The sequence below is a fragment of the Pseudomonas sp. NFX1 genome (assembly GCF_051123555.1).
In the GTDB taxonomy this organism is placed as follows: Bacteria; Pseudomonadota; Gammaproteobacteria; order Pseudomonadales; family Pseudomonadaceae; genus Aquipseudomonas; species Aquipseudomonas capeferrum.
In genome coordinates, this window is sequence record NZ_CP169366.1 from 4,383,899 (window position 1) to 4,441,569 (window position 57,671).

Below are 57,671 nucleotides of genomic sequence, written 5' to 3' on the forward strand. Positions count from 1 at the left end.
CCTCCAACGGCCAATTGAAGCCGCTGACGACTCAGATGCGTTCGGAGCCTGCGGTGGTTGCCGGTATCGCTGCCGCCACCCTGGGCAAGCAGCCGGTCGACTGGCACTGGCTGGTCGCCGACTACGACCGCATCCGCGACCTGATCGGCGACACCATTGCCGGCTTCAGCGGCTTCAACCAGCGCCTGCGCGAGCCGGGTGGCTTCTATCTGGGCAACAGCGCCGCCAACCGCGAATGGCAGACCAGCACCGGGCGCGCCAATTTCAAGGCCAACTTGCTACCGGACACCTTGCTCGATGAACGCGTGCGGGCCAGCGGCCAATTGCCCGACCTGGTGATGCAGTCGATGCGTTCGCACGATCAGTACAACACCACCATCTATGGCCTGGATGACCGCTACCGAGGCGTGCGTGGCCAGCGCGAGGTGCTGTTCGTCAACGAGGCCGACATCATCCGCCTTGGCTTCCAGCCGGGGCAGAAGGTCGACATTGTCTCGTTGTGGGGGGATGAACATGTGCGCCGTGTGCACGGCTTCACCTTGCTGGCCTTCGATATCCCGGCCGGGCAGGCGGCGGCTTATTATCCAGAGGTGAACCCGCTGGTGCCGTTGGAGAGCATTGGCGATGGCAGCCATACGCCGACGTCCAAATTCATTGCCATCAAGCTGGAACGTGCACGGCACGACGGGCGTATTCTGTAACGCTCGAAAGGCTAACGGCAAAAACGAAAAAGCCCTGTTCCATAACGGTTCAGGGCTTTGTCATAAGTACCTCTGACAGCCAAAAAACAATAAAGTTTCACCTAGAAAACAGTAACTTAGAGAATTGTGTACAACTCGTGCTACTCGTCGGATTTCAATTGCCAGCCGCCCTCCAGAGCCTCAAATTCGCCTCGTCATCCTTATGAGGCTCTCTTGATGAAGAAGTACTCCTCGATTCTGTTGTTGTCTTTCAGCTTGCTCAGCGGCGTTGCCATGGCCGGTGGCAATACCGAGGCCGGCATTGGCGGCGCATTGGGTGGGGTACTCGGCTCCGTAGTGGGCAACTCCATCGGTGGTAGCACGGGCGGCGCTATTGGTGCCGGCCTGGGCGGCGCAGCCGGCGGTGCCCTGGGTGCCGACAAACGCCAGCGTGGCGAGGCTGCCATCGGTGGCGCGCTGGGCGCCGCAGGCGGCAACGTGGTTGGTCGCTCGGTGGGCGGCACCACCGGTAGCTACATTGGTGCGGCAGCCGGCGGCGGTGCCGGGGGCGCGCTGGGTAACTACATGGGCAACAAGGCCGACGACGACGAACGCCATGACGATCGCCGCTACCGACGTAGCTACGACGACCGTCGTCACTACGACCGTGGCAACCATTACGGCCACCGCAAGCACAAGCGCCACTGGCGCCACTGATGCCTGAGGGCTTGGCCCTGGCAGCAAAAGCCCCGCCCCGCCCGGCGGGGCTTTTTTATGCCTGCGGGGCGAGCTGAAGGCCGCTGAGAATGGCCTGCAGCGCCTCAGGCAGCGGCACAGGCCGGCCGCTTGAGCGCTCGATGAACACCTGCACCACCGTCCCCGCCGCACACGCATCCCTTTCGCCAGGGCGATACAGCGCCAACCGGTATTCCACGGTACTGCCGGCCAACCGCGTCACCCCCAGGCCCACCTCAAGCACATCCGGAAAACCCGGCAGCGCGAAAAAATCCGCAGCCGAACTGACCACGAACGCCGCCAGCGCACCTTCACGCAGGTCCAGCTCAGCTTGCTCGACGAGGAAGGCCTGGATGGCGGTTTCGAAAAAGCCATGCACGGTGGCACCGGCGATGTGGCCGTTCAGGTCGTTGTCCTGGGGGCGGGTGAGGATGGGATGGAAGTGGGCGAATGCACTGCGCTGTGGGGCTTCGGTCATCTGTCTGTCTCGCGAGGTCGCAATGGATGCTAACAGTGAAACAGAAAATCCAGACTGGAGGATGTCTTTACGTCCTTTTTGCGGGCAGCCCGCGAAAAGGCCATTAGTAATCGTGCAAAAGTATCAGGCACAAAAAAGCCGCCATCTCAGGCGGCTTTTCTTTACAGCTAACGACAGCTTACAGCTGTGGGCCAGCAGCCTTGATGGCGTCGGAAACTTCGAACTTCTTGAAGTTCTCGATGAACAGCTTGGCCAGGCCTTTGGCGGCCTCGTCGTAGGCAGCTTTGTCAGCCCAGTTGGTGCGCGGGTTGAGCAGCTCGGTATCAACGCCCGGAACGGTTTTTGGCACGTCCAGGTTGATGATGTCCAGGTGCTCGGTGTCGGCACCTACCAGCGCGCCGCTCTGAATCGCAGCGATCACCGCGCGGGTGGTCGGGATGCTGAAGCGCTTGCCAACGCCGTAGCCACCGCCGGTCCAGCCGGTGTTGACCAGGTAGACCTTGGAGTTGAAGCCGTTGATGCGCTTGATCAGCAGCTCAGCGTACTCGCCAGCCGGGCGCGGGAAGAACGGCGCGCCGAAGCAGGTGGAGAAGGTCGACTTGATGCCGCCGCCCGAACCCATTTCGGTGGAACCGACCAGCGCGGTGTAACCGGACAGGAAGTGGTAGGCAGCCTGTTCGTTGTTCAGGATCGAAACCGGAGGCAGAACGCCGGTCAGGTCGCAGGTCAGGAAGATGACCGCGTTAGGCTCGCCGCCCAGGTTCGCTTCGGAACGCTTGGCAACGTGCTCCAGCGGGTAGGCCGCACGGCTGTTCTGGGTCAGGCTGACGTCGGTGTAGTCGGCGTGCTTGTTGGCGTCGAGCACGACGTTTTCCAGCACTGCGCCATGCTTGATGGCTTTCCAGATGACCGGCTCGTTCTTCTCGGACAAGTCGATGCACTTGGCGTAGCAACCGCCTTCCATGTTGAAGACAACGCCTTCGCCCCAACCGTGCTCGTCGTCACCGATCAGGTAACGGCTTTCGTCGGCCGACAGGGTGGTCTTGCCAGTGCCGGACAGGCCGAAGAACAGGGTCACATCGCCTTCTTCGCCGATGTTGGCAGCGCAGTGCATTGGCAGCACGTCGGCAGCCGGCAGCAGGAAGTTCTGCACCGAGAACATGGCTTTCTTCATTTCACCGGCGTAACGCATACCAGCGATCAGCACCTTCTTCTGGGCGAAGTTGATGATCACGCAGCCGTCGGAGTTGGTGCCGTCACGCTCAGGCTCGCAAACGAAGTTGGCGACGTTGAGGATCTGCCACTGGTCACGACCAGCCGGGTTGAACTGCTCAGGGTTGATGAACAGGCAACGGCCGAACAGGTTCTGCCAAGCAGTCTGGGTGGTCATCTTCACCGGCAGGTAGTGCTCGGCGGCCGCACCTACGTGAACGTAGGAAACGAAGTGATCCTGGGCGTTGTTGAACGCCTCGACGCGGTCCCACAGGGCATCGAACTTGTCGGCCGGGAACTTGCGGTTGATCGGGCCCCAGGAGATGGCAGCCTGGGTGGAAGGTTCTTCGACGATGAAACGGTCAGCCGGCGAACGGCCAGTGCGGTGACCGGTCTCGACCACCAGTGCGCCAGTATCGGCCAGCACGCCCTCACCGCGTTGCAGCGCTTCTTCTACCAGCTTATCGACGCTCAGGTCGGTGTACACGGTGTTGTTGGCTTGCGTCATGAGATACCCCATCCGGCCCGAGGCCGAGTGCTCCAAACGTTTTGTAGTTGTCTGTAAAAAACTACTACAGCGAAAAAAGTGGCCGGATTATGCCAGAAAAGCCCAAAAAAAGTAGGCCCCTCCTGTCGTTACTGCGCTTTTGCGCAATTCGACAGCAGAATTCCCTATAGTTAATCGTTTCAGTGCCGAGTTTCTGACGCCGTGTCTGTCCCGCCACCGGCAAACAGTTGCGCGACATCGCTTGCATCGAAGAAATAGCGCTCATTGCAGAACTGGCAATCGATTTCCACCTTGCCACCGCACTCTTCGACCAACTGCTCGGCGTCGTGCTGGCCGAGGCTTACCAGCGCATTGCCGGAGCGCTCGCGCGAGCAACTGCAGTGGAAGCGCAGCGGCTCGATATCGAACAGGCGCACGGCGTCTTCATGGTAGAGGCGGTGCAGCAGGGTTTCGTTGTCCAGCACCCACTCTTCGGCTTTGAGCGTGCTGGCGAGGGCCGTTACATGCTGCCAGCTCTCGGCGCGCTCTTCTTCGTCGCGCTGGCGGTCTACCGGCAACTGCTGCAACAGCAGGCCGCGCGCCTTGCCGTCCTTGGCATCGAGCCAGAAACGGGTATTGAGCTGCTGCGACTGAACGAAGTAGTTGGTGAAGCATTCAGACAGGTTGGCGCCGTCCAGGTCGACGGTACCTTGGTAACGCTGGCCTTTGACCGGGTCGATGGTCAGGGTCAGGTGGCCGTCGGGCATCAGCTGGGCCAAGGTCGCCTCTGCGCCGATCTGGTCCGCCTCGTAACGGGCGACGCCGCGAATCTCGCGATCACCGGAGCATTCCACCATCAGCAGCGGGATCGGCCCCTGGGAACGTGCCTGCAGGATCAGCAGGCCATCGAACTTCAGCGCGCCCACCAGCAATGCGGTGGCAGCCATCAGCTCACCGAGCAGCGCGGCCACAGGTTGGGGGTACGGGTGACGCGCCAGCACTTCGGCATAGCTGCGGTCGAGCCCCACCCACTCACCGCGGATATCGCGGTCGTCGAAGATGAAGCGTTGGGTGAAATCGGTATCCGGCAATTCGCTCATAGGTTCTGGCTATCTGAAAATGATGACAAAATGGTTACACGGGATTTCGAAACACTTGCGAAGCCCGTGACAGAGCACTCACAAGGCGCTCCGATTCCTGTTGGCAATAGAGGTATCTTATGGACAATCGACCACTGTTCCAAGCAAGGTGGTCCTTGGGACCCTTGGCAGCCTGCACGCTGCTGCCCATCGCTCTACTGTGTTTCTGGTTATGGCCTATTGGCCAGATCCTGTGCCTGACTTTCGACGAATGGCTGTTTCACAGCCTCAATGCGCCGCTGGCCGACAACACCGCCTGGCGCTACATCTGGACCCTTGGCAGCCTGCGCCCGTTCGACATCGTGGTCGGGTTGATCCTGCTGGCAGTGCTGATCCGTGGCAACTGGGTGTTCAAAGCCTGCCAGGTGCGTGAGGCCTTTTTCGGCTTTTTGGTCACCCTGGTCCTATTAGTGGTGATTCGCGCGCTGTTTTCCAAGTGGGTCGATGCCGCTGGATGGCAACACAAGAGCCCGTCGATGATTTTCGATGACGTCGTGCACCTCAGTGACTACTACCCGAACCTGGAGGCAGCCTGGGAACTCAAGGACCGCTCCAGCAAGAGCTTCCCGGGTGATCACGCCTCGGTGTTGCTGATCTGGGCGTTGTTCATGAGCCTGTTCAGCCGGCGCCTGGTGCACTACCTGGTGGTCTGGGGGCTGGCGGTGGTGTTCATGCTGCCGCGTTTGGTGGCAGGCGCCCATTGGGGCCAGGATGACTACATCGGCGGGTTGCTGATGGCGATACTGGCGTTGGGGTGGAGCTGCCATACACCGTTGGCGGCCAAGGGCAGTGCGGCATTGATGCGCTGGACGGCGCCGCTGTTCCGGTTGGCAGCCAAGATGCCGTTGGTCGGGCGGTTGGCTGTGGTTCGCTGAGCCTGGGGGCTGCTTTGCGGCCCCGATCACTCGAAGCTGCCGTGCAGCTGATGAATCTGCCGCCGCTGTTTCTTGTTCGGCCGGCCGTCGGTGGTCACACCCATCGCGCCGGCCTTGCGCAGCTCGGCAGCCTGTTCACGGCGCCGCACGCTCTCTTCGGTTTCGGCATACAGCGCCTGGGCCTCTGGCGCCCCACGGCGTACCACCGATAGCGCCTTGACCACGACCGTACGCTCGTCGAACCCGGTGCGCAGGACGAACTCATCGCCTACCCTCGGCTCCTTGCCTGGCTTGCAGCGCTCGCCCCGGCAATGCACCTTGCCACTCTCGATCGCCGCCTTGGCCAGCGCTCGGGTCTTGTAGAACCGCGCCGCCCACAGCCATTTGTCCAGGCGAACCTTGTCGTCTTCTTCCGCCTTGTGTGCCATCCCGTTACCTCGAATTCAGTCTTTCATCGAACTGTACTACCGTATCTTGCGGATGCAAAAAGTCCACGCCGTGCTTACAGTTCACCACCTTATCCCCTGGGTGCGCTTCGTGAAGACATTTGACCATTTGACTGTGATCGGCCTGCGCGAGTGGGTGGCCCTGCCCGACCTCGGGCTGGCCGGGCTGCGCGCCAAGATCGACACCGGGGCCAGCACCTCCAGCCTGCACGCCACCGAGGTGGAGCCGTTCGAGCGTGACGGCCAGCCGTGGGTCCGTTTTACCGCGCACCTGGGCTCGGTGGTGCAGTTGCGCCACCGCCGTTGCGAAGCTCCGCTGGTGACCATGAAAACCATCAAGAGCTCCAACGGCCATGCCCAGGCCCGTTATGTGATCCGCACTTCGCTGGCATTGGGCGATGCTGTATGGGAAGTGGAGTTCACCCTGGCTTGCCGCAAGGACATGCGCTACCGCCTGCTGCTCGGCTCCAAGGCACTTATTCACGGCCAGCTGGTGGTCAACCCTGGCCTGAAGTACGTACAAGACAAACCGGCCTTTCCGGCCACCCTTTCCCCTGTCACAGGTGCTGCATGAAGATCGCTGTGCTGTCGCGCAATCCGCGTCTGTATTCCACCCGCCGCCTGGTCGAAGCCGGTACCCAGCGTGGCCACGAAATGGTGGTGATCGATACCCTGCGGGCCTACATGAACATCGCCAGCCACAAGCCGCAGATCCACTACCGTGGCAAGCCGCTGGAAGGCTTCGATGCGGTAATCCCGCGCATCGGTGCCTCGGTCACCTTTTACGGGTGCGCGGTATTGCGCCAGTTCGAAATGATGGGCGTGTACCCGCTCAACGAGTCGGTGGCCATCGCCCGCTCGCGCGACAAGCTGCGCTCGCTGCAGTTGCTGTCGCGGCGCGGCATCGGCCTGCCGATCACCGGCTTCGCCCACTCGCCTGACGACATCCCGGACTTGATCCAGATGGTCAATGGCGCCCCCCTGGTGATCAAGGTGCTCGAAGGCACCCAAGGCATCGGCGTGGTGCTGTGCGAGACAACCCAGGCGGCCGAGTCGGTGATCGAAGCCTTCATGGGCCTGAAGCAGAACATCATGGTGCAGGAATACATCAAGGAGGCCGGCGGTGCCGACATTCGCTGCTTCGTGGTGGGCGACAAGGTGATTGCCTCGATGAAGCGTCAGGCCAAGCCTGGGGAGTTTCGCTCCAACCTGCACCGGGGTGGGGTCGCCAGCTTGATCAAGATCACCCCGGAAGAACGGATTACCGCGATTCGTGCGGCCAAGGTGATGGGGTTGAGCGTGGCGGGGGTAGATATTCTGCGTTCCAACCACGGGCCGCTGGTGATGGAGGTGAACTCATCGCCGGGGCTGGAGGGGATCGAGGTGACCACAGGCAAGAACGTGGCGGGGATGATCATCGAGCATCTGGAGAAGAACGGCGGGCCGAACCAGACGCGGACCAAGGGCAAGGGCTGAGATTCGGGGCTGCTTTGCAGCCCATCGCGACACAAGGCCGCTCCTACAGGGGATCGCGTAACCCTTGTAGGAGCGGCCTTGTGTCGCGATGGGCCGCAAAGCGGCCCCGGCAATCACACGGCATTACGCGGCAGCAAAAGCCCCAACGGCAACCTCACCCGCGCCTCGATCCCGCCACCGGACCGATTGCGCAGCTCGACATTGCCACCATGCTGGGCCGCGATTCGCTTGACGATCGCCAGGCCCAACCCTGTGCCCTTGCCACCCCGGGCGCGGTCCCCACGAATGAACGGGTTGAAGATGGTCTCCAGCTCCGACTCGTCGATCCCCGTGCCCCGGTCCAGCACGCTGAGCACCACGTAAGGCGCACTCTCGTCGCCCGACACATAAGCGGCCACTTCGACCCCTTTGCCGGCATGGTGCAAGGCGTTGCCGATCAGGTTGCCCAGCATGCGCTTGAGCGAAACCCGGCGCAGGGGGAACGGCGGTATCGGCTCAAGGCACAGGCGTACCCGCTCGTGCGGCTGGTTGTACGGGGCCACCACTTCGCGCACCAGATCGGCCAGGTCGACCTCCTCCACCGGCTCGTCACGGCCATCGCGGATGAACGCCAGGAACTGGTCGAGAATCGCGTCCATGTCCTCGATGTCGCGGACCATGTCATCGCTCAAGTCGTTGTCGCTGTCCAACAGCGAAAGCGACAGGCGCAGCCGCGTCAGCGGTGTGCGCAGGTCGTGGGAAACCCCTGCCAGCATCAGCTCACGCTCACGCCCTGCCTGCTCGACATCCTCGGCCATCTGGTTGAACGCGCGGTACACCTCGGTCATTTCGCTGGGTGTGTCGCTGATCGGCAAGCGCACGCTGCGCCCCTGGCCCAGTTGCCGGGCGGCGAACACCAGGCGCTTGAGCGGCTGGTTCAGCTGGCGTACGAAAATCCAGGCCGACGCGGTGGACAGCAGGCCGATGGCCAGGAACCAGCCGAGCACGTTCCAGATCTTCTGCCCACGCAGCGGATGCGGGTACAACGGCACCTTGAGCCAGCCAGGGCCGAGGCTCGGCGCATTGACCCACAACGCCGGTGGCGCGTGGATGCGCAGGCGTACCTCGGTGTCTTCGCCCAGCTCGGCCTGCATCTGCCGCTGGTAGATCTCGCTGTAAGGCCAGTGTTGCTCGCCTTCGGGTACTCCAGAGCCGGTCACCCGGATCAGCCCTGCGGCTTCGGCGATCTTGTCGCGGTTCTCTTCATCGGCAGCCCAATAGGCGCGCAAGGTCAGTGCCACACCATGGCTGTACTGACGGTCGACCAGCACATCCTCGTTCATCAGCAGATAAACGAGGGTCAGCGCCTTGGAAAACAGGACGACGATCAGCACCAGCCACAGCGTGCGGGCGAAGAAACTCTGCGGAAACCACAGCGGCGTTTTCATCGACGGCGAGGCATCATTTGCCGGCGTTTCCGTCTGGTACGAAGACGTAGCCCACGCCCCAGACTGTCTGGATATAACGTGGCTTGGACGGGTCCGGCTCGATCATGCGGCGCAGGCGCGAGATCTGGACGTCGATGGAGCGCTCCAGGGCGTCCCATTCACGGCCACGGGCCAGGTTCATCAGCTTGTCGCGGGTCAGCGGCTCACGCGCGTGCATGACCAGCGCCTTGAGCACGGCGAACTCACCGGTGGTGAGCATGTGCACTTCATCGCCGCGTTTGAGCTCGCGGGTAGCCAGGGACAGCTCGTAATCACCAAAAGTGACCGATTCGTCCTCACTGCCCGGGGCGCCGGGCACGCTCGGCGCCTGGCGGCGCAGCACGGCTTTGACACGGGCCATCAGCTCGTCGGGGTTGAACGGCTTGCCCAGGTAATCGTCGGCGCCCAGCTCCAGCCCCTTGATGCGGCTGAGCTCGTCGCCCTTGGCGGTGAGCATGATGATCGGGATCTGGTTGTTCGACTGGCGCAGGCGCTTGCACGCCGACAGGCCGTCCTCGCCAGGCAGCATCAGGTCGAGCACGACCAGGTTGAATACCTCACGCGACAGTAGGCGGTCCATCTGCTCGGTATTGGGCACCGCGCGGGCACGGTAGCCCTTGCTGGTGAAGAAACGTTCCAGCAGGCTGCTCAGCCCGGGATCGTCGTCGACGATGAGAATCTTGTCACCTTCAGCGGTGTTTGCAGTGCCGGTCATGAATAACTCCTCTGGTATCGCCGCGCATTATGGCGTAGCCATTGCAACGCGTGCCGTGAGCATTGTTAGCAGATTTTTCCCCCAGCGCCAGTTCCGGGCCTCTCGGGCTGGCTTGGCGCCATCACCGCAAGCCGATCACGATGGGTATAATGCGCGGCTTTCATCCAGCGCCGTCAGGCTCCAAGCCCGCGCGCGGCCCCCGTATTCACAATTGTCAGGTGGTTTACATGGACAGCATCAACAGCCGTATCGCCGAGGAACTGGGCGTACGCCCACAACAGGTCGAAGCGGCCGTGGGCCTGTTGGACGAAGGCTCGACCGTGCCCTTCATCGCCCGTTACCGCAAGGAAGTGACCGGCAGCCTGGACGATACCCAGCTGCGCCACCTGGAAGAGCGCCTGCGCTACCTGCGCGAACTCGACGAGCGCCGCGCCAGCATCCTCTCCAGCATCGAGGAACAGGGCAAACTGACCCCGGAGCTGGCCCGCGAGATCAAGCTGGCCGACACCAAGACCCGCCTCGAAGACCTCTACCTGCCGTACAAGCAAAAGCGCCGCACCAAGGGCCAGATCGCCCTGGAAGCCGGCCTCGGCGAGCTGGCCGACGGCCTGTTCAATGACCCGCAGCTGGCCCCGGAAACCGAAGCGGCACGCTTCGTAGACGCCGAAAAAGGCGTGGCCGATGTCAAGGCGGCCCTGGAGGGCGCCAAATACATCTTGATGGAGCGCTTCGCCGAAGACGCCGCCCTGCTCGACAAGCTGCGCAACTTCCTCAAGCAGGAGGCGGTGCTCAGCGCCCGCGTGGTGGCCGGCAAGGAAGAAGAAGGCGCCAAGTTCCGCGACTACTTCGCCCATGACGAACTGCTGCGCAGCGCCCCGTCGCACCGTGCCCTGGCGATTTTCCGCGGGCGCAACGAAGGCATCCTCAGCGCCTCGCTGAAGGTCGGCGAAGAACTGCCCGGCACCCTGCACCCCTGCGAAGTCATGATCGGCGGCCACTTCGGCCTGGAAAACCGCAGCCGCCCGGCCGACAAGTGGCTGGCCGAGGTGGTGCGCTGGACCTGGAAGGTCAAGCTGTACACCCACCTGGAAACCGACCTGTTCGGTGAGCTGCGCGACAACGCCGAGGGTGAGGCGATCAACGTCTTCGCCCACAACCTGCACGACCTGTTGCTGGCCGCCCCGGCCGGGCCGCGCGCCACCCTGGGCCTGGACCCGGGCCTGCGCACCGGCTGCAAGATCGCCGTGGTCGATGCCACCGGCAAGCTGCTGGACACCGCCACCGTCTACCCGCACGCACCGCGAAACGACTGGGACCGCACCCTCTCCGTGCTGGCCGCCCTGTGCGCCAAGCACTCGGTGGAACTGGTCGCCATCGGCAACGGCACCGCCAGCCGCGAGAGCGACAAGCTGGTCGCCGAACTGGTCAAGAAATACCCGGCCCTGAAGGTCACCAAGGTGATGGTCTCCGAGGCTGGCGCTTCGGTGTACTCGGCCTCGGAACTGGCCGCCCGCGAATTCCCGGACCTGGACGTGTCGATCCGCGGCGCTGTTTCCATCGCCCGCCGCCTGCAGGACCCGTTGGCCGAACTGGTGAAGATCGACCCGAAATCCATCGGCGTCGGCCAGTACCAGCATGACGTGTCCCAGCTCAAGCTGGCCCGCGGCCTGGACGCGGTGGTCGAGGATTGCGTGAACGCCGTGGGGGTGGACGTCAATACCGCCTCGGTGGCGCTGCTGACCCGTATCTCGGGCCTCAACGCAACCCTGGCGCAGAACATCGTCGCGCACCGAGACGCCAACGGCCCGTTCGCCACCCGCGCAGCGCTGAAAAAGGTCAGCCGCCTGGGTGAAAAAACCTTCGAACAGGCCGCCGGCTTCCTTCGTGTAATGAACGGTGACAACCCGCTCGACGCCTCTGCAGTGCACCCGGAAGCCTACCCGCTGGTGCAGCGCATCGCCGCCGGCACCGACCGCGATATCCGCTCGCTGATCGGCGACAGCAGCTTCCTCAAGCGCCTCGACCCGAAGAAGTTCACCGACGAGACCTTCGGCCTGCCGACCGTCACCGACATTCTCCAGGAGCTGGACAAGCCCGGCCGCGACCCACGCCCAGAGTTCAAGACCGCCACCTTCCAGGACGGCGTCGAAGACCTCAAGGACCTGGAGCCCGGCATGATCCTCGAAGGCGTGGTCACCAACGTCACCAACTTCGGCGCCTTCGTCGACATTGGCGTGCATCAGGACGGCCTGGTGCACATCTCGGCGCTGTCGGAAAAGTTCGTCAAGGACCCGCGTGAAGCGGTCAAGGCCGGCGACGTGGTCAAGGTCAAGGTCATGGAAGTGGATATCCCGCGCAAGCGTGTCGGCCTGTCCATGCGCATGGGCGATACCCCCGGCGAGAAGGTCGAAGGCAACCGGGGTGGCGGCCGTGGCAACGGTGGCAATCGCCAGCAGCAGGCACCACGCCCGCGTGAAACCACCACCGCAGCCCCGGCCAACAATGCCATGGCCTCGTTGTTCGCCAACGCCAAGCAACTGAAGAAGAAGTGATGGACGTCCCGCGCGAATACGTCGAAAGCGCCTTCAGCCAGTTGCTCGGCTGCCGCCTGCAACGCCTGGACACAGGCGTTGCCGAAGTGGCCCTGGCGCTTGCGCCGCAATTGCGCAACAGGGGGCAGAAACTGCACGGTGGGGCGATCTTCAGCCTGGTGGACATCGCCATGGGCCTGGCCTGCTCGGCCAGCCATGGCTTCGACCAGCAAAGCGTCACCATCGAATGCAAGATCAACTACATGCGCGCCGTCAGCGACGGCGAGGTCGTGTGCAGCGCCCGCGTCCTGCACGCCGGGCGGCGCACGCTGGTGGTCGACGCCGACGTAGTCCAAGGCGACAAACTGGTGGCCAAAGCACAAGGAACCTTCGCGGTTCTCTAGCTCACCAAGCACTATCTGCGGTATTTTCAGCAGTGCGCTGGCACTGCTGGAACCGCGTAAACCAGGCGACAACGCCAGTTCCTTTCTCCCTACCCTTGTAGACCGTTATCTCCACCCCCATATTGGGGCGACTGACGCGTGAAGGAATCCATCTTGAGCGACCTCCTCAACCGCCGCCTGAGCCTGCTCGGCGCCAATCTTCCCCTGCTCAAGCAGTGCCTGCACGGTATTGAGCGAGAATGCCTGCGCGTGACCGATGAAGGTCGCCTGGCCCAGACCCCGCACCCGGAAGCGTTGGGTTCGGCGCTGACCAATGAGCAGATCACCACCGATTATTCCGAGTCGCTGCTGGAGTTCATCACCCCGGCGCTGGCAGACCCGGCCCAGGTGCTGGAGAACCTCGAAGAGATCCACCGCTTCGTCTACACCAAGCTGGGTGACGAATACCTGTGGAGCCCGTCGATGCCCTGTGCGTTGCCGGCCGAGGAAGACATCCCGATCGCCGAATACGGCAGCTCCAACATCGGCAAGCTCAAGCACGTGTACCGCAAAGGCCTGGCCCTGCGCTACGGCCGCACCATGCAGTGCATCGCGGGCATCCATTACAACTTCTCGTTGCCAGAGACGCTGTGGCCCTTGCTGCGCGCAAGTGAAGGCAGCGAAGAAGACGCGCGCGACTATCAGTCGTCGGCCTACATCGCGCTGATCCGCAACTTCCGCCGCTACAGCTGGCTGCTGATGTACCTGTTCGGCGCCTCGCCGACACTGGACAAAGGCTTCCTGCGTGGCCGCCCGCACCAACTCGAAGAGCTGGACGCCGAAACCCTGTTCCTGCCCTACGCCACCAGCCTGCGCATGAGTGACCTGGGTTACCAGAGCAACGCCCAGGCCGGCCTCACGCCCTGCTACAACAACCTGGCCAGCTACACCGACAGCCTGCGCAAGGCGGTGGGCACGCCCTACCCGCCCTACGTCGAGGTCGGTACGCACGTGGATGGCGAGTGGGTGCAACTGAACACCAACATCCTGCAGATCGAGAACGAGTACTACTCGAACATCCGCCCCAAGCGCGTCACCTACACCGGCGAGCGGCCGATCCAGGCCCTGACCTCCCGTGGCGTGCAGTACGTCGAAGTGCGCTGCCTGGACATCAACCCGTTCCTGCCCGTCGGCATCGACCTGCCCGAGGCGCGTTTCCTCGATGCATTCCTGCTGTTCTGCGCGCTTGAAGAAAGCCCGCAACTGGACAACGGCGAGTGCGGCCAGTGCACCAGCAACTTCCTGACCGTGGTCAAGGAAGGTCGCCGCCCTGGCCTGCAACTGCAGCGCGATGGCCAACCGATCGGTCTGCAGGTGTGGGCCGGCGAACTGATCACGCGCATTCGTGCGCTGGCCGACCTGCTCGACCAGGCACACGGCAGTGACGAGCACGCCAAGGCACTGGATGCCCAACAGGCCAAGGTCGACGACGCTTCGCTGACCCCATCGGCCCAGGTACTGGCGCGCATGACCGAACACGACGAGAGCTTTATCCAGTTCTCGCTGCGCCAGAGCCGCATCCATGCCGAGAGCTTGCGCGAACAGCCGTTGAGCAGCGAACGCCAGCAGGCCTTCGAAACGCTCGCCCGCGAGTCCCTGGCCAAGCAGAGCGAGCTTGAACAGACCGAAGTCGGCGACTTCGACCTGTTCGTCGGTGCCTACCAGGCCAGCATACTGGCGATCAGCAACTGATGAACCGCACCGCCTCCCTGCGCAAGCCACGCGCCAGCAGCCAGGCCAGGATCGAAGCGATCCTGGCGGCGGCTCGCGAACTGCTGGCAGAGCAAGGCGTCGCGGGGCTGTCGATCTACAGCGTTGCCGAGCGGGCACAGATCCCACCTTCGTCGGTGTATCACTTCTTCGCCAGCGTGCCCGCCTTGCTTGAGGCGTTGACTGCCGATGTGCATCGGGCCTTTCGCGAAGCCCTCAGCGCCCCCATCGACAGCGCTGCGTTCAGTACCTGGCACCAACTGTCACGGCTGATCGAGCAGCGCATGCTCGACATCTACAACGAAGACGCCGCAGCGCGCCAACTGATCCTTGCCCAGCATGGCCTGAGCGAAGTGGTGCAGGCTGACCGCCAGCACGACATGGAGCTGGGCGAGCTGATGCACAGGCTGTTCGACCAGCACTTTCAGCTACCGACAATGCCGGCCGATGTGGATGTGTTTGCCTTGGCCATGGAGTTGAGCGATCGGGTGTATGCCCGCTCGATGCAGCTGCATGACCAGATCACCCCGCGTATGGCCGAGGAAGGCATGCGGGTATTCGAAGCGTATCTGGGGCTCTACCTGCCGCCGTTCCTGGGTAAACGCCACACACGCTGATCCAGCAACATGTAACGCAGTTCGCCTTCGGTCGAACGTTGAAATGGGCGCTCCTCTCCAGCACTCAGCCCAACGTGGATCACGACCATGCCTCAATCTTTCGACTTGTCAGCCGACGCCACGCCCATCGGCCTGGACGACTTCGCCAGCCCCTTGCCCCTGCCCACCACCCCCTGGATTATCGCCGGGCGCGGTAATGCCCTCGGCAAGGCCGACCTGCGACGACGCCAGGCGGTCCAGGCATTGAACAGCCTGTTCAACCAGGCGCCGCTGCAGCCTTCGCTCGGGCACGCCAACTACTGGGACGCACGCATGCCCGGGCAATCGATAGCACGCAGGGCCTTTGCCGAGCAGCAGTTGCACGCGCATTTCCAGAGCGCGCTGGAGCTCAACTACGGGTTTGACCGAATCGCAACGAAGGCCTGGAAGCTGGGCCAGCTGGACAGCAACAGCCGGTATGCGCAACTGCACTGGCATCAGCCTGGCATCCCCGTAGGGGCCTGCCCCTGTGCGCTGCTGATCACGCCCGCTGGCGATGACGAGCCCTGGCTGCTGTACCGGCCCGACGGCCACAACCCGGTACGCGCCTTCCACAGCGAAGCGGCCCTGCTGCAGTGGGCCCACGAGCATCGGGACCGCCTGTGGCGCACCCCGGCCGCCGCGCTGGCCAGCGACAGCGACAGCACGTTCATCGCCGTCATCGCGCTCCCGGGTGATGGCTTAGCCGGCCTGCTGAACAGCGTGTTGGACCACTCGCAGTCAGCCGGCCAGGGCATGCAACTGCAGGTCGAGCTGCCCGATGCATTGAGCGAGGAGCTGGCTCGGCTGGTCAGTGCCGATGAAGCGTTGGCGGAGGACGAGGTGCATTTCGATTCGCTCGACGAACGCTTGCCGCACGGCTGGCGCAACCAGCGCATCGACCGCCAGGAACAGCTGTTGGCGGCCTATTTGGGCGACGATGCAGGGCCGGGGTCTGCACGCCTGGTCGCGCTGCAGGCCCAGCAAGCCAGGCTGGACGCCCAGGACAGCACCCTGCAACAACTGCTGGCCACAGTGCCCGAGACGTCCACGGCCGAAACCTGGGGCCAGGCCGTCGGTGAAAGCAGCAGGTTCGAACACCTCAGCCAGCACTTTGCCAACGCCTTGCTACTGGAAGCCGAGTTCCAGCAACGCCTGGGCGACCTGAGCGAGCCACACCTGCAATGGGTTCGCCAACTGGTGGAGCGGCCCATCCCGAGCCTTGAGCGACAGGTCGTACCCTGCGCCCTGAAACTGGTGGTGGGTACTCGCACGTGGGCTTTGACCGGCTTCATCACCCTCAGGGCGATACACCAAGGCACCGCAGATGACGCAGACACCGCATTGCTGCTCTACAAACCCGGGCACGACGGTGGCCTGGCCTGTTACCCGGACCAGGCCCAGCTGGCCGAACGGCTACTGAACACGTTGCAGGGCGCCTGGCCAGAAGTGCTGCTGGACAGCGCCTGGCCGCAGGACATCGATGCGCTCCTTGAGCTGATCGACAGCGGTGAGCACACACCAGCCCTGATCAGCGAACCCATCACCACCCACGCTTTCGATTACCTGGCCTCAACGCACCTGGCCCTGCTGACCCAGGCCGCCCCCTCGTCGCGCCTGCAACTGCGCTGGAAACTGGGCGCCAGCAACAACGCCGCCAGGGCCCAGGCGTTCGAACGGCTGGCCGAGCGTAACCGCACCGCCAACCTGCACACCCGCCTGCATTCACTGAGCCACCTTGATGCGCCCCAGCGCGAGGCACTGGCGGCGCAGTTCGACGCATTGCGCGTCAGCATGCTGGCTGCCAGCGGTTTACTGGCGAGGGACCTGCCTGAACGCGGGGCGTTTTCACGCAGCCTGATGAACAGGCACCTGCGCCAGTCACTCGGCCTGACGACGCTGCCCCAAGTCACCCTGGACATCGCCGACCGCACAGGCAAGCAGCGTATTCCGCTGCCGGAGTCCGGCTTCGCCAATGCCTACAAAGAGGTCACGACGTTCAGTGCCGAACGCAGCCACGTGCCCCTTGAGCAATTCCTGCTGTGGGCATTGGACGACGACCTGACCTTGCGCCTGGGCAACGCCAACATCGGGATCGAACACGCCACGGCGACGCCTGACCTCCAGCAAACGCTCAACCACAGCTACATTGCCAACCTGGTGCAGATCCTGGATGTGGCAGGCGCTTACGAGCAGCAGATACTCGACGCCTTCAAGGGCAGCGCGGGGGAATCCGACTGGCAGGCAGAATGGCGCCAGGAAACGCTCCGCGCGCCCTTCGAGCACCAGTTGAAGATCTTGCTACTGAGCCGACCCGATACCCTGGATGCGCACGGCATGGGTGTATTCGAGCTGTTCTGTCGCGAACAGCAGAGCACCACGCTAACCCGCACCATCGAACACTACGCACTCGACCTGCGGCCCGGCGTAGCTGCGGACGGTAGCAGCGACCATGTTTCGCTTTCAGGCATCTTCCTGCTCAAACCGGCGAGCGGGCCGTGCCTGCTGCTGCTACCCGACGCCCCCAACGGCAAGGTCATCACCCAGTACGAAAACAGCGAGCAGGCATGCCTGGCGCTGGAGGACATGGCCATCGACGAGGCCATGCGCACCTACCTTGCCAGCCGCCCGCTGCAAGGCGACACACGCACGCACCTGTCCTATATCAACCAGGCGCTGCTCAAGCCGTTTACCGGTTTCATCGGCGTTGGCACTGCCCGTTCAGAGCCGATCGCCCAGGTGCGGGCCAACCTGCAAATGGGCCGACTGATCCTCGAACACCGCGCCTCGTCGCGCAGCCAGGTCGACCTGTACCTGGAGAGCGAGTCGATCCGCCACGGGCGGGTATACGACTACCTCAAACTGGCGCTGGGTTTCGTGCCCGGGGTAGGTGCCGCGATTGCCCTCTACGATGGCTGGAGCGCCGCCAACGCGAGCGTGGAGGCATTTCTGCGAGGTGACCCTGGCGAGGGAGTCGAGCACCTGAACAGCGTGTTCATGTCGTTGGTCGATGCGCTCTTCGATGTGGTGCCTGCCGCCGCTGTGTCGCGCTCGTCCACTGCACTTGCACGCACCCGCACCCACCTGCGCCAGCGCCTCGAAGGGTTGCGGCCCACCACCGTGACCCGTCGGGGGCGCACCGACCCCTTCAGCGGTTATGAAACCGAAGCGCCCTCGGGCCACTGGCACGACCACCCCGAGGTTCACGGCAATGGTGTCTACCGACATGCCGAGACCGGCAACGACTTCATCGTCCGCCAGGGGCTGCACTATCAGGTCGAGTGGGATGCTGCCTATCGCACCTGGCGCCTCAAGGGCAGCGCATCCCGCAGCTACAAGCAGCCTGTAAGACTCGACGAGTTGGGCATCTGGCAGCCCCACGGCGCCGTGACTGGGCGTATCGTCGACGGTGGGCTGGCCGGTGGCGGCGCCTACCTCGGCAGGCTGTACCAGCACGGCTGGCAGCACCTGCGCGGCTACCTTGGCCGCCAACCTGCACTGGCATCGCCCAGGCAAGTGGTACAAGAAATCGACAATGCCCGCCGGGCCCACCAAGCCAACCTCATCGAAAAGATCTCGGCCTGGAATACTGCACGCGGGGTCGGCCCCACCGGCCCTCAAGGCACCCCTGCACCCCTAGCGACAATCAGGCGTGCGCTGCAGGCGTCTGCCGAGCAGTTGGAGGCCTTCGTCACGTTTCATGAACAGAGCCTGGAAAAGCTGCACAGGATCAGGCCTGAGCTGGGCCGCCACTACCAAGCCATGCACAACGAGCTGGCCTTCAACCTGGGCAGGCAGCACCCCAAGCTGATCCGACAGCTCAAGCTGCGCATGCAGGATGACTTCACCCTGGCAAAGCAGCTCGAGCGAGCCCTGGACGCTTCCCCCGTCAACGCCATTGAGCAATTGCAGCAGATGCGACGCGTCCAGGCAAACCTATGCCAGACACTCGCCAAGCTAGAAGACGAATTCCATCGAGTGGCCAGGGTCAGCCAGAAGCTGCGCGGCAACGAACTCACTGTCTACCAGCAAACACTCGAAAAACTGCAGATGCCGATGGACCCGAATGGTTACCGGGCCGTGCGGCTTTCCATCGAGGTAGCCGGCATCGTCACGTTACCGAGCCAGCCAAGCTATGACTTCCTGTTGATGCTGCGCCAGGTGAACCGGGAAATCAGCGACCTGCGAAGCCTGTTGTTCAGCCATCACGACCTGCCGAACGCGGGCCTCAGCCGTGCACAGGAGCACCGCTTCCTACGTCAGCTCAAAGACCGCTATCAGCGCTTCGACAACTACATGACCAGTTGGCAGGACGACCTCCCTGACTACGTCTCACCGCAAAGCACTCAGCGAATGCACGAGGCCCTGAGCAAACTGATCGCCGAGATCGAGGCGGGAATTTCTGCCACCGCGCCCATCAGGCGCACACCACCCAGTAACCGTGGGCCAAGCAGGCCTCGCCTGTTCGAAACCGTGGACCAACAGCTGTTGATCGGCCGCGAAATCACCGTCGACGGCCAACCGCAGATGCACGTCAGCAACAGGCTCAGCCAGGAAACACACAGTACCTACACCCGCACCACCAATAGCCTGTGGCAACCAAGCAACGCGCAGCCCGCCACACCCGTAGCCGAACTTTCGGTGCTGGTGGACACCGCCAGGAAGCGCCTAGGCGATGTTGCCAGTCAGCAGACCAAGCTGCAGCAGTACAAGGCACTGAACATGACACCTGCCAGCCTGGAAGACCTGGCCAATGGATATGCCACGACGCTGGCGGACTTGGCACGGGACATCGGCCGCCGCGGTGGGGACGCACTGACCGAGGCGCAGCGCCAGCTCACCGGCAGTCTCGAGCAAGCTGCAGGCGAGCTGCGCAGGGTAGGCAGGCAGTTGCGCATCGATCAGGTCAAAGCCACGCAGCGCCCTGAGCCGGGTCATCTGGATTACCTGCAAAGCCAAGGTGAGGTGCGGATCGGGTGGTCACGGGTGCTGGAGCCGGCCAAGAACAAGCAGGGCCAAGCTATCGAGTATCTGGAGGAGTACCGCATCGACGATGCGGCCACTAATAGCCCTCTGTGGTATGCGCACTTCCACTTCAAGCGCAGGCCAGCACAAGGCTTTGCACGGCTCGAGGCCGGTCACATCAAGCTTGCCCACGAACGCAACCTGGGCGCGGGCGCCTGGCGCGGCGCACTCACGGAAAGCCAGGCCAACAGCCTGTTTGGCGGGTTGCGACCCGCTTAGGGCTAAAGGGTACGGGCCGCCTGGCGGCCCATTCGCGGATCAGGCCCGCGACTGGGTCGCACAGCGCCGCCATTGCCATTACAGCTTGGCGATAGACACTTCGGTGGATTTGACGAACGCAATCACTTCACTGCCTACCTGCAGCTCCAGCTCTTTGACCGAGCGTGTGGTGATCACCGAAGTGACGATGCCGGAAGCGGTCTGTACGTCGATTTCCGACAATACCGGGCCTTCGAGGATTTCTTTCACGGTACCTTTGAACTGGTTGCGGACGTTGATGGCTTTGATAGTCATGGCTTGATTCCTTCTCTTTGGCTTCGGTGAGGTAAGTGGGTCATTCAGTGCGCCCAACGCAGTTGCGTGGGCAAAGGGGCTACAGGGTCCGGCTCGGGCGCAGTGCCCGGTACCGACAGAACACGGTTGAGCACTTCGCTTTCCAGCGCCGCCAGGCGGTGCGAACCCCGCGCCCTTGGCCGAGCCAGGTCAACAGTGAGGTCGAGCCCGACCTCGCCGTCTTCGATCAAAATCACCCGGTCAGCCACGGCAACCGCTTCGCTGACATCGTGGGTAACCAGCAACACGGTAAAACCGTGCTGACGCCAGAGGCGTTCGATCAGTTGCTGCATCTCGATACGGGTCAGCGCATCCAGGGCACCCAGTGGCTCATCGAGCAGCAACAGGCGTGGTTGGTGGATCAGTGCCCGGGCCAGCGCTACACGCTGCTTCTGGCCGCCGGAAAGTGCCGCCGGCCACTCGTTGGCGCGGTCAGCCAGGCCAACCGCCTCCAATGCGTCCAGCGCACGCGGGCGCCAGTTGCCTGACAGGCCCAGGCCGACGTTGTCGATCACCTTCTTCCACGGCAGCAGACGAGCGTCCTGGAACATCAGCCGCGTTTCCTCGCGGGCTTCGGCCAACGGCGCAGCACCGGCCAGCAGTTGACCGGCGCTTGGCTGGTCGAGCCCGGCCAGCAGGCGCAGCAAGGTGCTCTTGCCGCAGCCGCTGCGGCCGACGATGGCGACGAACTGGCCGGCCGGGATGTGCAGGTCGATGCCTTTGAGCACTTCACGCTGGCCAAAGGTCTTGCGCAGGCCGTTGGATGCCAGGGGGATGCCACGCAGCAGGCGTGGCGGCTGTTCCTTGAGCACGGTCATGCGCCCTCCTTCCTGGCAACTTGATAAGCCGGGTGCCAGCGCAGCCAGACACGCTCCAGGCCGCGGGCGGCAAGGTCGGCCAACTTGCCAAGCACGGCGTACAGAACGATGGCCAACACCACCACGTCGGTCTGCAGGAACTCACGGGCGTTCATCGCCAGGTAACCGATACCGGCATTGGCCGAAATGGTTTCTGCCACGATCAGGGTCAGCCACATGAAGCCCAGGGCAAAGCGCACGCCGACCAGAATCGACGGCAGCGCACCGGGCAAAATCACTTGGCGGAACAGGCCGAAACCGGACAGGCCATAGCTGCGCGCCATCTCCACCAGCGCCGGGTCAACGTTGCGGATACCGTGGTAGGTGTTGAGGTAGATCGGGAACAGCGTGCCCAGGGCGACCAGGAAGATTTTTGCCGACTCGTCGATACCGAACCACAGGATCACCAGTGGGATCAGCGCCAGGTGCGGCACGTTGCGGATCATCTGCACCGAGCTGTCGAGCAGGCGTTCGCCCCAGTTCGACAGGCCAGTGATAAAGCCCAGCACCAGGCCGATGCTGCCGCCAATGACGAAACCAAGCCCGGCACGCCAGCCACTGATAGCCAGGTGGGTCCAGATCTCGCCGCTGCGCACCAGCTCGACACCTGCGCTGACCACCGCGCTGGGTGCCGGCAGGATGCGGGTCGACAGCCAGCCCGCGCTGACCGCCAACTGCCAGGCTGCCAGCAGCAGTACCGGCAGGGCCCACGGCGCCAGGCGCTGAGCCAGGGTGGAAGAAGTTGCACGACTCATGGCCCGGCCCTCAGCTCTGCGACACGGACTTGGGCAGGATGTCGTTGGCCACCATCTCGCCGAACGGGCTCACGTAACCACCGGCTTTCGGTTGCTCCGGGCGCTGCACGTCGAGATGCGGGAACAACAGCTCGGCCACGCGGTAGGACTCTTCCAGGTGTGGGTAACCCGAAAAGATGAACGTATCGATGCCCAGCTCGGCGTATTCCTTGACCCGGGCCGCCACGGTCGGGCCATCGCCGACCAACGCAGTACCGGCACCACCACGCACCAGGCCGACACCCGCCCACAGGTTGGGGCTGACTTCGAGGTTGTCGCGGTTGCCGCCATGCAGGGCCGCCATGCGCTGCTGGCCAACCGAATCGAAGCGCGCCAGCGAGGCCTGGGCACGGGCGATGGTGTCATCGTCCAGGTGCGAAATCAGGCGGTCGGCTGCGGCCCAGGCTTCTTCGTTGGTTTCACGCACTATCACGTGCAGGCGGATGCCAAAGCGTACTTCACGGCCTTGAGCGGCAGCCTTTTCGCGCACCTGGGCGATTTTTTCAGCCACGGCGGCAGGTGGCTCGCCCCAGGTCAGGTACAGCTCGACCTGCTCGGCAGCCAAGTCCTGGGCCGCTTCGGACGAACCGCCGAAATACAGCGGCGGGCGTGGTTGCTGAATCGGCGGGTAGAGCAGCTTGGCGCCCTTTACCTGAATGTGCTTGCCGTCGTAATCGACGCTTTCACCTTCCAGTACCTTGCGCCAGATGCGGGTGAACTCGACCGAGGCTTCGTAGCGTTCTTCATGGCTCAGGTGCAGGCCGTCACCGGCCAGTTCGTCCGGGTCGCCCCCGGTCACCAGGTTGAACAGTGCACGGCCATTGGACAGGCGGTCCAGGGTCGCGGCCTGGCGCGCCGCCACGGTCGGCGAAATGATGCCGGGGCGCAGGGCAACCAGGAATTTCAGATGCTGGGTCACTGGAATCAGCGACGCCGCCACCAGCCAGGAATCCTCGCAAGAACGCCCGGTAGGGATCAGCACCCCACCAAAACCAAGGCGGTCGGCAGCTTGGGCAATCTGCTGCAGGTAGCCATGGTCGACTGCGCGCGCGCCGTCAGACGTGCCCAGGTACTTGCCGTCACCGTGGGTCGGGAGGAACCAGAAAATGTTAAGGCTCATTGGAGTTGTCTCCTCAAGGGTGGCTCAAGCCGGAGCGGCGCCCCGGCGCAGGCAAATCAATCAAGGCGCACTGGCGACCTTGGCCGGGGGTGTCCAGATCACGTCCTTGATGCTCAGCGGCTTGGGAATAAGCTTGAGTGCCTGGAACGTGTCGGCGATCTTCTGTTGTGCGGCCACCACCTCAGGGGTGAGCGGCGCGGCGCCGTAGCCTTGGCGCTTGACCGAGGTCAGAGTGATGTCGGCAGGCAGCCCCAGCAGCGGTGCGACCTGGTCGGTGACCTCCTGCGGGTTGGCCTGGGACCACTCGCCCACAGCGCGCACTTGCTCGATCAAGGTGCTGATCACAGCCGGGTGCTGGGTGGCGTAGTCACGGGTGGCGAGGTAGAACTGATGGTTGTCGACCAGGCCCTTGCCGTCACGCAGGGTGCGTGCCTGCAGCTGCTGCTCGGCGGCAGCCTGGTAAGGGTCCCAGATCACCCAGGCATCGACGCTGCCGCGCTCGAACGCAGCACGGGCATCGGCTGGAGGCAGGTAGACCGGTTGGATGTCGCTGTACTTGAGGCCGGCGTCTTCCAGCGCACGCACCAGCAGGTAGTGAACGTTCGAACCCTTGTTAAGCGCGACCTTCTTGCCTTTGAGTTCTTTCACCGACTGGATCGGCGAACCCTTGGGTACCAGGATCGCTTCGCTGTGCGGTGCAGGCGGCTCGTAGGCGACATAGAGCAGGTCGGCACCTGCGGCCTGGGCGAACACGGGCGGTGTTTCGCCGGTGACGCCGAAGTCGATGGAGCCGACGTTCAGCCCTTCAAGCAGCTGCGGGCCACCGGGGAATTCGGTCCATTGCACTTGCACGCCCTGTTCGGCCAGGCGCTTCTCCAGCGTGCCCTTGGCCTTGAGCAGCACCAGGGTGCCGTATTTCTGATAACCGATGCGCAGGCTCTCTGCCTGGGCTTGGGTGATGGCGCCGAAGGACACAGCCGCCGCAAACAGGGCGACCAGACCACGACGCAAGAAGACTGTGCGCATGGCGCTCTCCTGTGCGAATAGGGTTCGGGTTGCACCTGCTTGCCTCGTTGACGGGCGAGTAAGGTGGTACAGCAGTAAGGCGGGTCAGATGCTCCAGCGGGCGCTGATCAGCCGTTCATTCAATACACCGGGCGCTACCGGCCGCGGCCGACGGGCCAGGGCAACATGGAACGTTTCCAGCGAGTCATGCAGACGTTCTTGCAGGGCGCTCGCCAGCTGGGCTGGCTTGCTGCCTTCGGCGTAGGCGACCTGGCTGTCGTCGGCGAAGATCCCTTGCAGGGTCTCTTGCGCCTTGAGTGCCGACAGCACCGGTTTCAACGCGTAATCCACCGCCAGCATGTGGGCGATGCTGCCGCCGGTGGCGATTGGCAGCACGATCTTGTGCTCCAGGGCGCGTTCGGGCAGCAGGTCGAGCAACGTCTTCAGCGCACCGGCAAACGAGGCCTTGTACACCGGGGTGGCGACGATCAGGCCGTCGGCTTGAGCCACCAGTTGCTGAAAGTGCTGCACCTGCGGGCTGTCGAAGCGTGCATGCAGCAGGTCCTCGGCGGGGAAGTCACGGACCTGGAACGTCACCACTTCAACGCCGCGTTCCTGCAGCCACTGGCGCGAGCGCTCGAGCAGCACGCCGGAGCGTGAACGGGTACCAGGGCTACCACCGATTGAGACGACCAACATTGCAGCGCTTCCTTGTGTTCTGTTGGAGTGACATTAACAGCCTGGTTATATATCTAGAAATCATATTTTTTCATTTGTTTATTCCTTATTGTTATTTAGGTGGTTTGCGGTTTTGAGGCTGCTCTGCGGCCCCAAGCTGCACAAATCCCAAGCAAAAAAAAGGGCCGTCGAAACGGCCCGAAAATCCCTGCATGGCTAAGAGCAATACAACGAGGATCCTTTAACGATTAGGCTGCGGCGTCAGGCGCAGATAGGGCTTCACCGCTCGATACCCTTTGGGGAAGCGCTGCTTGATCTCTTCCTCGTCTTTGAGCGAAGGCACGATCACCACTTCGTCACCGTCCTGCCAGTTACCTGGCGTGGCGACCTTGTAGTTGTCGGTCAGCTGCAGCGAGTCGATCACCCGCAAGATTTCGTTGAAGTTGCGCCCGGTACTGGCGGGGTAGGTAATGGTCAGGCGCACCTTCTTGTTCGGGTCGATGACGAACAGCGAGCGCACGGTCAGGGTGTCGTTCGCATTCGGGTGGATCAAATCGTACAGGTCGGAAACCTTGCGGTCGGCGTCGGCGATGATCGGGAAGTTGACCACGGTGTTCTGGGTCTCGTTGATGTCATCGATCCACTTGTGGTGCGAATCGACCGGGTCCACCGACAGCGCGATGGCCTTGACCCCACGCTTGGCGAAATCGTCCTTGAGCTTGGCGGTCAGGCCCAGCTCGGTGGTGCACACCGGGGTGAAGTCGGCCGGGTGGGAGAACAGCACACCCCAACTGTTGCCGAGCCACTCATGGAAACGGATCTTGCCTTCACTGGAATCCTGTTCGAAATCGGGGGCGATATCGCCGAGTTTGAGGCTCATGGGGTGCGGCTCCTGTGCTGTGTTCTGGCCTTGTGAAGTTCAATGTGCCTGCATTCGGTTAAAAATAAAAAGAATAAATACTGATTTATTTATAACCTAATAGCATACGAAATTGCAGGCACAAAAAAGCCTCGCACTAGGCGAGGCTCCTTGTTCAGCTACGGCTTACAGGAAGTTGTAAGTGTAGTTGAAGATCAGACGGGTCTGATCCTGGTCAGCCAGGGAGCTGGTGCCGGTACCACGGTAGACACCGTGACGCAGGCTGGCGCCCAGGCCCTTGAAGGTGCCTTCCTGGATGACGTAGTCGACGCGGGCGTCACGTTCCCATTCGCTGAAGGTACCGTTGCCGTTGGCGTTCTTGCCGTCTTCACCTTTCAGGTAGGAGACCGAGGCTTTCAGGCCTGGCACGCCCAGACGCGCGAAGTCATACGAGTACTGACCGAAGGTGGTGTTTTCACCGGCCTTGGCGAACTGGTTGATCATGCTGTCGGTGAACAGGTAGAAGCTCGAACCACCGGCGCCTTCGTTGCGGCCATTGCCGTCAACCACGTTGCCTTGGTTCAGCCAGACGAAGCCACCGTCGTCATTGACGCGCTGGTGGCCCAGCATCAACGCATGGCCACCCAGGGTGTAGGTGAACATGGCGGTCCAGGTCTTGTTGTCGACCTCGCCAGCGTTCTTGGCATAACCGCCGTTGTTGCTGAAGCGGTAGCCGGCTTCACCGTTCTTGCCGTCGCTGCTGCTGTCGAAGTAGCGCAGGTCGGTCTTGAACGACTGGTCGTCAGCGATCTTGAACACGTGGGTCGCGCCCAGGAAGTGCTGCTTGTAGAAGTCTTCCAGGTTCGAGTAGTAGTACTGCAGGGTCAGGTCTGGAGTGAGCTTGTAGTCCAGGCCGCCGTAGCGGAACTTGTTGCTGTCCTGGGTAGCGCCCGCCACGGACAGGCCGGTACGGTTGCTCGAAGCACGGCCCATGGCGTGGGTCAGCTGACCGGCGTTGACGGTCAGGTTGTCGATTTCCTTCGACTGGATGGTGCCACCCTCGAAGGTCTGCGGCAGCAGACGACCATCGTTGGCCACCAGGATCGGCAGGTTCGGCGCCAGGGCGCTACCGTAGTGAACCTCGGTCTTGGAGAAACGAGCCTTGGCGTTACCGCCCACGCGCGCCCACTGGCTCACAGCAGAGCCGTCGGTATCGCTGGGGAAGAAGCTGCTGTTGTCAGGGTGCTTGCCGCGGCCGCCATCCAGGTGAATACCCCACAGGGCCTGGACATCGACGCCGAAACCAACGGTGCCTTCGGTGAAACCGGACAGGTAGTCGAGCTTGAAGCCCTGACCAGACTCGCGGTTGTCAGCACCGCCGTCACGGTTGTCGTTGTTGAAGTACATGGTGCGCGAGCTGAGCGACAGTTTGCTGTCTTCAACGAAACCGGCAGCGCCTGCTTGTTGGGCGAGAACCCCCAGTGCCACGGCCAGAGCCAGGCTGGACTTGTACATGTTTTGCTCCTCTACGTTCTAATTCTTGTGTATCTCTGGCGGCGGGGTCTGCTGCCCTGCTCACCGTGGATTGGCGATTTAGTCCCAAAGCGTGACCATGAAGTCAATCATTTCTAAACGTTTCGCGACTTTGGTCTAAGGCCACCTGCGCTACAGGATAATGACAATCCTATAAATCCAAAATGACCGTTTTATGAATTTCTAAGATTATTCCGGAATATCTTAGGAACCTTTACTGCCATTTGTTGTAGTCAGGTGCATCACTCATAACTTTCAGTTATTTGCAAACGTTTGCTCATAACCTAATTCCATCCCGGTCTAAGGGGCAAAGAGCCTAGCAGCCCTCTCGGTTTTCGCCATTGAGACAGGCCGCCGGCGATTCCCTGCTCTTGCCGCTCCTGCCTTACAGCAATTGGCTCCTAAGCTAATTCTAAAAAGTTATTTATTTTCGATTTCTTAGATCATCTAGTCTTCTCGCCATCCATCACATCGATTGCCTGACGAGAGGTTCACCATGATCCCGCACGCTCCGCTGCGCCTGTTCGCCGCCCTGACTCTCGCCAGCACCAGCTGGTTGGCCCAGGCTGCCGACCTGACCGTGGCTTACCAGACCACCGTCGACCCGGCCAAAGTGGCCCAGGTCGATGGCGACTACGAAAAAGCCAGCAAGGCCAGCATCGACTGGCGCAAATTCGACAACGGCGCCGATGTGATCACCGCGGTGGCCAGCGGCGACGTGCAAATCGGCTACCTCGGCTCCAGCCCCCTGGCCGCCGCAGCCACCCGCAAGCTGCCGGTCGAAACCTTCCTGATCGCCACCCAGATTGGTGCTGGCGAAGCGCTGGTGGCGCGCGACACCATCAAGACGCCACAAGACCTGATCGGCAAGAAAGTCGCAGTGCCCTTCGTCTCCACCGGCCACTACAGCCTGCTGGCGGCGCTCAAGGCGTGGAACATCGACCCCGCCAAGGTGCAGATCCTCAACCTCGCACCACCGGCCATCATTGCGGCCTGGAAGCGCGGCGACATCGACGCCACCTACGTCTGGGACCCGGCCCTGGGCGTGGCCAAGGAAAACGGCAAAGTGCTGATCACCTCAGGTGAACTGGCCGCCAAAGGCGCACCTACCTTCGACGCCTGGATCGTGCGCAAGGACTTCGCCGACAAGCACCCCGACGTGGTCAAGGCCTTCGCCAAGGTCACCCTCGACGCCTACGCCGACTACCGCAAAGACCCGCAAGCCTGGCTGGCCGACAAAGACAACGTGGCCAAGCTGGTCAAGCTGTCCGGCGCCAAGGCCAGCGATATCCCGGTACTGCTGGAAGGCAACGTCTACCCCTTGGCTGCAGACCAGGCCAACGCCCTGGGTGCGCCAACCACCAAGGCACTGACCGACACGGCTACCTTCCTCAAGCAGCAAGGCAAGGTCGACGCCGTGCTGCCGGACTACTCGCCGTACGTCAGCGCCAAGTTCCTGCCTAATTGACCCGGAGCCAGCCATGGCCTTGCTTGAACTGGAGCGCATCAGCGCACAGTACCCCGGCGCCAGCACCCCGGTGCTGGCCGACATCAACCTGAGCCTGGGGCCACGCCAACTGCTGGTGGCCTTGGGGCCGTCCGGCAGCGGCAAGACTTCGCTGCTCAACCTGATCGCCGGCTTCGTGGCCCCCAGCGGCGGGCGCATCAGCCTGGACGGCGTACCGGTCAAAGGCCCAGGCGCCGAACGCGGCGTGGTGTTCCAGGACGACGCCTTGCTGCCCTGGCAGAACGTGCTGGGCAACGTCGCCTTCGGCCTTGAGCTGGCCGGCGTGCCGCGCGCGCAACGTGAAGCCAAGGCCCGCGAGATGCTGACCCTGGTCGACCTGGAAGGGTTTGCCGAGCGACGCATCTGGCAATTGTCCGGTGGCCAGAAGCAGCGTGTGGGCCTTGCCCGCGCGCTGGCAGCCGACCCACGGGTACTGCTGATGGACGAACCGTTCGGCGCACTCGACGCGTTCACCCGCGAGCAGATGCAAGAGCTGCTGCTGCAGGTTTGGCAGCGCACCGCCAAGCCGGTGTTCCTGATTACTCACGACATCGAAGAAGCCGTGTTCCTCGCCAGCGAGCTGGTGTTGCTGGCGCCCAACCCCGGCCGTGTGGTCGAGCGCCTGCAACTGGACTTCGGCCAGCGCTATGCCGCTGGCGAGTCAGCCCGGGCGATCAAGTCCGACCCACGCTTCATCGAAACCCGCGAGCATGTGCTGGCGCGGGTCTTCTCCCAACGCCAAAGCCTGCAGGAGCGCGCATGAGCAGCCTGGATCTGCCGGTCAACGGCAAGCGCGACACCCAACCCCGGCCTGCCGAAAAGACACGCCGCCCGCTTTCCACCCGCTGGATCAGCACCCTGACCCTGGCCAGCCTGCTGCTGGTCTGGTGGCTGGTGACGGCAGCCGGCTGGATCGAGCCGCTGTTCCTGCCCTCGCCCGGCGACATCCTGGCCAGGGCCTGGACCCTGCTGACCCAAGGCTACATGGATGCCAGCCTGTGGCAGCACCTGGGCGCTAGCCTGGGCCGCATCGGCCTGGCCCTGGTGGCCGCGACCCTGACCGCCATTCCGGTCGGTATCGCCATCGGTTACAACCGCGTGGCACGGGGCATTCTCGACCCGCTGATCGAGTTCTACCGCCCTATTCCGCCGCTGGCTTATCTGCCGCTCATCGTCATCTGGTGCGGCATTGGCGAGCTCTCGAAAGTGCTGCTGATCTACCTGGCGATCTTCGCTCCGATCGCCATCGCTACCGCTACCGGCGTGCGCACTGTCGACCCGACCAAGCTGCGCGCTGCGCAGTCGCTGGGCGCCAGCAAGGCGCAGTTGATCCGCCACGTGATCCTGCCCAGCGCCTTGCCCGACATCCTCACCGGCATCCGTATCGGCCTGGGCGTGGGCTGGTCGACCCTGGTGGCCGCAGAACTGATCGCCGCCACCAGCGGCCTGGGCTTCATGGTGCAGTCGGCGGCGCAGTTTCTGGTCACCGACGTGGTGGTGCTGGGCATTCTGCTGATCGCCCTGATCGCCTTTGCCCTGGAGATGAGCCTGCGCGCCCTGCAACGCAAACTGGTGCCCTGGCACGGGCAAAGCCACTGACCACGCCGGCATTTCGGCGCCCATAGAACAGATCGAGACCGACATGAGCCTGACCATCACCCCTCTCAGCCCGGCGCTCGGCGCGCAGATCAGCGGCGTGGACATCAGCCGCGCTATCACCGCCGAGCAGCGCGATGCCATCGAACAGGCGTTGCTCAAGCATCAGGTGCTGTTTTTCCGCGAGCAACCGCTCAACCCGGAGCAGCAGGCCAGCTTCGCTGCCCGCTTTGGCGACCTGCACATCCACCCGATCTACCCCAACGTGCCCGAAACCCCGCAGGTGCTGGTACTCGACACGGCGGTCACCGACGTGCGCGACAATGCGGTATGGCACACCGATGTGACCTTTCTGCCGACCCCGGCCCTGGGCGCAGTGCTCAGCGCCAAGCAGTTGCCGGCGTATGGCGGCGACACCCTGTGGGCCAGTGGTATTGCCGCGCTGGAAGCCTTGTCGGCGCCGCTGCGCGCGATGCTCGACGGGCTCACCGCTACCCACGACTTCACCAAGTCATTCCCGCTCGAACGGTTTGGCACAACGCCCGAAGACCTGGCGCGCTGGGAGGCGACACGGCGCAACAACCCGCCGCTGTCGCACCCGGTGATACGCACCCACCCGGTGAGCGGGCGCAAGGCGCTGTTCGTCAACGAGGGGTTCACCACGCGCATCAACGAGTTGAACGAGTATGAAAGCGAAGCGTTGCTCAAGCTGCTGTTCGCCCATGCGACACGGCCGGAGTTCAGCATTCGCTGGCGCTGGCAGGAAAATGATGTGGCGTTCTGGGACAACCGCGTGACCCAGCATTTTGCGGTGGATGATTACCGGCCTGAGCGGCGGGTGATGCACCGGGCGACGATCCTGGGGGATGCGCCGTTCTGAAAATTGATGGGGCCTGCACCGGCCTCTTCGCGGGGCAAGTCGGATCGCCGCACTGCCGCTCCCACAAGTACCCCGCTGCTCTCAGGCATTGTGCGGAATCTGTGGGAGCGGCCCTTGGGGTCTAGCGGACCAGGTGCAGGTACTGCATGTGCCGCTCGTACTGGTCGAGGATGTCGTTGATGATCTGCTCCTTGCTGTAGCCCACCAGGTCGTAGTTCTGGCTGCCTTCGCTCAGGTGCACCTCCGCCCGGTAATAGCGGCGGTTTTTCAACTCCTGCGTACCCAACCCACCCAATGCAAACGACGGCGTGAAATAGCCACGCATCTGCACCTGGTAGATGAACGGTTGCTCTTCACCATGGCCGATCTTCAGGCTGACGTTGTCATGGCTCGGGTCGTCCTGGGTAATCAGCACCAAACCCTTCTGCTCGAACACTTCACGCACATCGGCAATCGCCGGGCGCACCACGTCGTCCATGAAGCGGTACACCTCATCACGCGACGGAAAGTGCACCGCCTGGCTCAGGCGCTGGCGCCAGCCACCACGCCCTCGGCGTGACTGGGCGAACGGGGCCAGCGAATGCATCTGCGCGATCTGCCGCTGGGACTCCAGGTAGAACGCCTTGTGCAGCCCCCACATCATGCACAGCAAGATCAGCGAGAACGGCAGCGAGGTCAGCACCACCGCCGACTTCAGCGAATCGATGCTGCCGGCAAACAGCAGTGCGCTGGTGATCAGCGCGGTCATCGCACCCCAGAAGATCCGCAACCAGTTAGGCCCGTCTTCATCCGGGTCACCGCCCTTGGCCGACAAGGTCGACAACACCACGGTGCCCGAGTCGGCCGAAGTGACGAAGAACACGAAACTGATGAACACCGTCGTCGCGATCACCGCCTTGCTCCAGGGATACGTTTCAAGCAGCAGGTACAGGCTCATCGACGGGTTATCCAGGGCAGACTGGCCAAGCGCGGTCATGCCGTGGTTGATGACCTGGTCCAGGGCGCTGTTGCCGAAGATCGACATCCACGCCAGGGTGAAGCCCAGGGGGATCAGCAACACGCCGAAGACGAATTCGCGGATGGTGCGGCCACGCGAGATACGCGCAATGAACAAGCCCACGAAGGGCGCCCAGGCAATCCACCAGGCCCAGTAGAACACCGTCCAGCCGCCAAGCCAGTCGCGGTTTTCACCGTAGGCATAGACGTCGAAGCTCTTGCGTGGCAAGGCGCCGAGGTAATCACCCAGGTTCTGGATCAGCGTATTGAACAGGTGCTGGGTAGGGCCGGCGAACAGCACGAACAGCAGCAGGGCGCAGGCCAGGAACAGGTTGATGTCGCTCATCACCCGCACGCCCTTCTCCACCCCGGCGACCGCCACGGCCACCGCCGCACCCATCATCAAGGTGATCAGGGCCACCTGCACCCACTGGCTGTGGCTGATACCGAACAGGTAGTCGAGGCCGGCATTCAGGTGCAACACGCCAAAGCCCATGTCGGCGCCCAGGCCAAACACCGTGGCAATGATGCCGAAGCCGTCCACCGCGTAGCCGATCGGCCCGTTGATACGTTTGCCGATCAGCGGATACAGCGCCGAGCGCAGGGCCAGTGGCAGGTTATGCCGGTAGGCGAAGTAGGCCAGTGCCATGCCGACGAAGGCAAACACACCCCAGCCGTGCAGGCCCCAGTGCAGGAACAGGATCTGCATCGCCTGGCGCCCGGCCTCTGCCGTGCCCGCTTCGCCCTGGGGCGGCTGCAGCATGTGGGTCAGGGGTTCGGACACGCAGAAGAAGAACAGCGTGATGCTGATGCCGGCGGCAAACAGCATGCCGGCCCAGGACAGGTAGCTGAACTCGGGTTCGTCGTGGTCGGCACCGAGCTTGATCTTGCCGTAGCCGGACAAGGCGGTGACCACCACGAAGACCAGGTACAGCGTCATCGCCAGCATGTAGTACCAGCCGACCGTGTTGGCCGCCCAGTTCTGCGCCGCCAGCAACCAGTCGCCGGCAGCTTGCGGGTTGATGATGACCACCAGGCCGAAGAGAAGGATGAAGCTTGCCGCGAAATAGAACACCGGGGGGTTCATGCGGATCTTGCCATTGGCAAGGGAGGGGTTCGGTGCACTCATCGGGCATGCACCTCGTCGAGTGACGAAAGGTTCGGAATGAACGGGTTCAGCAAAGGAATCCTCCTGTTGAACACCGGCAGCGGACCAGCGTTTATCATTGAACAAGCGTTCAAGTTAAACATGGATCGGGATTTGATGCGAACCGGGGTGCTGATCGGTTTATGCCTGTACCGTCCCTTTCGCGGGGCAAGCCCGCTCCCACAGGTAACCCACCAGACCCGAGATTGGGGGCTCCTGTGGGAGCGGGCTTGCCCCGCGAAAGGGACCGCCAAGACCGTAGATAGCTTAGGTCAGTTCTTGTCCTGGCAATCGAGCTGCAGGTTCGCCTGGGTAATGTTGCTCTCGGCCGGCACGCTGCGGGTCAGCCACACGTTACCGCCAATGGTCGAACCCTTGCCGATGGTAATGCGCCCCAGGATCGTCGCCCCCGCATAGATCACCACATCGTCCTCGACGATGGGGTGGCGCGGCAGGCCTTTGTGCAGCGTCCCCGACTCGTCGCTGGGGAAGCGTTTGGCGCCCAGGGTGACGGCCTGGTAGATACGCACGCGCTCGCCGATGATGGCCGTCTCGCCGATCACCACCCCGGTGCCATGGTCGATGAAGAAACTCGGCCCGATCTGCGCCCCGGGGTGGATGTCGATACCGGTTGCCGAATGCGCCAGCTCCGAACTGATACGGGCCAGCAGCGGCAGGCCCGCCTGGTACAGATGGTGTGCCAAACGGTGATGGATGATCGCCAGAATGCCGGGGTAGCACAGCAGCACTTCGTCAACACTGCGCGCCGCCGGGTCGCCGTGGTAAGCGGCCAGCACGTCGGTGTCGAGCAGCACGCGCAAGTTGGGCAACGCCGCGGCAAAGGCCTGGATCAGGCGCAGGGCCTGGGCATCGACGGCCGCCAGGTCGCCCTGGCTTTGCCGGGCGGCGTAGCGCAGTTCCAGGCGGGCCTGGGCCAGCAGCGCGGTCAAGGCGGCGTCCAGGGTGTGGCCTACGTAGAAATCCTCGCTCTCTTCACGCAGGTCGACCGGCCCCAGGCGCATGGGGAACAGCGCCCCGCACAACTGTTCGAGGACTTGCCGCATGGCCTCGCGAGAAGGCAGTTCGCGCCCGCCCTGCTCGCCAATGCTGCGGCCATTGCGGCTGCGCCACTGCTCGCGGGCGCTGCGCAAACCACTGACGATGCTGTGCAGCTGCCAATGGGCGGATGTTGGTTGTTCGCTCACGGTGTTCTCCTGCCTGGGGCCAATCTGTCGTTATGCAATCCACTCTACGGCAAATCCATCCCTTGGAAAAAACAACGCTTTATTCCATCCTGCGCTAAGTCGGGCATAAGCCGCGATGACGGCGCCAGCATCCTGGCCTACCCTCAAAGCTGACCTGCACCGATAGAAAAACAAAAAAGGAATAATAAGATAATTTTTTATTATTTCCTGGCCTAAGCGGCCAACTCTATAGTCGCCACCCACCACTTCTACAACAAGCGCGGGGCCTGACATGTCGAAATTCGCCAAACCGCTACTCAACGCCAGCCTGGCCATCCTGCTGGGTGCTGGCCTGCTCAGCCAGGCGTTCGCCGGCGAGCAGTTGAAGACCATCCAGGAAAAGGGCGTGATCAACGTCGGCCTGGAAGGCACCTACCCGCCCTTCAGCTTCCAGGACGAAAACGGCAAGCTGAGCGGCTTCGAAGTCGAGCTTTCCGAGCTGCTGGCAAAGGAGCTGGGGGTCAAGGCTAAAGTTCAACCGACCAAATGGGATGGCATCCTCGCGGCACTGGAGTCCAAGCGGCTGGATGTGGTGATCAACCAGGTGACCATTTCCGAAGAGCGCAAGAAGAAGTACGACTTCTCCGAGCCCTACACCGTCTCTGGCATTCAGGCGCTGATCCTGAAGAAGAAGGCCGAGCAGCTGAACATCAAGACCGCGCAGGACCTGGCAGGCAAGAAGGTCGGCGTGGGCCTGGGCACCAACTACGAACAATGGGTGAAGCAGGACGTGCCGAAAGCGGACGTGCGCACCTACGAGGATGACCCGAGCAAGTTCGCCGACCTGCGCAACGGCCGCATCGACGCCATCCTGATCGACCGCCTGGCCGCGTTGGAATACGCGCAAAAAGCCAAGGACACGGAACTGGCAGGTGACGCCTTCTCGCGTCTGGAAAGCGGCGTGGCCCTGCGCAAGGGCGAGCCTGAACTGCTGGCGGCAATCAACAAGGCCATCGACAAGCTCAAAGCCGACGGCACGCTGGCCAAGTTGTCGGAGAAATACTTCGGTGCCGATGTCACCAAATGATCGCTGAAAGCCTGCAACTCGTTGTCGATTCCACGCCCTTCCTGCTGAAGGGCGCGGGTTATACGGTGCTGCTCAGTGTCGGCGGCATGTTCTTCGGCCTGGTGCTGGGCTTTGCCCTGGCCCTGATGCGGCTGTCGAAGATCCTGCCGCTGGACTGGCTGGCACGCATCTACGTGTCGTTCTTCCGGGGCACGCCGCTGCTGGTGCAGCTGTTCGTGATCTACTTCGGCATGCCGCAGATCGGTATCGAACTCGACCCGATCCCGGCCTCGCTGATCGGCCTGTCGCTGAACATGGCCGCCTATATCTGCGAAATCCTGCGGGCGGCGATTTCCTCGATCGACCGTGGCCAGTGGGAGGCCGCCGCCAGCATTGGCATGACCCGCACCCAGGCCATGCGCCGGGCAATCCTGCCGCAGGCTTTGCGCACAGCCTTGCCGCCGTTGGGCAACAGCTTCATCTCGCTGGTCAAGGACACCGCCCTGGCGGCGACCATCCAGGTGCCCGAGCTGTTCCGCCAGGCCCAGCTGATTACCGCACGCACCTTCGAAGTCTTCACCATGTACCTGGCTGTGGCCGTTATCTACTGGATACTCTGCAGTATCCTCGCGCACTTCCAGAACCGCATGGAAGCGCGGGTCAACCAGCATGACCAGGAGCATTGAGCATGATCGTAGTCAAGGGCCTGTCCAAGCAGTTCAAGGGCCAGACCGTGCTCAACGGCATCGACCTTACCGTGCAGCCGGGCGAAGTGGTCGCCATCATCGGCCCCAGCGGCTCTGGCAAGACCACCTTCCTGCGCTGCCTGAACCTGCTGGAAACCCCCGACGCGGGGCAGATCCAGATCGGCGCCATCAGCATCGATGCCAATCGCCCGCTGGGCGGTCAGCAAAGTGCGATCCGCCGGTTGCGTCAGCAGGCCGGGTTCGTGTTCCAGAACTTCAACCTGTTCCCGCACCGCACTGCCCTGGAGAACGTGATCGAGGGGCCGGTGATCGTCAAGAAGACGCCCCGCGACCAAGCCGTGGCGCTGGGGCGCAAGCTGTTGGCCAAGGTCGGCCTGGCGGGCAAGGAAGACGCCTACCCCCGGCGCCTGTCCGGTGGCCAGCAGCAGCGGGTAGCCATTGCCCGTGCCCTGGCCATGGAGCCTGAGGTGATCCTGTTCGACGAACCCACCTCGGCGCTCGACCCCGAGTTGGTCGGTGAAGTGCTCGCCACCATCCGCGGCCTAGCCGAAGAGAAGCGCACCATGATCATCGTCACCCACGAGATGAGCTTTGCGCGGGATGTGGCGAACCGGGTGATCTTCTTCGACAAGGGCGTGATCGTCGAGCAGGGAGAGGCCAAGGCATTGTTTGCCGCGCCCAAGGAAGAGCGTACCCGGCAGTTCTTGCGCAAGTTTCTCGGTACTGCGGCTTCCGAGTAAGCCTGCAGCGGCCTCTTCGCGGGTGAACCCGCGATAGGGCCGGCACACCCCGTGCACATCTCGACTTCTATATATATTCCAAAAGGTTAGTTCATAATCTTTTGATAAGCCATTAGGGTATATACACCGGACCACCGGACCAGCAAACGTCTGTCGCCATCAGCTGAAGCGACACATCTACTTTTGTGAGGTTAGGAATGGTCAGGATCACAATCACCCCAGTGCGTATCGCCAGGGCATTGAGTGCAGCCAAGGAGCGGTACTGATGTCCAGCCAGCCAAATACCCTTTTCCACAGCGACCTCGACAGCTCGCCCCTGCTGTTGCCAGCCAAGGTGCTGCGCAACGACGCCGAAGCCCTTCAAGCCGCTCGCGAGCTGGCCGATGTGGCCCGTGAGCAGGCCGCGCGCCGCGACCAGCAACGCAAGCTGCCGTGGGCAGAGATCGAGCAGTTCACCCGCAGCGGCCTGGGCAGCATCAGCGTACCCAAGGCCCACGGCGGCCCTGATGTCTCGTTCGAAACCGTCGCCGAAGTGTTCCGCCTGATCAGTGCCGCCGACCCGGCCCTGGGGCAGATCCCGCAGAATCAGTTCGGCATGCTGCAGTTGCTGCGCCTGACGGCCACCGAAGCACAGCAGGCGGTGATCTTCCGCAGCGTGCTGGACGGCTGGCGCATCGGCAACGCCGGCCCCGAGCGCGGCACCAAAGACACCCTGACCCTGAAGGCGAAGATCACACTCACGGGCGACGGCTACCGCATCAGTGGCGAAAAGTTCTACTCCACTGGTGCCCTGTTCGCCCACTGGGTGGCGGTCAAGGCGCTGGATGACGAGGGCCGCCAGCGCCTTGCCTTCGTCCGCCGTGGCAGCCCGGGCCTGCGCATCGTCGATGACTGGTCCGGTTTCGGCCAACGCACCACTGCCAGCGGCACCGTGCTGCTCGACCAGGTGCCGGTGGACGCGGAGCTGGTGATCGACAACTGGCGCCAGCGTGACATCCCCAATATCCAGGGGGCAGCCTCGCAGTTGATCCAGGCCGCCATCGACGCCGGCATCGCCGAAGCGGCCATCGAAGAGGCCATCCGCTTTGTGCGGGAGAAGTCGCGGCCGTGGATCGAGGCCAAGGTCGAGCGCGCCAGCGACGACCCGTATGTGATTGCCGATATCGGCCGCCTCAAGCTTGAGCTGCACGCTGCCGAGGCGCTGCTGCGCAAGGCGGCGCGGGTACTCGATGAGGTCAATGCCGCGCCAGTGGACGCAGCCGCTGCGGCCCGCGCTTCGATCGCCGTGGCCGAGGCCAAGGTGTTGACCACCGAAATCAGCCTGCAGGCCAGCGAGAAGCTGTTCGAGCTGGCCGGCAGCCGCGCCACCCTTGCCGAGTTCAACCTCGACCGCCACTGGCGCAATGCCCGGGTGCACACCCTGCATGACCCGGTGCGCTGGAAGTACCACGCGGTGGGGGCCTACCACCTCAACGGCACCCTGCCTGCTCGGCATTCCTGGATCTGATTTTTTGGCCCTGGGGGCTGCTGTGCAGCCCTTTCGCGACGCAAGGCCGCTCCTACAGACAGCCCCCGATCCCTGTAGGAGCGGCCTCGCGTCGCGAAAGGGCCGCGAAGTGGCCCCAAAGGCCCCGGAGAAACACCATGACCACAAACATCATCACCCACGACAGCCAAGCCCTGGCCATCGCTGAAGACATCGCCCAGCAACTGCGCCGCGACAGCGCCCTGCGCGACCGCGAGCGCCGCCTCCCCCTCGCCGAACTCGACCTGTTCACCCGCTCTGGCCTGTGGGCCATCAGCGTACCCAAGGCCTTCGGCGGCGCCGGTGTTTCCAATGTTACCCTGGCCAAGGTCATCGCCCGCATTGCCCAGGCCGACGCCTCGCTCGGGCAAATACCGCAAAACCATTTCTACGCCCTGGAAGTCCTGCGCGTAAACGGCAGCCCCGAGCAGCAACAGCGCTTGTACGCCGAAGTGCTGGCGGGCCGGCGCTTCGGCAATGCCTTGGCCGAGCTGGGCACGAAAACCGCCAACGACCGCACCACCCGCCTGACCCGAGATGGCGACGGCTTTCGTATCAATGGCCGCAAGTTCTACGCCACCGGCGCCCTTTACGCCCAGCGCATCCCCACCTCGGTGATCGACGAAGACGGCGTGCAGCAACTGGCCTTCGTCCCCGCCGACAGCCAGGGCCTGCAGGTGATCGACGACTGGAGCGGTTTTGGCCAGCGCACCACCGGCAGTGGCTCGGTGGTATTCGACAACGTGTGGGTGCGTGCCGAAGACGTCGTGCCGTTCCAGAGCGCATTCGAACGCCCGACCCCGGTCGGCCCACTGGCACAGATCCTCCACGCTGCCATCGACACCGGCATCGCCCGCGCCGCCTACGAGGATGCCCTGCACTTCGTGCGCACCCGCAGCCGCCCCTGGGTCGACTCGGGCCTGGACAAGGCCAGTGAAGACCCACTGACCCTGAAAAGCTTCGGCCAGCTCGCAATCCGCCTGCACGCCACCGAAGCCCTGCTGGAACGCGCGGGCGAATACCTCGACCGCGCTCAGCAGGATAGCAGCGCCGACAACGTCGCCGCCGCCTCCATCGCCGTGGCCGAAGCACGCGCCATCAGCACCGAAATCTCCCTAGCCGCCGGTACCACGCTGTTCGAACTGGCCGGCAGCCAGGCCACCCTGGCCGAGCACAACCTCGACCGCCATTGGCGCAACGCCCGGGTGCACACCCTGCACGACCCGGTGCGCTGGAAGTACCACGCCATCGGCAACTACTACCTCAACAACGAAAACCCGCCCCGCCGGGGGACCATCTGATGGCCAAGCAGATGCTGCTCAATGCCTTCAACATGAACTGCATCGGGCATATCAACCATGGCCTGTGGACCCACCCGCGGGACACCTCGACCCAGTACAAGACCCTCGCGTACTGGACCGACCTGGCCCGCCTGCTGGAACGGGGGCTGTTCGACGGGCTGTTCATCGCCGACATCGTCGGCACCTACGATATTTATGGCCAGTCGCTGGAGGTGACCCTCAAGGAGTCGATCCAGCTGCCGGTCAACGACCCCTTGCTGCTGGTCTCGGCCATGGCCGCAGCCACCCGCCACCTGGGCTTCGGCCTTACCGCCAACCTCACGTACGAAGCGCCCTACCTGTTCGCCCGCCGCCTCTCCACCCTAGACCACCTGAGTAACGGCCGGGTCGGCTGGAACATCGTCACCGGCTACCTCGACAGCGCTGCCCGCGCCATGGGCCTGGCGCAGCAACCCGAGCACGACCGCCGCTACGACCAGGCCGACGAATACCTGCAGGTGCTGTACAAACTGCTCGAAGGCAGCTGGGCCGACGATGCCGTGGTCGCCGACCGCGAGCAGCGCATCTACGCCCAGCCCGACAAGGTGCGCAAGGTCAGCCACCACGGCGAGTTCTACAACGTCGAGGGCTACCACCTGAGCGAACCGTCACCGCAGCGCACACCGGTGCTGTTCCAGGCGGGCAGCTCCGCACGCGGCCTGGCGTTCGCCGGCAACCATGCCGAATGCGTGTTCATCAGCGGCCAGGACAAAACCGCCACCCGCGCCCAGGTCGACAAGGTACGCGCCGCCGCCCAGGCAGCCGGCCGCGATCCGCAGGCCATCAAGGTGTTCATGGGCATCACGGTGATCGTCGCCGCCACCGAGCAACAGGCCCAGGCCAAGCATGCCGAGTACCTGCGTCATGCCAGCCCAGAGGCTGGCGTTGCGCACTTCGCCGCCTCCACCGGCATCGATTTTGCGGCCTATGGGCTGGACGAGCCGATCGGTTTCAGCAAGGGCAACGCCATTCAGTCGGCCACCCGCCAGCTGCAGGAAAACGCCTGGACCCGCCGCCGCCTGCTTGAGCAACACGCCTTGGGCGGGCGCTACGTGACCTTGGTCGGCACACCCGAGCAGGTCGCCGATGCGCTGATCGCCTGGCTCGACGAAACCGGGCTGGACGGCTTCAACCTGACCCGCACCGTTACCCCGGAAAGCTTTGAAGACTTCATCGACCTGGTCATCCCGCAACTGCAACAGCGCGGCCGTTACAAGACCGCCTACGCCGAAGGCACCCTGCGCGAGAAGCTGTTCGACAGCGACCACCCGCACCTGCCCGCCAGCCACCCCGGCTCGGCCTACCGCTTCACCCCAACCCCCGCCCCGACTGGAGCCTTGCACCATGCTTGAGAAACTGTTCCGGCCCGTCGCGGCCATGGCCTTCACCCTCGGCCTGTGCGCCAGCGCGATCGCCGCCGAGCCCTTGAAGATCGGCACCACCTCAGCCTTCGCCATCCCACTGGAAACCGCCGTGGAAGAGGCCCACAAGCAGGGCCTGGAAGTGAAACTGATCGAGTTCAGCGACTGGATCGCGCCCAATGTCAGCCTCAACAGCGGCGACATCGACGTGAACTACTTCCAGCACATCCCGTTCCTGGAAAACGCCAAGGCCGCCGCAGGCTTCAACCTGGTGCCTTACGCGCCGGGCATCATCAACAACGTCGGCTTGTACTCCAAGCGATACAAAAGCTTCGCCGAGCTTCCCGAAGGCGCCAGCGTGGCCATCGCCAACGACCCGATCAACAGCGGCCGTGGCCTGCAACTGCTGGCCAAGGCCGGGCTGATCACGCTCAAGCCGGGGGTCGGCTACAAGGCCACAGAAGACGACATCGTCGCCAACCCCAAGAAACTGAAGATTCTGCAGGTCGAGGCGGTGCAACTGGTGCGCGCCTATGACGACGCCGACCTGGTCCAGGGCTACCCGGCCTACATCCGCCTGGCCAACACCTTCGACGCCACCTCGGCGCTGCTATTCGACGGCCTGGAGAACAAGGAGTACGTGATCCAGTTCGTCATCCGTCCGCAAAACAAGGACGACCCCCGCCTGGCCAAGTTCGTCGACATCTACCAGCACTCGCCCGCCGTGCGCGCGGCGTTGAACAAAGCCCACGGCAACCTCTACCAGGCCGGTTGGGAGGGCTGACATGAGCCAGGCCAGCGCGCTCAGGGCGCCGACCCCACAACCATTGCCGCCAACGGCCAAGGAACAGGCCCTGCGCCCCGACGTCAATGAAGCCCATGTGCGCTTCATCGGCCTGGGCAAGACCTACCCTGGCCAGGCGCAGCCCGCCTTGCACGGCATCGACCTGAACATCCGCCGGGGTGAGATCTTCGGCATCATCGGCCGCAGTGGCGCCGGCAAGTCATCGCTGCTGCGTACCATCAACCGCCTGGAGCAGCCCAGCCAAGGCCGCGTGCTGATCGACCAGGTAGACATTGCACCGTTCGACGAGGACCGCCTGGTCGCGCTGCGCCGTCGCATCGGCATGATCTTTCAGCACTTCAACCTGATGTCGGCCAAGACCGTGTGGCAGAACGTCGAGCTGCCGCTGAAGGTGGCCGGTGTGCCCAAGGCCGAACGCCAACGCAAGGTCCGCGCGCTGCTGGAACTGGTTGGCCTGCAGGAAAAGCACCAGGTATACCCGGCGCAGCTTTCCGGCGGGCAAAAGCAGCGTGTCGGTATTGCCCGGGCACTGGTGCACGACCCCGAGATCCTCTTGTGCGACGAGGCCACATCGGCACTGGACCCTGAAACCACTGCCTCGATCCTTGAGCTGCTGCGCGACATCAACCAGCGCCTGGGCCTGACCATCGTACTGATCACCCATGAGATGGCGGTGATCCGCGATATCTGCCACCGCGTGGTGGTACTGGAGCGTGGCGAAGTGGTCGAGCAAGGCGAGGTCTGGCGGGTATTCGGCGCACCACGCCACGAGGTGACCCGCACCTTGCTCGCGCCGTTGCAGGCCAAGTTGCCAGCTAGCTTGCAGGCCAGCCTCAAGGCCAGCCCGGTGAGCCGCGACAGCGCCGTGGTACTCAAGCTGACCTTGCTCGGCGAGCCGGAGCTGTCGGCCCTGTTCAACGACCTGGGCGGGCGTGTACGCCTGTTGCAAGGGGGTGTTGAAACCATAGGTGAGCATGCGCTCGGGCAGTTGATCCTGTCGGTGCAGCACTCGCCACACGAAACCGACCAGCTGCTGGCGCGCGCCCGCCGTTGGGCCGAAGACGTGGAGGTATTGGGCCATGTGGTTTGATCGCCTGCTTGAAGGCTTGCTCGATACCCTGCTGATGGTCGGCGTGTCTTCGCTGATCGCCCTGTTGGTCGGGGTGCCGATGGCGGTGCTGCTGGTCACCAGCGACAAAGGCGGGATATTCGAGGCGCGCCTGCTTAACCGGGTGCTGGGCGCGTTCGTCAACCTGTTCCGCTCGATCCCGTTTCTGATCCTGATGGTCGCGCTGATACCCTTCACCCGCCTGTTGGTCGGTACTACCTACGGCGTGTGGGCGGCCGTGGTGCCGCTGACCATCGCCGCCACACCCTTCTTTGCACGCATTGCCGAAGTGAGCCTGCGCGAAGTCGACCATGGCTTGGTGGAAGCCGCGCAAGCCATGGGCTGCCGCCGCTGGCACATCGTCTGGCATGTGCTGTTGCCCGAAGCGCTGCCGGGCATCGTCGGCGGGTTCACCATCACCCTGGTGACCTTGATCAACTCGTCGGCCATGGCCGGGGCGATTGGCGCCGGTGGGCTGGGGGATATTGCCTATCGCTATGGGTACCAGCGCTTTGACAGCCAGATCATGCTGACCGTGATTGCCATGCTGGTGGCGCTGGTAGCGGTGATTCAGCTGGGTGGGGATCGGTTGGCGAAGGGGTTGAACAAGCGGTGAGCCATTTGGTGGGCCGCTGTGCGGCCCCAAGATCATACGGGCACCACCTCACTCCCAATCCAAATCCCCAGCCGGCACCGGCCGCCCAAACCAGTACCCCTGCCCCAACTGACAATGTTCCTGCAGCAAAAAGCTGGCCTGTTCCTGCTGCTCGATGCCCTCGGCATGCACCTGCATGCCCATGCTGCGGGCCAGAGCGATGATCACCCGCACAATCGCAATGTCATCGTCGTCATGCGGCAACCCGGCGACAAACCCCTGGTCGATTTTCAGCTTCTGCACCGGCAAGCGCTTGAGCCGCAGCAGCGACGAATAGCCTGTACCGAAATCGTCGATAGCCAAGGTGACCCCCAGCTCACGCAAGCGATGCAGCTGCTCCAGCGCTACTTCCGGGTCTTCCATCACTGCGCTTTCGGTCACTTCCAGTTCGAGCAACGCCGGGTCAAGGCCGGTTTCGTGCAACACCTCGGCCACCTGCCGATACAGCGCGTGCTGGCCAAACAGACGGCTTGAGATATTCACCGCCACAAAGGCCATTTGCCGGCCTTCACGCTGCCACTGCACCATCTGCCGGCATGCCTGGCGCAGCACCCAGGCGTCGATCTCGGCAATCAGCCCGGTGCGCTCGGCGATCGGGATGAATTCGCTCGGGGGCACCAGGCCGCGTTGCGGATGCTGCCAGCGTACCAGCGTCTCGACCCCAACCCGCTTCGCCGTGGCCAGGTCGTGCACCGGCTGGAAGTACGCCCGCAATTCGTCCTGCTCCAGCGCCCGGCGCAGCTCGCCCGCGGTTTCCACCCGGTGCTGGGCGTGCGCGGTCAGCTCCTCGGTGTACAGCGCATAGCAGGCGCGCCCGCTGCTCTTGGCCTTGAACAGCGCCGAGTCGGCGTTACGCAGCAGTTGCTCGGCGCTCAAGGCATCGCTGGGGAACAGGCCGATGCCCACGCTGACACTGATGAACAGGCGATGCCCATCAAACACGAACGGCTCGCGCATGCGCTCGATGATGCGCTGCGCCAGCTTGCCGGCCTGGCCGACCTGCTGGCAGTTCTCGGCCAGTACACCGAACTCGTCGCCGCCCAGGCGCGCCAGGGTCACACCGCTGCCCACCACCTCGCCCAGGCGCTCGCCCACCAGCTTGAGCAACTGGTCGCCAATGGTGTGGCCAAGCCCGTCGTTGATACTCTGGAAATGGTCCAGGTCGAGCAGCAGCAAGCCGCAACCGCGCTTGTTGGCTTGCGCCGTGACCAGTGCCTGTTCGACGCGGTCGGTGAACAGCAAGCGGTTGGGCAGGCCGGTCAGCGGGTCGTGATGCGCCAGGTAGGCCAGCTCTTGCTCGGTATGCTTGATCGCGCTGATGTCGCTGAACACCGCCACGTAATGGCTCAGCTCGCCGGCGTCATCGTGTATGGCACGGATCGTTTGCCATTGCGGGTAGATCTCGCCACTTTTGCGGCGGTTCCAGATCTCGCCGCTCCATTCACCCTTCTCGGCCAGGGTGGCGAAGATCTGCTGATAGAACGCCACGCCGTGGCGGCCCGACTTGAACTTGTTCGGGCGCTGGCCAACGACCTCGTCCTGCTGGTAGCCGGTGATGCGCATGAAGGCGCGGTTGACGTGCACGATCAAGCCTTGGCGGTCGGTCACCAGCACGCCTTCGAGGGTACTGTCGAACACCGCCGCCGCCATGCGCAGCCGCTCGCGGTCCTCGCCACGCAGGCGCACGCCGATGCCGATGAAATTCAGCAGCCGCGCGCGCGAAACGAAGATCAGCACCGCGCTGAACATCACCCAGATAACCACATTGATCTGCTGCCCCACGGTCAGCGCCAGCGGGTCGTCAGTCATACCCTGCAGCAGTACCTGGGCGAGCACCAGCCAGAGGATCGACAGCACCACATAGAGCGCTGCCATGCGCAAGGCGTCGCGAACGGAAACAGACATGTCGGGGGGAGTGGCCCTTGAACGAAGATCAGGCATTATAAAGGTTGAAACATGTCGTGACGTCCTATCTGAATGGGTGACTGGTTTTATTTCCCTGCCAAGGGATAATCATGCCCTTCCCCTGTGTTCTCGAGGGTTTTAACACCTATGTGGTACAACGGCCTGCTCGACTTGTCGGCCTGGCAACTGGTCGGCATCACACTGCTGATGACCCATGTGACCATCGTCAGCGTCACGGTTTACCTGCATCGCTACTCCGCGCACCGGGCCTTGGAGCTCAATGGCGCGCTCAAGCACTTCTTCCGCTTCTGGCTGTGGCTGACCACGGCGCAGAACACCCGCGAGTGGACCGCCGTCCACCGCAAGCACCACGCCAAGTGCGAAACCCCGGACGACCCGCACAGCCCGGTACACAAGGGCTTGAGTACGGTCCTGCGCAAAGGCGCCGAACTCTACCGCGAAGAGGCGCGCAACCCCGAAACCTTGCGTATCTACGGCAAGAACTGCCCGGACGACTGGATCGAGCGCAACCTCTACTCGCGCTACAAGCTGGGCGGCATTGCCCTGCTGGCGGTGATCGACCTGCTGCTGTTCGGCACCCTCGGCATCACCGTCTGGGCGGTGCAGATGATGTGGATTCCGTTCTGGGCTGCCGGTGTGGTCAACGGCCTTGGCCATGCGGTGGGCTACCGCAATTTCGAATGCCGTGACGCTGCCACCAATCTGGTGCCGTGGGGCATCGTCATCGGTGGCGAAGAGCTGCACAACAACCACCACACCTACCCCAACTCGGCCAAGCTCTCGGTCAAGCGCTGGGAGTTCGACATGGGCTGGGCCTGGATCCGCCTGTTCTGCCTGTTGCGCCTGGCCAAGGTGCAGCGCGTAGCACCGATCGCCCACCGGGTAGAAGGCAAGGCCAACCTGGACATGGACACCGCCATGGCCATCCTCAACAACCGCTTCCAGATCATGGCCCAGTACCGCAAGCTGGTGATCGGCCCGCTGGTCCAGCAGGAACTGGCCAAGGTCGATGCGTCGGTACGCCACCGCTTCCGCCGCGCCAAGCGCCTGCTGTCGCGCGAGACCAGCCTGCTGGAAGACCGCCACCACGTACGCATCGAGTCGCTGCTTGCACACAGCCAGGCGCTCAAGGTCATCTACGAAAAGCGCCTGGCCTTGCAGCAAATCTGGGCGCGCACCAGCGCCAATGGCCACGACATGCTCGCCGCCATGAAAGACTGGGTGCACGAGGCCGAAGCCAGCGGTATTCACGCGCTGCACGACTTCGCCGCACAGCTCAAGACCTACTCCCTGCGCCCCACCGGCGCCTGAAGGCCATTGATCGGCACGCCCTGCTGTCAGGGCGTGCCGCTCGGAACTTCCCCCTCTGGTTTCGACTCCAACCCGGCACATCGCCCGCGTGGCGGGCCTGATGCTGGCCGCACGCTTCCTTGTCGAGACTCGCTCCGTGCACATGGCCAAAAAATTTCCAACATCGCTGCCCGGCACCCCACCTCCAGAAGCCGCCCAAACCTTGCTGGCCCTGCTTCACGCCCAAGGCGAAGTCGCCCGCCTGAGTGAGCGCGAACAACTGTTCAGTTCATTGCTCGACAGTGTCAACGCCGTGCTTTGGGCGTTCGACTGGGAAGCCCGCCAGGTGCTGTACGTCAGCCCTGCCTACGAACGCATCTTTGGCCGCCCGGCCAGCCTGGTGCTGGCCGACTACAACGAGTGGCGCGACAGCATCTACCCCGACGACCTCGAATACGCCGAGCGCAGCCTGGCCCAGGTGCTGCTCAAAGGTTCGGTGGAAGACCGCGAGTACCGCATCCTCAATGCCGAAGGCCAGGTGCGCTGGCTGAGCGACAAGTGCTACATCAACCAGCAGCGCGAGGGCGAGCAGCGGGTGATCGTTGTCGGCATCGCCGAGGACATCACCGAGAAGAAGCAGCTTGAAGGCGAACTGCATCGCCTGGCCACCACCGACGTGCTGACCCAAAGCAGCAACCGTCGGCACTTCTTCGAATGCGCCCAACAGGCGTTCGAAAACGCCCGCGAGGACGGCACCCCCCTGGCGTTCCTGCTGCTGGACATCGACGACTTCAAGCAGGTGAATGACAGTTACGGCCACCAGGAAGGCGACCAGGTACTACAGCGCATCGCCGACAGCGGCAAAGCCGTGCTACGCCGGGGCGACCAGTTCGGGCGTATTGGTGGCGAGGAGTTTGCGGCAGTGTTCCCTGGCTGCAATGCGCAGGTGGCAGAGCAGATTGCCGAGCGTTTGCAACGCGAGATCCAACGGCTGAGCTTCAGCCATGGCGATCACGAATATCGCGTGACCGTGAGCCAGGGGCTGACGGCGTTGAGCGACGAGGACGAGTCCCTGGACAGCCTGTTCGCCCGCGCCGATGCGGCGATGTACCGGGCCAAACGCCAGGGGAAGAACCAGATCGTACGGGGGTAGTTAGGTGAAATTTGGGGGGGTGTGAATGCCTGGAGATTGTATTTAGGGCCGCTGGGTGCCTGGCTTGGTTTTTTCAGGGCGGCGCTCGATGTTCGCGGCACCTCCAAGCCCAAGACAAGCACTTAACCGCCCTCACCCGCCCCATTTTCGTTCACAGGTGATTCTTCACCCTGCGCCTTCACCTCAGGGTTTTCCACCTTGCGCAACCGGCTCAGCTCCGGCAAGCCGATCTTCAGCAGCCGCGCAGTCTTGTTACTGGCAACCGGCTCCAACCCATGACCCGCCGGCAGCCGCGACAATTGCCCAGCCAGGTTCATCGCCAGGATCTCCCGCGAATACACGCCACCGCCCAGTTGGTAAACCGCCGCGATCAATTCGCGCAGCGCCAGTGGCAAGCGCCAGCGCGTGCGCAATGCCGAACCAAACGCTGCGCCGTATTCATCCAGTGACTGCTGCACCCTGCCCTCGTCCAGCTCCCCACCGGCCAGGCGCCACTCCTGCAGGCAACGCAACACCGCCAGGTCGCCCAGGCAGTGCAGCAGCCCCGCGCAGTAGCAACGCCCTTCGTCCAGTTCGAGCATGCGCGCCAGGCTGCGACCGTATTCGGCACAGTGCAGCGAGAGGTTCCAGTAGTGGGCCGCATGCTGCGCCAGCAGCGGGTCACTCAGCCGTGCGCTGCGCTTGAGCGTCATGCCCAGGATCAGGTTCATGCTCTGGGTACTGCCAAGCTTGTTCAACGCCTGCAGCAAGGTTTGCACGGGCGCATCGCGGTGCAGGGCAGCGCTGTTGGCGGCGGCGATCAGCACCGCAGTGACCTGCGGGTCGTTGCGCACTTCCTCTTCGAGCACCTTCAGGTTCAGGCCCTGGGGGTTCAGCGCCCGCTTGATCGCCACCTGCACATCGGCCAGCAGCGGCCCACCATCGGCGGTAGCGCGGCGCTGTTCCAGGTAGCCAGGCAGGCTGGCACCCGGTTGCAAGTGCGGCACCGGGCAGGCGATTTCCTCGCCCACGGCCAGCAGCAGCTCTTCCAGACGCTTGCGCAGGTTTTCCAGGTTCAGTGGCTTGCTCAGATAAGCCGTGGGGTGCAACGGCAACGCCTCGCGCACGCTGGCGCTGTCGCTGCGGTTGCTCATCAGAATGAACGGCAACCCAGGGCCCTTGGCGCGCACCTTGCGCAGCAGGTCGAGGCCATCGACGCCGGCCAGCTCACGCGCAGCGATGATCAGGTCGGGCTTGCTCGATAGCGCGGTCAGTGCCTGCGAGCCGTCGGCGCAGACCTGCAGCCGGGCATCGCAACGCACGCTGAGCAGCATCTCCTTGAGCATGTCACGCACCCACGGGTCGCCTTCGACTATCAATACGCAAGGTGGGGTGGGGTCTACAGCGCTCATGGCCAACTCCTGAATATCCCTGACACGCAATCCGTCGCAGCTTCCTGGGCAAGTCCTGCGTCAACCATAGCGCCCCTCAGGTTTTCTGGGCACAAAAAAAACCCGCCGAAGCGGGTTTTTTCAGAAGCGCGTCACATTAGGCGAGTTCAGCGAAGCACTCTTCGATGATGGCCAGGCCTTTGTCCAGCAGCGCGTCTTCGGCGGTCAGCGGGACCAGGATACGCAGGACGTTGCCGTAGGTGCCGCACGACAGCAGGATCAGACCCTTGTCACGTGCCTTGGCAACTACTTGGCCAACGGCAGCGGAATTCGGGGTGTGAGTGCCTTTCTCGAAGACTTCGACAGCAATCATCGAGCCCATACCACGGATGTCACCGATGATCGGGTTTTTGTCCTGGATCTTGCGCAGGCCGGCAACCAGGTGCTCGCCAACGGCCTTGCTGCGGTCCAGCAGTTTTTCTTCTTCGAACACTTGGATCACGGCCAGGGCCGCGGCGCAAGCGATCGGCGAACCGGCGTAGGTGCCGCCCAGGCCACCTGGGGCGATGGCGTCCATGTACTCGGCCTTGCCGCACACACCGGCCAGCGGGAAGCCGCCAGCGATCGACTTGGCGAAGGTGGTCAGGTCAGGCGCGACGCCCATCTGCTCCATGGCGAAGAAGGTGCCAGTACGGCCAGCGCCGGTCTGTACTTCGTCGGCGATCAGCAGGATGCCGTGCTGGTCGCACAGGGCGCGCAGGCGCTGCATCAGCTCTTTCGGCGCCGGCAGGAAACCACCTTCACCCTGAACGGGTTCCAGGATGATCGCGGCGATGTCCTTAGGCTCGGCATCGTTCTTGAAGATGCGTTCGACCGAAGCGATGGCGTCGTCGACGCTCACGCCGTGCAGTTCGTTCGGGAACAGTGCGCGGAAGATGCCGCCTGGCATCAGGCCCATGCCAGCGGAGTACGGCACAACCTTGCCGGTCAGGCCCAGGGTCATCATGGTACGGCCGTGGTAGGCGCCGGTGAAGGCGATCACGCCAGCACGGCCAGTGGCGGCACGGGCGATCTTGACGGCGTTTTCAACGGCTTCGGAGCCGGTGGTGACCAGCAGGGTCTTCTTGTCGAAGTTGCCTGGGACCAGCTTGTTGATCTTCTCGCACAGCTCTACGTAGGGTTCGTAGGCCAGCACCTGGAAGCAGGTGTGGCTGACTTTGGTGAGCTGCTCTTGCACAGCTGCAACCACTTTCGGGTGCAGGTGGCCGGTGTTCAGTACAGCGATGCCGCCGGCGAAGTCGATCAGTTCGCGGCCTTCAACGTCGATCACGGTCGAGTTCTTCGCGGTATCAACGAAGATCGGGTGAATTTGGCCGACGCCACGTGGGACGGCAGCTACACGGCGTTGCATCAAGGATTCGTTGGTCTTGCTCATAATGCCCTCATTGCGCCGATCGGAATGGCGCTTTTATTCGGGGGTGGCTGGGAGTGCTCGCGCACAGTATTCGTTGATCGACTGCCGTGAACGCCCTGGCCACCAGGTACTGCATGTAAAAAAGGCCAGCGAGACGTCGCTCTCGCGCCCCGCTGGCAGAGGTAAAGCCTTTTAACCGGTGATCAGACGCTGATGCACAGGTATTTGATTTCGAGGTAGTCCTCGATACCGTATTTGGAACCTTCGCGGCCCAGGCCCGAAGCCTTGATGCCGCCGAACGGCGCGACTTCGTTGGAGATCAGGCCGGTGTTGATGCCGACCATGCCGTATTCCAGGGCCTCGGCAACACGGAACACACGGCTCATGTCACGGGCGTAGAAGTACGAAGCCAGGCCGAACTCGGTGTCGTTGGACATGGCGATGACTTCGGCTTCGTCCTGGAAGCGGAACAGCGGCGCCAACGGGCCGAAGGTCTCTTCCTTGGCGACAGCAGCAGTCTTCGGCACGTTGACCAGGATGGTCGGCTCGAAGAAGTTGCCTTCGATCAGCTTGCCACCGGCCAGCACCTTGGCGCCTTTGGAGACTGCGTCTTCGATGTGTTCCTGGACCTTGGCGACAGCCTTGCCGTCGATCAGCGGGCCAGTGGTGGTGCCGTCTTCCAGGCCGTTACCGATCTTCAGCTTGGCCACTGCGGCGGCCAGCTTCTCGGCGAACGCGTCGTAGACGCCGTCCTGCACGTAGATACGGTTGGCGCAGACGCAGGTCTGGCCGTTGTTACGGTACTTGGAGATGATCGCGCCCTCGACGGCCTTGTCCAGGTCGGCGTCGTCGAACACGATGAACGGGGCGTTGCCGCCCAGCTCCAGGGAAACCTTCTTGATGTCCTTGGCGCATTCTTGCATCAGCTGGCGACCGATTTCGGTCGAGCCGGTGAAGGACAGTTTGCGTACCAGGGAGTTGCCGGTCAGCTCGCCGCCGACTTCGCCAGCGCTGCCGGTGACGACGCTCAGCACGCCAGCCGGAATACCGGCACGGTGAGCCAGCTCGACCAGGGCCAGGGCGGAGTACGGGGTTTGCGAAGCAGGCTTGAGCACCATGGTGCAGCCAGCGGCCAGGGCCGGGCCGGCTTTACGGGTGATCATCGCCGCCGGGAAGTTCCACGGGGTGATGGCCGCGGTAACGCCGATTGGCTGCTTGATGACGATCAGGCGCTTGTCGGGCTGGTGGCCCGGGATGGTGTCACCGTAGACGCGCTTGGCTTCTTCGGCGAACCACTCGATGAACGAGGCCGCGTAGGCGATTTCGCCCTTGGCTTCGGCCAGTGGCTTGCCTTGCTCGGTGGTCATCAGGCGAGCCAGGTCATCCTGGTTCTCGATCATCAGTTCGAACCAGCGACGCAGCTTGGCCGAACGCTCTTTGGCGGTCAGGGCACGCCAGGCCGGCAGGGCTTTGTCGGCGGCTTCGATGGCGCGGCGAGTTTCCGCGGTGCCCATCTTCGGCACAGTACCGATGACTTCGCCGGTGGCCGGGTTGGTCACCTTGATGGTCTGGCCATTGTCCGCATCCAGCCACTCACCATTGATATAGGCTTGCTGGCGGAACAACTGAGCGTCTTTGAGCTGCATGTCGGCTTCCCGAATTGTTGATTGTTGAAAAGCGCCCAAAGCAGGGCATCGAGCGTTTGAAATCTCAAACGAATGCTAAGCGGCTGCTGGGGTGTAGGACAATAGGCTGTTCGAAAAAAAGAACGAATGGTTGAACAGCCCATCTGAAATCGCCCGCAGAACGGCCGCTACAGGGTAGACGATCGGGCGGGGAGAAATGTGAAAGGGGGGTGATAGCGGGGAGATTTTCAGCGCCTGGGAGATCGAGCGCCCCGCGGGCGGCGCTCGATGTGCGCCCCACCTCAAAACCCAAGGCAAGCGCCCGAAAGCCACACCTCCCTGATCAAAAAACGATCAAACCTCAAAACGCCGTGGCCAAGTCGATCACCAGCGCCCGATACCCCACGCTCCCCGGCTGGCGGCTGTGCACCTTCAATTCCACCAGCACCTCCTGCGTCCCACGCCGTACCTCGTTCAGCACCGTAGTGGTCAGTTTCTCTGGCGTGAGGAAATTCACCGATGCCGAATAAATGAACTGGGTATCGGTCTCGGGCCGGTACGCCACCACCGACGTCACCGGGCTGTACCACTCGTCACCGCGCTGCTTGCCGTACTCCCACACCTGCTCGACCGTGCCCTTGGCCTCGTCGACCTTGTATTCCACCGCGCGGCTGTAGTTGCCGGTCAGTTTGGTCGGGGCAAAGTCACGCCCCCAGCCGTTGTCGAACACGGTCAAGGTGCCTTTGCCGGTCAGCCAGGCCGTGTGCTGGGTCCACGACCAGTCAAAGCCCTCGCTTTCAACCGGGGTCAGCACCTTGTCCCGCAGCCGCTGCGGCCAGCCTTGGGGCGAAGCGAGGATCCACTTCACCGCCTTGTCACGGCCAATCTTCACCACCCCTTGATGGCGTGCTGAAACGATGATGCTGTCGTCATCTGCGTCGTAATCGATGGCATTGACGTGCGCCCAGTTGCGCCCGGTACCCACCCCAGGGGTGTCACCGAACGGCAGATCGCCTTCGGCCAGCTCGTTGGCCAGCCGGTCGTCCTGCTTCTGCACCCCGTTGGGCAGCTGGATCGCAGCCTTGCCAAGGGTTTCCAGCAGGTCGCCACGGTACGGGTCGAGGATCTGGTTCAGGTCCCAGAAGTCGAGTACATCCCCCGCCTCGTTGACCTCGATGATGTGGTCGCGGATCGAGCGCACGCGCTTGCCGTCCGGGCGGCGGTAGTCGCTGGTGCCCACCCGCAGCAGGTAGCTGCCGTTGGCGGTCTCGCGGATTTCGTGGGAGAAGTCGGCAAACTTGTCCGGCAAGCTGCGTTGCCAGATACGTCGGCCGAGCAGGTCGTACTTGGAGTAGGTCTGGCCCTGGCCCCAGATCAACTTGCCATCGCGGGTCTGCTGGAAGCCCATGGTGCCACCCAGGCCGTCACGGCGGTTGGAATCGTGGATCTGCTCGATGTCCAGGTACCAGCGCACGTCGCCATTAGTGTCGGCGATCCAGTTGTTGCCCACCTGGTCCCACTCGGCGGCACCCCCCAGGCCATTCCACTTGAAGGCCCGGCCACCGGGGATATCACCCTGCAGGTGGTTGAACAGGTACAGGCGCTGCTCGAAGCCTGGCGCGACCTTGACCGGCTCGACCTCAGGCAACGCCGCAGTCTGCCTGGCCACCACCGGCAGACGCACCGCCGGCGCGTAGACCTGATAACGCTCGCGGATGCGCTCGCCGTCGAGCTTGTAGGTCACTTCCACCTGGTTGACGTAGTCGGGGTAAAGGCCGAACACCGGAATGCCGCCATAGGTCCAGAGCGAGCGGTCGGACACCTCGTAGGCGATATCCACGCCCCGCTCGCCGCGGCCCAGTACCCGCACATGGGCCGCGCTCAGTGCGCGCCCGCCGTCGCGGATGATGGCCGTCAGCGGGGCCAGGCGGTACGGGTTGACCAGCACATCGCCCAACAGTGCCGCATCGGGTGCAGGGACCTTGGCGGTGAGGCAGGCGCCTTCAGGCAGTGCGGGGGTTTCGGTTTTGGCATTCATGGCAAAGCTCCTTGTGCTCAGAAGTCGTAACGGGCGGTGGCGCCGAAGGTGCGAGGCGTGCCGAGTACCCCGGCATAGCCACCGTTGGCGGAGTTCCACAGGCTGGTGAAGTAGGTCTTGTCGCCGGCGTTTTTCACCCACAGCGACAGGTCGAGCACGCCGTCGCCCTGGTCCAGGCGCACGCCGGTGGACAGGTTGACCAATGCGTAACTGGGGATCTGGCCGAAATCGGAGTCGTCGATGGTGCCCACCGCCCTGGAGCGGAAGGCATAGCTGGCGGTGACATAGGGCTCGATGCGCTCGGCCAGCTGCCACTTGTACTGGGCGTTGAGGTTGGCGATGTACTTGGAGGCGCCGACCACCTGGTGGCCCGACAGGTCGCAGGTAGCGGTGGCATTGGCCAGGCTGACCTCTGGCGGGCATGGCGCATCGTCGTACTCGGTGTAGCGCACATCGTTCCATGAGCCGTTGAAGTTGACCGTGAGGCCGCGCACCGGCAGCGCCGTGGCCTCGAACTCCAGGCCCCGCGAACGCACGCGCCCGGCGTTGGCCAGGTATTGCACGCGGTTGACCTGGTCATACACGTTGGCCTGATAACCATGCACTTCGGCCCAGAACAGGTTGGCGTTGAGCTGCAGGCGATCGTCGAACAGCGTGCTCTTGACCCCGACCTCGGCATTGTTGACCCGCTCGGTCCCCACCAGTAGCGAGTCAGTGCCCAGGCGCGGCGCGGCGCCGACGGTCAGGTTGATACCACCGGACTTCTCGCCGTGGGTCAGGGTGGCGTAGCCCAGTACCTGGTCGTTGAAGCGGTAACTCACGCCAAGCAGGCCAGAGGGGCTGAAGCTGTACTGGTTGAGGTCGCCCGAGTCATAGGCGCCCACCCGGCCCTGACGCGCCGCTGCTGCCGCGCCGGTGACCGCAGCGCCGCCGGTTGGTGCATCGCGGGTCACCCAGGCACTCTTCTCTTCGTAGGTGCCGCGGATGCCGGCAGTGAAGTCGAGGCGGTCGGTGACGTGCCAGGTGCCCTGGGCGAACAGCGCATAGCTGTCGGTGTCGATGTGCCCGTCACCCAAGGTGTTGACGTTGTTCAGGGCGCCAGCCGGGGTGAGGTTCCAGGTATCGGCCTGGGGGCCGTAGTAAGTGAACGATGTGTTGTCCAGGTCCTGCTTGAAGTAGTACGCGCCCAGCACGTAGTCGAAGGCGCCACCGGTGGGCGAAGCCAGGCGGATTTCCTGCGAGTACTGCTTGTCGCGTACCGACACCCCGGCGCTGTAGAACACCGGCACGTCCAGGCCATCGTCGTTGCGCGGGGTGAAGTCCCACCAGCGGTAGGCGGTAATCGACGTCAGGGTGAAATCATTGGGCAGGGTCCAGTTGGCCTCTACCGAGGTGCCACCCTGGAACACCGTTACCTGCTGGTCGGCGTCGAAATTAACCTTGCGGTCCTTGCCCGACACCAGCGTCGCCCCGGCCTGGGCGGCCAGGCTCTCGTAGCGGTTGACGCCATTGAGGGTGGGGCCAGTGCTGTACAGGCTGAGGATGCCGTTGTTGGAGTCTTCTTCGTTGTACTCGCCGATCCAGCGCAGGTTGAAGGTTTCGCTGGGCTTGAACAGCAGTTGCGTGCGAAAGCCCTGGCGCTTGCCGCCGTTGAGGTCGTCGCCGTTGTGGATGTTTTTCACATAGCCATCGTCTTCGCTGCGGTAGGCGCTGATGCGCCCGGCCAGGGTGTCGCTGATCGGCCCCGAGAAGCTGCCTTGGGTTTGCAGGTAACCGTCCTCGCCGATGGACTGCTGAATGCTGCCCTCGCGGTGGAAGGTCGGCTTGCGCGTGGTGATGTTGAGCACGCCGGCGGTGGTGTTCTTGCCGAACAGCGTGCCTTGCGGGCCGCGCAGCACTTCAAGCTGCTCGACATCCAGCAGGTCGAATACCGCCATGCCGGGGCGGCCGAGGTAGACGTTGTCCAGGTAGATGCCAACGCTGCCTTCCAGGCCATCGCTGGCCGGGTTGTTGCCCAGGCCACGAATCGAGATGCTCGACTGACGCGCATGCACATAGGCGACGTTGGTGCTCGGCACCAGCTGCTGCAGGTCCTGCACGCGGTAGATGCGCTGGGTTTCCAGGGTTTCGCTGTTCAGCACGCTGATCGGCGTGGGCACGCTTTGCGCGGTTTCCTCACGCCGGCGGGCGTTGACGGTAACGGTGCCAAGTTTGGCTTCCTGCTCCACGGCGGGGGCGCTAGTGGCAGGCGTTTCGGCGAAGCTGCCACTGGATGCCGCCAGCAGCACGCCGGCGGCCAGGGGTTGCAGGGTGAACCGCGATGCGCGCGCAGGCCAACGGTAAACTCGGGACATGCTGATGCTCCTTGAGGCATGGGCCCTGGGCGAGCATTTCCGTTGGCGGAACCGAATCGCGGTCAGTCGGGCTTATATTCTTTTAAGTGATATAAATATTTGTAATTCATATTTAGTGGAATAAGTAAGACCCTTTATAAGGGGACTCACCCTTGTCAGCAATTGCATTTGACCGAAGGTTTTAATGTAGAAAATGCATATCGATCTCCGTCAGCTGCGCCACTACATTGCCCTGGTCGAGCACCGCAGCTTCGTGGCTGCGGCGGCCGCGGTTAACCTCTCGCAATCGGCCTTCAGCCGCAGCATCCAGACCCTTGAGCACAACATCGGCTGCCGCCTGGTAGACCGCGCCAGCAAAGAGCTGGCCCCCACCCGCCAAGGCTTGATGGTGCTGGAACATTCGCGCCGGCTGGTGCACGGGGCGCACAACCTG

48 protein-coding genes (2 of these 48 running past the window's edge) are annotated in these 57,671 nt (G+C 63.3%); 26 read left to right on the forward strand and 22 right to left on the reverse strand.

Translation table 11 applies throughout. The annotated features are described in order from the left end of the window. Both DJ563_RS19795 and DJ563_RS19800 read left to right on the forward strand, forming a co-directional pair. Positions 1–701, forward strand: partial view of an FdhF/YdeP family oxidoreductase gene (locus tag DJ563_RS19795; protein WP_434518222.1) — the 3' portion only. Its footprint begins 1,645 nt before the window's first position; 701 of the gene's 2,346 nt are visible here — the last part of the coding sequence; the start codon falls outside the window, past its left edge; its stop codon occupies positions 699–701. 216 nt (positions 702–917) lie between these two features. Continuing rightward, complete coding sequence (locus DJ563_RS19800) at positions 918–1,397, forward strand: glycine zipper domain-containing protein (RefSeq protein ID WP_033703227.1); 480 nt, start codon at positions 918–920, stop codon at positions 1,395–1,397. Positions 1,398–1,452: 55 nt separating this feature from the next. Here DJ563_RS19800 and DJ563_RS19805 read toward each other — a convergent pair whose 3' ends face one another. The 3 genes from DJ563_RS19805 to hslO form a co-directional block, all read right to left on the reverse strand. Then, positions 1,453–1,893 carry an acyl-CoA thioesterase gene (locus DJ563_RS19805; RefSeq protein WP_033703228.1) on the reverse strand — a complete coding sequence of 147 codons (441 nt, stop codon included), beginning with the start codon at positions 1,891–1,893 and terminating at the stop codon, positions 1,453–1,455. A gap of 178 nt (positions 1,894–2,071) precedes the next feature. Continuing rightward, the gene (locus DJ563_RS19810) at positions 2,072–3,613 is read right to left on the reverse strand and encodes a phosphoenolpyruvate carboxykinase (protein ID WP_033703229.1); all 1,542 of its coding nucleotides are present in this window, start codon (positions 3,611–3,613) and stop codon (positions 2,072–2,074) included. Between the two features lie 179 nt (positions 3,614–3,792). Continuing rightward, positions 3,793–4,692, reverse strand: a complete 900-nt coding sequence (gene hslO, locus DJ563_RS19815; RefSeq protein WP_033703231.1) for an Hsp33 family molecular chaperone HslO — start codon at positions 4,690–4,692, stop codon at positions 3,793–3,795. A 119-nt stretch (positions 4,693–4,811) separates the two neighbouring features. Between hslO and DJ563_RS19820 the strand changes: the two genes are divergently transcribed. Then, on the forward strand, positions 4,812–5,606 hold the full coding sequence (locus DJ563_RS19820) for a phosphatase PAP2 family protein (protein ID WP_274098719.1): 795 nt from the start codon (positions 4,812–4,814) through the stop codon (positions 5,604–5,606). A 26-nt stretch (positions 5,607–5,632) separates the two neighbouring features. On the opposite strand, the gene DJ563_RS19825 is transcribed toward DJ563_RS19820, so the two are convergent. Then, the gene (locus DJ563_RS19825; RefSeq protein WP_047582909.1) at positions 5,633–6,034 is read right to left on the reverse strand and encodes an RNA-binding S4 domain-containing protein; all 402 of its coding nucleotides are present in this window, start codon (positions 6,032–6,034) and stop codon (positions 5,633–5,635) included. Positions 6,035–6,143: 109 nt separating this feature from the next. Between DJ563_RS19825 and DJ563_RS19830 the strand changes: the two genes are divergently transcribed. Beyond that, complete coding sequence (locus DJ563_RS19830; protein WP_047582975.1) at positions 6,144–6,626, forward strand: ATP-dependent zinc protease family protein; 483 nt, start codon at positions 6,144–6,146, stop codon at positions 6,624–6,626. Then, positions 6,623–7,528 carry a 30S ribosomal protein S6--L-glutamate ligase gene (gene rimK / locus DJ563_RS19835; RefSeq protein ID WP_012316721.1) on the forward strand — a complete coding sequence of 302 codons (906 nt, stop codon included), beginning with the start codon at positions 6,623–6,625 and terminating at the stop codon, positions 7,526–7,528. The genes DJ563_RS19830 and rimK overlap by 4 nt, the downstream gene beginning before the upstream one ends. Before the next feature lie 113 nt (positions 7,529–7,641). Here the strand turns inward: rimK and DJ563_RS19840 are convergent, their stop codons facing one another. Together DJ563_RS19840 and ompR are read right to left on the reverse strand one after the other, a co-directional pair. Further along, complete coding sequence (locus tag DJ563_RS19840; protein WP_033703234.1) at positions 7,642–8,955, reverse strand: ATP-binding protein; 1,314 nt, start codon at positions 8,953–8,955, stop codon at positions 7,642–7,644. Between the two features lie 13 nt (positions 8,956–8,968). Further along, positions 8,969–9,709, reverse strand: a complete 741-nt coding sequence (ompR, locus tag DJ563_RS19845; RefSeq protein WP_027595187.1) for an osmolarity response regulator transcription factor OmpR — start codon at positions 9,707–9,709, stop codon at positions 8,969–8,971. Positions 9,710–9,936: 227 nt separating this feature from the next. Between ompR and DJ563_RS19850 the strand changes: the two genes are divergently transcribed. From DJ563_RS19850 to DJ563_RS19870, 5 genes are all read left to right on the forward strand, one after another. After that, positions 9,937–12,261: a Tex family protein gene (locus DJ563_RS19850; RefSeq protein WP_033703236.1), complete on the forward strand. Its 2,325-nt coding sequence runs from the start codon at positions 9,937–9,939 to the stop codon at positions 12,259–12,261. Then, the gene (locus DJ563_RS19855; protein WP_186660445.1) at positions 12,261–12,644 is read left to right on the forward strand and encodes a PaaI family thioesterase; all 384 of its coding nucleotides are present in this window, start codon (positions 12,261–12,263) and stop codon (positions 12,642–12,644) included. Before DJ563_RS19850 ends, DJ563_RS19855 begins: the two co-directional genes overlap by 1 nt. 153 nt (positions 12,645–12,797) lie before the next feature. After that, positions 12,798–14,375, forward strand: a complete 1,578-nt coding sequence (gshA, locus tag DJ563_RS19860) for a glutamate--cysteine ligase (RefSeq protein WP_274099762.1) — start codon at positions 12,798–12,800, stop codon at positions 14,373–14,375. Then, positions 14,375–15,010, forward strand: coding sequence for a TetR/AcrR family transcriptional regulator (locus tag DJ563_RS19865; protein ID WP_274099761.1), 636 nt, complete (start codon positions 14,375–14,377; stop codon positions 15,008–15,010). The genes gshA and DJ563_RS19865 overlap by 1 nt, the downstream gene beginning before the upstream one ends. A gap of 87 nt (positions 15,011–15,097) precedes the next feature. Beyond that, the gene (locus DJ563_RS19870) at positions 15,098–20,272 is read left to right on the forward strand and encodes a dermonecrotic toxin domain-containing protein (RefSeq protein ID WP_434518223.1); all 5,175 of its coding nucleotides are present in this window, start codon (positions 15,098–15,100) and stop codon (positions 20,270–20,272) included. 78 nt (positions 20,273–20,350) lie between these two features. Here the strand turns inward: DJ563_RS19870 and DJ563_RS19875 are convergent, their stop codons facing one another. The 8 genes from DJ563_RS19875 to DJ563_RS19910 all read right to left on the reverse strand — a co-directional run bounded on the left by DJ563_RS19875 (position 20,351) and on the right by DJ563_RS19910 (position 27,433). Beyond that, a complete protein-coding gene (locus tag DJ563_RS19875) occupies positions 20,351–20,566 on the reverse strand; it encodes a TOBE domain-containing protein (protein ID WP_008095172.1) in 216 nt (71 codons plus the stop codon). Between the two features lie 44 nt (positions 20,567–20,610). Beyond that, on the reverse strand, positions 20,611–21,423 hold the full coding sequence (gene ssuB, locus DJ563_RS19880; protein WP_186660451.1) for an aliphatic sulfonates ABC transporter ATP-binding protein: 813 nt from the start codon (positions 21,421–21,423) through the stop codon (positions 20,611–20,613). Then, positions 21,420–22,217: an aliphatic sulfonate ABC transporter permease SsuC gene (gene ssuC / locus DJ563_RS19885; protein ID WP_033703241.1), complete on the reverse strand. Its 798-nt coding sequence runs from the start codon at positions 22,215–22,217 to the stop codon at positions 21,420–21,422. The genes ssuB and ssuC overlap by 4 nt, the downstream gene beginning before the upstream one ends. Positions 22,218–22,227: 10 nt before the next feature. Next, the gene (ssuD, locus tag DJ563_RS19890; protein WP_186665181.1) at positions 22,228–23,376 is read right to left on the reverse strand and encodes an FMNH2-dependent alkanesulfonate monooxygenase; all 1,149 of its coding nucleotides are present in this window, start codon (positions 23,374–23,376) and stop codon (positions 22,228–22,230) included. 60 nt (positions 23,377–23,436) lie between these two features. Next, the gene (locus DJ563_RS19895; protein ID WP_274099759.1) at positions 23,437–24,402 is read right to left on the reverse strand and encodes a sulfonate ABC transporter substrate-binding protein; all 966 of its coding nucleotides are present in this window, start codon (positions 24,400–24,402) and stop codon (positions 23,437–23,439) included. 84 nt (positions 24,403–24,486) lie between these two features. Continuing rightward, positions 24,487–25,080 (reverse strand): NADPH-dependent FMN reductase, encoded by a 594-nt coding sequence (gene ssuE / locus DJ563_RS19900; protein WP_434518224.1) that lies wholly within the window; start codon positions 25,078–25,080, stop codon positions 24,487–24,489. A gap of 220 nt (positions 25,081–25,300) precedes the next feature. Further along, entirely contained in the window at positions 25,301–25,939 is a 639-nt protein-coding gene (locus DJ563_RS19905) for a peroxiredoxin (RefSeq protein ID WP_033703245.1), read from the reverse strand. Between the two features lie 165 nt (positions 25,940–26,104). Continuing rightward, the gene (locus DJ563_RS19910; protein ID WP_033703246.1) at positions 26,105–27,433 is read right to left on the reverse strand and encodes an OprD family porin; all 1,329 of its coding nucleotides are present in this window, start codon (positions 27,431–27,433) and stop codon (positions 26,105–26,107) included. A 514-nt stretch (positions 27,434–27,947) separates the two neighbouring features. Between DJ563_RS19910 and tauA the strand changes: the two genes are divergently transcribed. The 4 genes from tauA to tauD are packed head-to-tail and all read left to right on the forward strand — an operon-like array spanning position 27,948 to position 31,434. Further along, positions 27,948–28,919 carry a taurine ABC transporter substrate-binding protein gene (tauA, locus tag DJ563_RS19915; protein WP_274100034.1) on the forward strand — a complete coding sequence of 324 codons (972 nt, stop codon included), beginning with the start codon at positions 27,948–27,950 and terminating at the stop codon, positions 28,917–28,919. Positions 28,920–28,932: 13 nt separating this feature from the next. Beyond that, positions 28,933–29,721, forward strand: coding sequence for a taurine ABC transporter ATP-binding subunit (gene tauB / locus DJ563_RS19920; protein WP_274100035.1), 789 nt, complete (start codon positions 28,933–28,935; stop codon positions 29,719–29,721). Next, positions 29,718–30,557 carry a taurine ABC transporter permease TauC gene (tauC, locus tag DJ563_RS19925; protein WP_274100036.1) on the forward strand — a complete coding sequence of 280 codons (840 nt, stop codon included), beginning with the start codon at positions 29,718–29,720 and terminating at the stop codon, positions 30,555–30,557. Before tauB ends, tauC begins: the two co-directional genes overlap by 4 nt. Positions 30,558–30,600: 43 nt before the next feature. Next, entirely contained in the window at positions 30,601–31,434 is an 834-nt protein-coding gene (gene tauD, locus DJ563_RS19930) for a taurine dioxygenase (protein WP_047582898.1), read from the forward strand. 121 nt (positions 31,435–31,555) lie between these two features. Here tauD and betT read toward each other — a convergent pair whose 3' ends face one another. Together betT and epsC are read right to left on the reverse strand one after the other, a co-directional pair. Then, the gene (betT, locus tag DJ563_RS19935) at positions 31,556–33,517 is read right to left on the reverse strand and encodes a choline transporter BetT (protein WP_167334472.1); all 1,962 of its coding nucleotides are present in this window, start codon (positions 33,515–33,517) and stop codon (positions 31,556–31,558) included. 332 nt (positions 33,518–33,849) lie between these two features. Beyond that, the gene (gene epsC, locus DJ563_RS19940) at positions 33,850–34,782 is read right to left on the reverse strand and encodes a serine O-acetyltransferase EpsC (RefSeq protein WP_033703256.1); all 933 of its coding nucleotides are present in this window, start codon (positions 34,780–34,782) and stop codon (positions 33,850–33,852) included. 271 nt (positions 34,783–35,053) lie between these two features. Between epsC and tcyJ the strand changes: the two genes are divergently transcribed. The 9 genes from tcyJ to DJ563_RS19985 all read left to right on the forward strand — a co-directional run bounded on the left by tcyJ (position 35,054) and on the right by DJ563_RS19985 (position 44,029). Beyond that, complete coding sequence (gene tcyJ / locus DJ563_RS19945) at positions 35,054–35,848, forward strand: cystine ABC transporter substrate-binding protein (protein ID WP_095064963.1); 795 nt, start codon at positions 35,054–35,056, stop codon at positions 35,846–35,848. Further along, entirely contained in the window at positions 35,845–36,513 is a 669-nt protein-coding gene (gene tcyL, locus DJ563_RS19950) for a cystine ABC transporter permease (protein WP_033703258.1), read from the forward strand. The genes tcyJ and tcyL overlap by 4 nt, the downstream gene beginning before the upstream one ends. 2 nt (positions 36,514–36,515) lie before the next feature. Beyond that, positions 36,516–37,274 carry an L-cystine ABC transporter ATP-binding protein TcyN gene (gene tcyN, locus DJ563_RS19955; protein ID WP_186660463.1) on the forward strand — a complete coding sequence of 253 codons (759 nt, stop codon included), beginning with the start codon at positions 36,516–36,518 and terminating at the stop codon, positions 37,272–37,274. A 265-nt stretch (positions 37,275–37,539) separates the two neighbouring features. After that, on the forward strand, positions 37,540–38,781 hold the full coding sequence (locus DJ563_RS19960) for an SfnB family sulfur acquisition oxidoreductase (RefSeq protein ID WP_274100037.1): 1,242 nt from the start codon (positions 37,540–37,542) through the stop codon (positions 38,779–38,781). A 137-nt stretch (positions 38,782–38,918) separates the two neighbouring features. Continuing rightward, positions 38,919–40,100, forward strand: coding sequence for an SfnB family sulfur acquisition oxidoreductase (locus tag DJ563_RS19965; RefSeq protein WP_274098043.1), 1,182 nt, complete (start codon positions 38,919–38,921; stop codon positions 40,098–40,100). After that, positions 40,100–41,491, forward strand: a complete 1,392-nt coding sequence (locus DJ563_RS19970) for an LLM class flavin-dependent oxidoreductase (protein ID WP_274098044.1) — start codon at positions 40,100–40,102, stop codon at positions 41,489–41,491. Before DJ563_RS19965 ends, DJ563_RS19970 begins: the two co-directional genes overlap by 1 nt. Continuing rightward, entirely contained in the window at positions 41,484–42,284 is an 801-nt protein-coding gene (locus tag DJ563_RS19975; protein WP_274098045.1) for a MetQ/NlpA family ABC transporter substrate-binding protein, read from the forward strand. Before DJ563_RS19970 ends, DJ563_RS19975 begins: the two co-directional genes overlap by 8 nt. 1 nt (position 42,285) lies before the next feature. Beyond that, the gene (locus tag DJ563_RS19980; protein WP_434518225.1) at positions 42,286–43,395 is read left to right on the forward strand and encodes a methionine ABC transporter ATP-binding protein; all 1,110 of its coding nucleotides are present in this window, start codon (positions 42,286–42,288) and stop codon (positions 43,393–43,395) included. After that, the gene (locus DJ563_RS19985; RefSeq protein ID WP_033703266.1) at positions 43,385–44,029 is read left to right on the forward strand and encodes a methionine ABC transporter permease; all 645 of its coding nucleotides are present in this window, start codon (positions 43,385–43,387) and stop codon (positions 44,027–44,029) included. Before DJ563_RS19980 ends, DJ563_RS19985 begins: the two co-directional genes overlap by 11 nt. A gap of 48 nt (positions 44,030–44,077) precedes the next feature. Here the strand turns inward: DJ563_RS19985 and dibA are convergent, their stop codons facing one another. Then, the gene (gene dibA, locus DJ563_RS19990) at positions 44,078–45,973 is read right to left on the reverse strand and encodes a phosphodiesterase DibA (RefSeq protein WP_434518226.1); all 1,896 of its coding nucleotides are present in this window, start codon (positions 45,971–45,973) and stop codon (positions 44,078–44,080) included. Positions 45,974–46,120: 147 nt separating this feature from the next. On the opposite strand from dibA, the gene desA reads away from it, so the two are divergent. Together desA and DJ563_RS20000 are read left to right on the forward strand one after the other, a co-directional pair. After that, positions 46,121–47,305: a delta-9 fatty acid desaturase DesA gene (gene desA / locus DJ563_RS19995; RefSeq protein WP_274098047.1), complete on the forward strand. Its 1,185-nt coding sequence runs from the start codon at positions 46,121–46,123 to the stop codon at positions 47,303–47,305. Between the two features lie 100 nt (positions 47,306–47,405). Next, positions 47,406–48,437: a GGDEF domain-containing protein gene (locus DJ563_RS20000; protein ID WP_434518227.1), complete on the forward strand. Its 1,032-nt coding sequence runs from the start codon at positions 47,406–47,408 to the stop codon at positions 48,435–48,437. Between the two features lie 122 nt (positions 48,438–48,559). On the opposite strand, the gene DJ563_RS20005 is transcribed toward DJ563_RS20000, so the two are convergent. The 5 genes from DJ563_RS20005 to DJ563_RS20025 all read right to left on the reverse strand — a co-directional run bounded on the left by DJ563_RS20005 (position 48,560) and on the right by DJ563_RS20025 (position 57,238). Then, positions 48,560–49,828: a response regulator gene (locus DJ563_RS20005; protein ID WP_274098049.1), complete on the reverse strand. Its 1,269-nt coding sequence runs from the start codon at positions 49,826–49,828 to the stop codon at positions 48,560–48,562. Positions 49,829–49,964: 136 nt separating this feature from the next. Next, entirely contained in the window at positions 49,965–51,242 is a 1,278-nt protein-coding gene (gabT, locus tag DJ563_RS20010; protein ID WP_434518228.1) for a 4-aminobutyrate--2-oxoglutarate transaminase, read from the reverse strand. A 182-nt stretch (positions 51,243–51,424) separates the two neighbouring features. Next, complete coding sequence (gene gabD / locus DJ563_RS20015; protein ID WP_186660500.1) at positions 51,425–52,867, reverse strand: NADP-dependent succinate-semialdehyde dehydrogenase; 1,443 nt, start codon at positions 52,865–52,867, stop codon at positions 51,425–51,427. A gap of 340 nt (positions 52,868–53,207) precedes the next feature. Beyond that, positions 53,208–54,884 carry an aryl-sulfate sulfotransferase gene (locus DJ563_RS20020; protein ID WP_434518229.1) on the reverse strand — a complete coding sequence of 559 codons (1,677 nt, stop codon included), beginning with the start codon at positions 54,882–54,884 and terminating at the stop codon, positions 53,208–53,210. A 17-nt stretch (positions 54,885–54,901) separates the two neighbouring features. Further along, positions 54,902–57,238 (reverse strand): TonB-dependent receptor, encoded by a 2,337-nt coding sequence (locus DJ563_RS20025; RefSeq protein WP_434518230.1) that lies wholly within the window; start codon positions 57,236–57,238, stop codon positions 54,902–54,904. 193 nt (positions 57,239–57,431) lie between these two features. Here DJ563_RS20025 and DJ563_RS20030 point away from each other — a divergent pair, with 193 nt between their 5' ends. Then, positions 57,432–57,671 carry the 5' end (the start) of a LysR family transcriptional regulator gene (locus tag DJ563_RS20030; protein WP_434518231.1) on the forward strand. 675 nt of this gene lie beyond the right edge of the window, so only the first 240 of its 915 coding nucleotides appear in the window; the start codon lies at positions 57,432–57,434; the stop codon falls past the right edge of the window.

Coding starts and splice junctions, on each gene's coding strand:
- DJ563_RS19800 (WP_033703227.1), top strand. CDS start 918: ATGAAGAAGTACTCCTCGATTCTGTTGTTGTCTTTCAGCTTGCTCAGC.
- DJ563_RS19805 (WP_033703228.1), bottom strand. CDS start 1,893: ATGACCGAAGCCCCACAGCGCAGTGCATTCGCCCACTTCCATCCCATC.
- DJ563_RS19810 (WP_033703229.1), bottom strand. CDS start 3,613: ATGACGCAAGCCAACAACACCGTGTACACCGACCTGAGCGTCGATAAG.
- hslO (WP_033703231.1), bottom strand. CDS start 4,692: ATGAGCGAATTGCCGGATACCGATTTCACCCAACGCTTCATCTTCGAC.
- DJ563_RS19820 (WP_274098719.1), top strand. CDS start 4,812: ATGGACAATCGACCACTGTTCCAAGCAAGGTGGTCCTTGGGACCCTTG.
- DJ563_RS19825 (WP_047582909.1), bottom strand. CDS start 6,034: ATGGCACACAAGGCGGAAGAAGACGACAAGGTTCGCCTGGACAAATGG.
- rimK (WP_012316721.1), top strand. CDS start 6,623: ATGAAGATCGCTGTGCTGTCGCGCAATCCGCGTCTGTATTCCACCCGC.
- DJ563_RS19840 (WP_033703234.1), bottom strand. CDS start 8,955: ATGAAAACGCCGCTGTGGTTTCCGCAGAGTTTCTTCGCCCGCACGCTG.
- ompR (WP_027595187.1), bottom strand. CDS start 9,709: ATGACCGGCACTGCAAACACCGCTGAAGGTGACAAGATTCTCATCGTC.
- DJ563_RS19850 (WP_033703236.1), top strand. CDS start 9,937: ATGGACAGCATCAACAGCCGTATCGCCGAGGAACTGGGCGTACGCCCA.
- DJ563_RS19855 (WP_186660445.1), top strand. CDS start 12,261: ATGGACGTCCCGCGCGAATACGTCGAAAGCGCCTTCAGCCAGTTGCTC.
- DJ563_RS19865 (WP_274099761.1), top strand. CDS start 14,375: ATGAACCGCACCGCCTCCCTGCGCAAGCCACGCGCCAGCAGCCAGGCC.
- DJ563_RS19870 (WP_434518223.1), top strand. CDS start 15,098: ATGCCTCAATCTTTCGACTTGTCAGCCGACGCCACGCCCATCGGCCTG.
- DJ563_RS19875 (WP_008095172.1), bottom strand. CDS start 20,566: ATGACTATCAAAGCCATCAACGTCCGCAACCAGTTCAAAGGTACCGTG.
- ssuB (WP_186660451.1), bottom strand. CDS start 21,423: ATGACCGTGCTCAAGGAACAGCCGCCACGCCTGCTGCGTGGCATCCCC.
- ssuC (WP_033703241.1), bottom strand. CDS start 22,217: ATGAGTCGTGCAACTTCTTCCACCCTGGCTCAGCGCCTGGCGCCGTGG.
- ssuD (WP_186665181.1), bottom strand. CDS start 23,376: ATGAGCCTTAACATTTTCTGGTTCCTCCCGACCCACGGTGACGGCAAG.
- DJ563_RS19895 (WP_274099759.1), bottom strand. CDS start 24,402: ATGCGCACAGTCTTCTTGCGTCGTGGTCTGGTCGCCCTGTTTGCGGCG.
- ssuE (WP_434518224.1), bottom strand. CDS start 25,080: ATGTTGGTCGTCTCAATCGGTGGTAGCCCTGGTACCCGTTCACGCTCC.
- DJ563_RS19905 (WP_033703245.1), bottom strand. CDS start 25,939: ATGAGCCTCAAACTCGGCGATATCGCCCCCGATTTCGAACAGGATTCC.
- DJ563_RS19910 (WP_033703246.1), bottom strand. CDS start 27,433: ATGTACAAGTCCAGCCTGGCTCTGGCCGTGGCACTGGGGGTTCTCGCC.
- tauA (WP_274100034.1), top strand. CDS start 27,948: ATGATCCCGCACGCTCCGCTGCGCCTGTTCGCCGCCCTGACTCTCGCC.
- tauB (WP_274100035.1), top strand. CDS start 28,933: ATGGCCTTGCTTGAACTGGAGCGCATCAGCGCACAGTACCCCGGCGCC.
- tauC (WP_274100036.1), top strand. CDS start 29,718: ATGAGCAGCCTGGATCTGCCGGTCAACGGCAAGCGCGACACCCAACCC.
- tauD (WP_047582898.1), top strand. CDS start 30,601: ATGAGCCTGACCATCACCCCTCTCAGCCCGGCGCTCGGCGCGCAGATC.
- betT (WP_167334472.1), bottom strand. CDS start 33,517: ATGAACCCCCCGGTGTTCTATTTCGCGGCAAGCTTCATCCTTCTCTTC.
- tcyJ (WP_095064963.1), top strand. CDS start 35,054: ATGTCGAAATTCGCCAAACCGCTACTCAACGCCAGCCTGGCCATCCTG.
- tcyL (WP_033703258.1), top strand. CDS start 35,845: ATGATCGCTGAAAGCCTGCAACTCGTTGTCGATTCCACGCCCTTCCTG.
- tcyN (WP_186660463.1), top strand. CDS start 36,516: ATGATCGTAGTCAAGGGCCTGTCCAAGCAGTTCAAGGGCCAGACCGTG.
- DJ563_RS19960 (WP_274100037.1), top strand. CDS start 37,540: ATGTCCAGCCAGCCAAATACCCTTTTCCACAGCGACCTCGACAGCTCG.
- DJ563_RS19965 (WP_274098043.1), top strand. CDS start 38,919: ATGACCACAAACATCATCACCCACGACAGCCAAGCCCTGGCCATCGCT.
- DJ563_RS19970 (WP_274098044.1), top strand. CDS start 40,100: ATGGCCAAGCAGATGCTGCTCAATGCCTTCAACATGAACTGCATCGGG.
- DJ563_RS19975 (WP_274098045.1), top strand. CDS start 41,484: ATGCTTGAGAAACTGTTCCGGCCCGTCGCGGCCATGGCCTTCACCCTC.
- DJ563_RS19980 (WP_434518225.1), top strand. CDS start 42,286: ATGAGCCAGGCCAGCGCGCTCAGGGCGCCGACCCCACAACCATTGCCG.
- DJ563_RS19985 (WP_033703266.1), top strand. CDS start 43,385: ATGTGGTTTGATCGCCTGCTTGAAGGCTTGCTCGATACCCTGCTGATG.
- dibA (WP_434518226.1), bottom strand. CDS start 45,973: ATGTCTGTTTCCGTTCGCGACGCCTTGCGCATGGCAGCGCTCTATGTG.
- desA (WP_274098047.1), top strand. CDS start 46,121: ATGTGGTACAACGGCCTGCTCGACTTGTCGGCCTGGCAACTGGTCGGC.
- DJ563_RS20000 (WP_434518227.1), top strand. CDS start 47,406: ATGCTGGCCGCACGCTTCCTTGTCGAGACTCGCTCCGTGCACATGGCC.
- DJ563_RS20005 (WP_274098049.1), bottom strand. CDS start 49,828: ATGAGCGCTGTAGACCCCACCCCACCTTGCGTATTGATAGTCGAAGGC.
- gabT (WP_434518228.1), bottom strand. CDS start 51,242: ATGAGCAAGACCAACGAATCCTTGATGCAACGCCGTGTAGCTGCCGTC.
- gabD (WP_186660500.1), bottom strand. CDS start 52,867: ATGCAGCTCAAAGACGCTCAGTTGTTCCGCCAGCAAGCCTATATCAAT.
- DJ563_RS20020 (WP_434518229.1), bottom strand. CDS start 54,884: ATGAATGCCAAAACCGAAACCCCCGCACTGCCTGAAGGCGCCTGCCTC.
- DJ563_RS20025 (WP_434518230.1), bottom strand. CDS start 57,238: ATGTCCCGAGTTTACCGTTGGCCTGCGCGCGCATCGCGGTTCACCCTG.